This is a genomic window from Streptomyces polyrhachis (genome assembly GCF_042663125.1).
GTDB classification, from domain to species: domain Bacteria; phylum Actinomycetota; class Actinomycetes; order Streptomycetales; family Streptomycetaceae; genus Streptomyces; species Streptomyces polyrhachii.
Window position 1 is genome coordinate 1 of sequence record NZ_JBHSZO010000008.1, and the last position, 56,774, is coordinate 56,774.

48 protein-coding genes, 2 tRNA genes and 1 other RNA gene (1 of these 51 running past the window's edge) are annotated in these 56,774 nt (G+C 71.2%); 23 read left to right on the forward strand and 28 right to left on the reverse strand.

Annotation, left to right across the window (positions count from 1 at the left end):
- Positions 1-1,416, reverse strand: a 1,416-nt coding sequence (locus ACFQLX_RS06990) for a DNA polymerase III subunit gamma and tau (protein ID WP_386413156.1), incomplete at its 3' end; no start/stop codon positions are given.
- 97 nt (positions 1,417-1,513) lie between these two features.
- An RNA gene (gene ffs, locus ACFQLX_RS06995) (signal recognition particle sRNA small type) lies at positions 1,514-1,610 on the reverse strand.
- Positions 1,611-1,718: 108 nt separating this feature from the next.
- On the opposite strand from ffs, the gene ACFQLX_RS07000 reads away from it, so the two are divergent.
- Positions 1,719-1,806, forward strand: a tRNA-Ser gene (locus ACFQLX_RS07000).
- A 703-nt stretch (positions 1,807-2,509) separates the two neighbouring features.
- Here ACFQLX_RS07000 and ACFQLX_RS07005 read toward each other — a convergent pair.
- The 3 genes from ACFQLX_RS07005 to ACFQLX_RS07015 are packed head-to-tail and all read right to left on the reverse strand — an operon-like array spanning position 2,510 to position 11,641.
- Positions 2,510-7,636, reverse strand: a complete 5,127-nt coding sequence (locus tag ACFQLX_RS07005; RefSeq protein WP_386413158.1) for a hypothetical protein — start codon at positions 7,634-7,636, stop codon at positions 2,510-2,512.
- The gene (locus tag ACFQLX_RS07010; protein WP_386413159.1) at positions 7,633-10,815 is read right to left on the reverse strand and encodes a hypothetical protein; all 3,183 of its coding nucleotides are present in this window, start codon (positions 10,813-10,815) and stop codon (positions 7,633-7,635) included. Before ACFQLX_RS07010 ends, ACFQLX_RS07005 begins: the two co-directional genes overlap by 4 nt.
- Positions 10,796-11,641, reverse strand: coding sequence for a hypothetical protein (locus ACFQLX_RS07015; protein ID WP_386413161.1), 846 nt, complete (start codon positions 11,639-11,641; stop codon positions 10,796-10,798). Before ACFQLX_RS07015 ends, ACFQLX_RS07010 begins: the two co-directional genes overlap by 20 nt.
- 742 nt (positions 11,642-12,383) lie before the next feature.
- Here ACFQLX_RS07015 and ACFQLX_RS07020 point away from each other — a divergent pair.
- Positions 12,384-12,773: a hypothetical protein gene (locus ACFQLX_RS07020; protein ID WP_386413163.1), complete on the forward strand. Its 390-nt coding sequence runs from the start codon at positions 12,384-12,386 to the stop codon at positions 12,771-12,773.
- 6 nt (positions 12,774-12,779) lie between these two features.
- Here ACFQLX_RS07020 and ACFQLX_RS07025 read toward each other — a convergent pair whose 3' ends face one another.
- The 4 genes from ACFQLX_RS07025 to ACFQLX_RS07040 all read right to left on the reverse strand — a co-directional run bounded on the left by ACFQLX_RS07025 (position 12,780) and on the right by ACFQLX_RS07040 (position 18,219).
- Positions 12,780-16,085 (reverse strand): type ISP restriction/modification enzyme, encoded by a 3,306-nt coding sequence (locus ACFQLX_RS07025; RefSeq protein WP_386413164.1) that lies wholly within the window; start codon positions 16,083-16,085, stop codon positions 12,780-12,782.
- A 398-nt stretch (positions 16,086-16,483) separates the two neighbouring features.
- Positions 16,484-16,792 (reverse strand): hypothetical protein, encoded by a 309-nt coding sequence (locus ACFQLX_RS07030; RefSeq protein ID WP_386413165.1) that lies wholly within the window; start codon positions 16,790-16,792, stop codon positions 16,484-16,486.
- Between the two features lie 150 nt (positions 16,793-16,942).
- Positions 16,943-17,515 carry a hypothetical protein gene (locus tag ACFQLX_RS07035; RefSeq protein WP_386413167.1) on the reverse strand — a complete coding sequence of 191 codons (573 nt, stop codon included), beginning with the start codon at positions 17,513-17,515 and terminating at the stop codon, positions 16,943-16,945.
- Between the two features lie 131 nt (positions 17,516-17,646).
- Entirely contained in the window at positions 17,647-18,219 is a 573-nt protein-coding gene (locus tag ACFQLX_RS07040; protein WP_386413168.1) for a hypothetical protein, read from the reverse strand.
- 173 nt (positions 18,220-18,392) lie between these two features.
- Between ACFQLX_RS07040 and ACFQLX_RS07045 the strand changes: the two genes are divergently transcribed.
- Positions 18,393-18,608 carry a type II toxin-antitoxin system VapB family antitoxin gene (locus ACFQLX_RS07045; protein WP_079428878.1) on the forward strand — a complete coding sequence of 72 codons (216 nt, stop codon included), beginning with the start codon at positions 18,393-18,395 and terminating at the stop codon, positions 18,606-18,608.
- Positions 18,605-19,027: a PIN domain nuclease gene (locus tag ACFQLX_RS07050; protein WP_386413169.1), complete on the forward strand. Its 423-nt coding sequence runs from the start codon at positions 18,605-18,607 to the stop codon at positions 19,025-19,027. The genes ACFQLX_RS07045 and ACFQLX_RS07050 overlap by 4 nt, the downstream gene beginning before the upstream one ends.
- A 469-nt stretch (positions 19,028-19,496) precedes the next feature.
- Here the strand turns inward: ACFQLX_RS07050 and ACFQLX_RS07055 are convergent, their stop codons facing one another.
- A complete protein-coding gene (locus ACFQLX_RS07055) occupies positions 19,497-19,733 on the reverse strand; it encodes a hypothetical protein (protein ID WP_386413170.1) in 237 nt (78 codons plus the stop codon).
- A gap of 185 nt (positions 19,734-19,918) precedes the next feature.
- The gene (locus ACFQLX_RS07060; RefSeq protein ID WP_386413171.1) at positions 19,919-20,335 is read right to left on the reverse strand and encodes a prevent-host-death protein; all 417 of its coding nucleotides are present in this window, start codon (positions 20,333-20,335) and stop codon (positions 19,919-19,921) included.
- A 123-nt stretch (positions 20,336-20,458) separates the two neighbouring features.
- Here ACFQLX_RS07060 and ACFQLX_RS07065 point away from each other — a divergent pair, with 123 nt between their 5' ends.
- Complete coding sequence (locus ACFQLX_RS07065) at positions 20,459-21,019, forward strand: hypothetical protein (protein ID WP_386413172.1); 561 nt, start codon at positions 20,459-20,461, stop codon at positions 21,017-21,019.
- A 25-nt stretch (positions 21,020-21,044) separates the two neighbouring features.
- Here ACFQLX_RS07065 and ACFQLX_RS07070 read toward each other — a convergent pair whose 3' ends face one another.
- The 3 genes from ACFQLX_RS07070 to ACFQLX_RS07080 form a co-directional block, all read right to left on the reverse strand.
- Positions 21,045-21,338 (reverse strand): hypothetical protein, encoded by a 294-nt coding sequence (locus ACFQLX_RS07070; protein ID WP_386413173.1) that lies wholly within the window; start codon positions 21,336-21,338, stop codon positions 21,045-21,047.
- A gap of 198 nt (positions 21,339-21,536) precedes the next feature.
- Positions 21,537-22,181, reverse strand: a complete 645-nt coding sequence (locus ACFQLX_RS07075; protein ID WP_386413174.1) for a hypothetical protein — start codon at positions 22,179-22,181, stop codon at positions 21,537-21,539.
- 239 nt (positions 22,182-22,420) lie between these two features.
- A complete protein-coding gene (locus ACFQLX_RS07080; protein ID WP_386413175.1) occupies positions 22,421-23,359 on the reverse strand; it encodes a DMT family transporter in 939 nt (312 codons plus the stop codon).
- A 106-nt stretch (positions 23,360-23,465) separates the two neighbouring features.
- Here ACFQLX_RS07080 and ACFQLX_RS07085 point away from each other — a divergent pair, with 106 nt between their 5' ends.
- Entirely contained in the window at positions 23,466-24,101 is a 636-nt protein-coding gene (locus tag ACFQLX_RS07085; protein WP_386413176.1) for a TetR/AcrR family transcriptional regulator, read from the forward strand.
- 26 nt (positions 24,102-24,127) lie between these two features.
- Here the strand turns inward: ACFQLX_RS07085 and ACFQLX_RS07090 are convergent, their stop codons facing one another.
- On the reverse strand, positions 24,128-24,745 hold the full coding sequence (locus tag ACFQLX_RS07090; RefSeq protein ID WP_386413177.1) for a GAP family protein: 618 nt from the start codon (positions 24,743-24,745) through the stop codon (positions 24,128-24,130).
- Between the two features lie 231 nt (positions 24,746-24,976).
- Between ACFQLX_RS07090 and ACFQLX_RS07095 the strand changes: the two genes are divergently transcribed.
- From ACFQLX_RS07095 to ACFQLX_RS07105, 3 genes are all read left to right on the forward strand, one after another.
- A complete protein-coding gene (locus ACFQLX_RS07095; protein WP_386413178.1) occupies positions 24,977-25,198 on the forward strand; it encodes a hypothetical protein in 222 nt (73 codons plus the stop codon).
- Positions 25,199-25,700: 502 nt separating this feature from the next.
- Positions 25,701-26,852, forward strand: a complete 1,152-nt coding sequence (locus ACFQLX_RS07100) for a magnesium and cobalt transport protein CorA (RefSeq protein WP_386413179.1) — start codon at positions 25,701-25,703, stop codon at positions 26,850-26,852.
- Between the two features lie 162 nt (positions 26,853-27,014).
- The gene (locus ACFQLX_RS07105) at positions 27,015-27,377 is read left to right on the forward strand and encodes a hypothetical protein (RefSeq protein ID WP_386413181.1); all 363 of its coding nucleotides are present in this window, start codon (positions 27,015-27,017) and stop codon (positions 27,375-27,377) included.
- Positions 27,378-27,472: 95 nt separating this feature from the next.
- Here the strand turns inward: ACFQLX_RS07105 and ACFQLX_RS07110 are convergent, their stop codons facing one another.
- Both ACFQLX_RS07110 and ACFQLX_RS07115 read right to left on the reverse strand, forming a co-directional pair.
- Positions 27,473-28,096: an MBL fold metallo-hydrolase gene (locus ACFQLX_RS07110; RefSeq protein WP_386413182.1), complete on the reverse strand. Its 624-nt coding sequence runs from the start codon at positions 28,094-28,096 to the stop codon at positions 27,473-27,475.
- A complete protein-coding gene (locus ACFQLX_RS07115; RefSeq protein WP_386413186.1) occupies positions 28,093-29,178 on the reverse strand; it encodes an S-(hydroxymethyl)mycothiol dehydrogenase in 1,086 nt (361 codons plus the stop codon). The genes ACFQLX_RS07110 and ACFQLX_RS07115 overlap by 4 nt, the downstream gene beginning before the upstream one ends.
- Before the next feature lie 236 nt (positions 29,179-29,414).
- On the opposite strand from ACFQLX_RS07115, the gene ACFQLX_RS07120 reads away from it, so the two are divergent.
- From ACFQLX_RS07120 to ACFQLX_RS07130, 3 genes are all read left to right on the forward strand, one after another.
- Positions 29,415-31,967 carry a polysaccharide lyase family 8 super-sandwich domain-containing protein gene (locus tag ACFQLX_RS07120; protein WP_386413187.1) on the forward strand — a complete coding sequence of 851 codons (2,553 nt, stop codon included), beginning with the start codon at positions 29,415-29,417 and terminating at the stop codon, positions 31,965-31,967.
- Between the two features lie 123 nt (positions 31,968-32,090).
- A complete protein-coding gene (locus ACFQLX_RS07125; protein WP_386413188.1) occupies positions 32,091-32,687 on the forward strand; it encodes a TMEM165/GDT1 family protein in 597 nt (198 codons plus the stop codon).
- A 181-nt stretch (positions 32,688-32,868) separates the two neighbouring features.
- Positions 32,869-33,738 carry an SGNH/GDSL hydrolase family protein gene (locus ACFQLX_RS07130; RefSeq protein WP_386413189.1) on the forward strand — a complete coding sequence of 290 codons (870 nt, stop codon included), beginning with the start codon at positions 32,869-32,871 and terminating at the stop codon, positions 33,736-33,738.
- Positions 33,739-33,805: 67 nt separating this feature from the next.
- Here the strand turns inward: ACFQLX_RS07130 and ACFQLX_RS07135 are convergent, their stop codons facing one another.
- Positions 33,806-34,990, reverse strand: a complete 1,185-nt coding sequence (locus ACFQLX_RS07135; RefSeq protein WP_386413190.1) for an MFS transporter — start codon at positions 34,988-34,990, stop codon at positions 33,806-33,808.
- A gap of 105 nt (positions 34,991-35,095) precedes the next feature.
- On the opposite strand from ACFQLX_RS07135, the gene ACFQLX_RS07140 reads away from it, so the two are divergent.
- Both ACFQLX_RS07140 and clpX read left to right on the forward strand, forming a co-directional pair.
- Positions 35,096-36,088 carry an ArsR/SmtB family transcription factor gene (locus tag ACFQLX_RS07140; protein ID WP_386413192.1) on the forward strand — a complete coding sequence of 331 codons (993 nt, stop codon included), beginning with the start codon at positions 35,096-35,098 and terminating at the stop codon, positions 36,086-36,088.
- 196 nt (positions 36,089-36,284) lie between these two features.
- Positions 36,285-37,562: an ATP-dependent Clp protease ATP-binding subunit ClpX gene (gene clpX / locus ACFQLX_RS07145; protein WP_386413193.1), complete on the forward strand. Its 1,278-nt coding sequence runs from the start codon at positions 36,285-36,287 to the stop codon at positions 37,560-37,562.
- 227 nt (positions 37,563-37,789) lie between these two features.
- On the opposite strand, the gene lpdA is transcribed toward clpX, so the two are convergent.
- Positions 37,790-39,193: a dihydrolipoyl dehydrogenase gene (lpdA, locus tag ACFQLX_RS07150; protein ID WP_386413194.1), complete on the reverse strand. Its 1,404-nt coding sequence runs from the start codon at positions 39,191-39,193 to the stop codon at positions 37,790-37,792.
- A gap of 14 nt (positions 39,194-39,207) precedes the next feature.
- On the reverse strand, positions 39,208-39,882 hold the full coding sequence (locus ACFQLX_RS07155; protein ID WP_386413195.1) for a pyridoxamine 5'-phosphate oxidase family protein: 675 nt from the start codon (positions 39,880-39,882) through the stop codon (positions 39,208-39,210).
- 203 nt (positions 39,883-40,085) lie between these two features.
- On the opposite strand from ACFQLX_RS07155, the gene ACFQLX_RS07160 reads away from it, so the two are divergent.
- A complete protein-coding gene (locus ACFQLX_RS07160; protein ID WP_386413197.1) occupies positions 40,086-40,571 on the forward strand; it encodes a VOC family protein in 486 nt (161 codons plus the stop codon).
- Positions 40,572-40,623: 52 nt separating this feature from the next.
- Here the strand turns inward: ACFQLX_RS07160 and ACFQLX_RS07165 are convergent, their stop codons facing one another.
- On the reverse strand, positions 40,624-41,958 hold the full coding sequence (locus ACFQLX_RS07165; RefSeq protein ID WP_386413199.1) for a radical SAM protein: 1,335 nt from the start codon (positions 41,956-41,958) through the stop codon (positions 40,624-40,626).
- 136 nt (positions 41,959-42,094) lie between these two features.
- Between ACFQLX_RS07165 and ACFQLX_RS07170 the strand changes: the two genes are divergently transcribed.
- On the forward strand, positions 42,095-42,580 hold the full coding sequence (locus ACFQLX_RS07170; RefSeq protein WP_386413201.1) for a GNAT family N-acetyltransferase: 486 nt from the start codon (positions 42,095-42,097) through the stop codon (positions 42,578-42,580).
- Between the two features lie 60 nt (positions 42,581-42,640).
- On the opposite strand, the gene ACFQLX_RS07175 is transcribed toward ACFQLX_RS07170, so the two are convergent.
- Both ACFQLX_RS07175 and ACFQLX_RS07180 read right to left on the reverse strand, forming a co-directional pair.
- A complete protein-coding gene (locus ACFQLX_RS07175; protein WP_386413203.1) occupies positions 42,641-44,251 on the reverse strand; it encodes a peptide-N4-asparagine amidase in 1,611 nt (536 codons plus the stop codon).
- A 96-nt stretch (positions 44,252-44,347) separates the two neighbouring features.
- A complete protein-coding gene (locus ACFQLX_RS07180) occupies positions 44,348-44,938 on the reverse strand; it encodes a SixA phosphatase family protein (RefSeq protein WP_386413205.1) in 591 nt (196 codons plus the stop codon).
- A gap of 239 nt (positions 44,939-45,177) precedes the next feature.
- On the opposite strand from ACFQLX_RS07180, the gene ACFQLX_RS07185 reads away from it, so the two are divergent.
- The 3 genes from ACFQLX_RS07185 to ACFQLX_RS07195 all read left to right on the forward strand — a co-directional run bounded on the left by ACFQLX_RS07185 (position 45,178) and on the right by ACFQLX_RS07195 (position 47,983).
- Positions 45,178-46,713 carry a M20/M25/M40 family metallo-hydrolase gene (locus ACFQLX_RS07185; protein WP_386413207.1) on the forward strand — a complete coding sequence of 512 codons (1,536 nt, stop codon included), beginning with the start codon at positions 45,178-45,180 and terminating at the stop codon, positions 46,711-46,713.
- Positions 46,714-46,957: 244 nt separating this feature from the next.
- Entirely contained in the window at positions 46,958-47,296 is a 339-nt protein-coding gene (locus ACFQLX_RS07190; RefSeq protein WP_386413209.1) for a type II toxin-antitoxin system VapB family antitoxin, read from the forward strand.
- A gap of 60 nt (positions 47,297-47,356) precedes the next feature.
- On the forward strand, positions 47,357-47,983 hold the full coding sequence (locus ACFQLX_RS07195; RefSeq protein ID WP_386413210.1) for a LytR C-terminal domain-containing protein: 627 nt from the start codon (positions 47,357-47,359) through the stop codon (positions 47,981-47,983).
- 115 nt (positions 47,984-48,098) lie between these two features.
- On the opposite strand, the gene upp is transcribed toward ACFQLX_RS07195, so the two are convergent.
- Positions 48,099-48,734 carry a uracil phosphoribosyltransferase gene (gene upp / locus ACFQLX_RS07200; RefSeq protein WP_386413212.1) on the reverse strand — a complete coding sequence of 212 codons (636 nt, stop codon included), beginning with the start codon at positions 48,732-48,734 and terminating at the stop codon, positions 48,099-48,101.
- A 226-nt stretch (positions 48,735-48,960) separates the two neighbouring features.
- On the opposite strand from upp, the gene ACFQLX_RS07205 reads away from it, so the two are divergent.
- The 3 genes from ACFQLX_RS07205 to ACFQLX_RS07215 all read left to right on the forward strand — a co-directional run bounded on the left by ACFQLX_RS07205 (position 48,961) and on the right by ACFQLX_RS07215 (position 50,200).
- Positions 48,961-49,509 carry a tRNA adenosine deaminase-associated protein gene (locus ACFQLX_RS07205; protein WP_386413214.1) on the forward strand — a complete coding sequence of 183 codons (549 nt, stop codon included), beginning with the start codon at positions 48,961-48,963 and terminating at the stop codon, positions 49,507-49,509.
- Between the two features lie 71 nt (positions 49,510-49,580).
- Entirely contained in the window at positions 49,581-50,021 is a 441-nt protein-coding gene (tadA, locus tag ACFQLX_RS07210) for a tRNA adenosine(34) deaminase TadA (RefSeq protein WP_386413329.1), read from the forward strand.
- Between the two features lie 92 nt (positions 50,022-50,113).
- Positions 50,114-50,200: transfer RNA gene (locus ACFQLX_RS07215), tRNA-Ser, on the forward strand.
- 176 nt (positions 50,201-50,376) lie between these two features.
- Here the strand turns inward: ACFQLX_RS07215 and ACFQLX_RS07220 are convergent.
- The 4 genes from ACFQLX_RS07220 to ACFQLX_RS07235 form a co-directional block, all read right to left on the reverse strand.
- Positions 50,377-54,012 (reverse strand): response regulator, encoded by a 3,636-nt coding sequence (locus ACFQLX_RS07220; protein WP_386413215.1) that lies wholly within the window; start codon positions 54,010-54,012, stop codon positions 50,377-50,379.
- A gap of 180 nt (positions 54,013-54,192) precedes the next feature.
- Positions 54,193-54,981: an ABC transporter permease gene (locus ACFQLX_RS07225; protein WP_386413216.1), complete on the reverse strand. Its 789-nt coding sequence runs from the start codon at positions 54,979-54,981 to the stop codon at positions 54,193-54,195.
- Entirely contained in the window at positions 54,978-55,871 is an 894-nt protein-coding gene (locus ACFQLX_RS07230; RefSeq protein ID WP_386413218.1) for an ABC transporter ATP-binding protein, read from the reverse strand. Before ACFQLX_RS07230 ends, ACFQLX_RS07225 begins: the two co-directional genes overlap by 4 nt.
- Complete coding sequence (locus ACFQLX_RS07235; RefSeq protein ID WP_386413330.1) at positions 55,868-56,284, reverse strand: GntR family transcriptional regulator; 417 nt, start codon at positions 56,282-56,284, stop codon at positions 55,868-55,870. Before ACFQLX_RS07235 ends, ACFQLX_RS07230 begins: the two co-directional genes overlap by 4 nt.
- Positions 56,285-56,530: 246 nt before the next feature.
- On the opposite strand from ACFQLX_RS07235, the gene lepB reads away from it, so the two are divergent.
- Positions 56,531-56,774, forward strand: partial view of a signal peptidase I gene (gene lepB / locus ACFQLX_RS07240; RefSeq protein WP_386413219.1) — the 5' end (the start) only. The gene runs 416 nt beyond the window's last position; only the first 244 of its 660 coding nucleotides appear in the window; its start codon is at positions 56,531-56,533; the stop codon falls past the right edge of the window.

Consider the following 56,774-nt stretch of genomic DNA (forward strand, 5'->3'; position numbering starts at 1 on the left):
CTGGGGCGCCGACTGCTGCGTGGGCTGCTGCGCGGGCTGCTGGGGCGCGGGCGCCGCGCTCGCGGAGTGCGCCGCCGGGCCGGCGGGGGGAGCGGCGGGCTGGGTCGGCGCCGCGGGCTGGGAGGCGGGCTGGGAGGCGGCCTGCGCCGGGCCGCCGCGCTCGGCGATCGCCGCCCGCACCGCCTCCGGCCCCGGATGATGCCCCTGCGGCCCCGGCACGTACCCCATGGCGGGCGGGGCCACCGGGGCGCCGCCGGCCGTCTGGCGCTCCAGCCGGTCGAGCCGGGCCTGCAGCGAGCGCTCGTCCGCGTACGCCGCCGGGAGCAGCACCCGGGCGCAGATCAGCTCCAGCTGCAGCCGCGGCGAGGTGGCGCCGCGCATCTCCGTCAGCCCCTCGTTGACCAGGTCGGCCGCGCGGCTCAGCTCGGCGGCGCCGAAGGCCCCGGCCTGGGCGCGCATGCGCTCCAGCACGTCCGCGGGGACGTCGATGAGACCCTTCTCACCCGCGTCCGGCACGGCGGCGAGGATGAAGAGGTCGCGCAGCCGCTCCAGAAGGTCGGCGACGAAGCGCCGGGGGTCGTTGCCCCCCTCGATCACGCGCTCCACGACCTCGAAGGCGGCGGCGCCGTCCCCCGTGGCGAAGGCGTCGACCACGGAGTCCAGCAGCGAACCGTCCGTGTACCCCAGGAGGGAGGTCGCCATGGGATACGTCACACCCTCCTCGCCGGCGCCGGCGAGGAGCTGGTCCATGACGGACATGGAGTCACGCACGGAGCCCGCCCCCGCCCGTACGACCAGGGGCAGCACGGCCTCCTCGACCGCAACGGCCTCCTCCCGGCAGACCTCGGCGAGATAGTCGCGCAGGGTGCCCGGGGGGACGAGGCGGAAGGGGTAGTGGTGGGTGCGCGAGCGGATCGTGCCGATGACCTTCTCCGGCTCGGTCGTCGCGAAGATGAACTTCAGGTGCTCGGGCGGCTCCTCGACCACCTTCAGCAGGGCGTTGAAGCCCGCCGGGGTGACCATGTGGGCCTCGTCGATGATGTAGATCTTGTACCGGCTGGCGGCCGGCCCGAAGAAGGCCTTCTCCCGCAGGTCACGGGCGTCGTCGACGCCTCCGTGGGAGGCGGCGTCGATCTCGATCACGTCGATCGAACCGGGCCCGCCGCGCGCGAGGTCCAGGCACGAGCGGCACTCCCCGCAGGGCGTGGGGGTGGGCCCCTGCTCGCAGTTGAGGCAGCGGGCGAGGATCCGCGCGCTGGTGGTCTTGCCGCAGCCGCGCGGGCCGCTGAAGAGGTAGGCGTGGTTGACCCGGTTGTTCCGCAGCGCCTGCTGCAGCGGGCCGGTCACGTGGTCCTGCCCGATGACCTCGGCGAAGGTCTCGGGTCGGTAACGGCGGTAGAGGGCTAGCTGCGACACACTGCCGACGATATCGGTGCGCACTGACAAGTGCGGCGGCCCGCGGGATCCGGGGCCTTCGTACGGGCCCGGCCGAGACGTCGCCGCCCCCGGAAAAAGCAAGCGCCCCCCACGCACCCGCAAGAGCTCACCTACCCTTGCTGCCTTCCGGCCCTGGGGGAGTTCAGCGAGATTGCGCCGCGTGGGGGGCAGCCCCCAGCGTACCCGATCCCCACCCCGCCTCCCGCCGCCCGCCCCTCCCCCTCCCACCTCGCGGGAACCTGGTTCGCGAGCACCCCCCGGAGTCTTGTAATGTTCTCCACGGAGGATTCGCCTAGTGGCCTAGGGCGCACGCTTGGAAAGCGTGTTGGGGGCAACCCCTCACGAGTTCGAATCTCGTATCCTCCGCCAGTGCCTCACCGGGCACGTTGTCGAAGGGCCCCACCGTTCGCGGTGGGGCCCTTCGACATGTTTGGTCTCAGTTACGCGGGCGGACAGCCGTGGGCCCGGGTGGACGCGCATGAGGGTTGTGTCTCGTTCCAGGGCCGATCGCCGGAAACCCGCGAGGTCCACTACACCGAGCTCACACGAGACAGGATGGCGCACGAATCTGTCACCGTCCTACGGGACCGGGCGCGTGCTGCCTGATGGTGTAGTCGGCGTGTCGGTAGGGGCTGGCGCCATGCACCCCAGGAGGTCACGACCGGTCCCGGAGCAAACCCCAGGGAGAGTGCCGGCCAGGCGGTGTGTCCTGCCTCCCCGAAAGCATCACCGCCATCGTCACTAGCCCGATCCCCCGCGCCCGCCACTGCGCCGCCTTCCTTCACCACACCGCCCAACGCCGCCTCGGCCCGAACCAGAGGCGACGACCGTGTGGCTGCGGAATTCCAGCTCACACTCGCTAACTGGGATCTCTTTCGGACACGGGGCGGTTCAAGGTCCTGGCCGAGGCCGTTGACGAAGCCGTGCAGGGCAGGCAGTGCATCGGCCTGGACGCGCTCGATCCACTGGGCTCACTGCCGCCCCTGGGGTTGTCTCGGTTCCTGACCGATATCGGGTAACTGAGGGTCCGACCTTGAGATTGGGCCTTCCTTGCTCCGACCGCGCTCGTCTCTCACGCCTGCCGAGCGGAGTCGCGGTGGAGGACGAACCACGCACGTACCGAGCTCATGTAGCTGTCGGTCCGCGACGTAGGCCTGTCCAGCTGCGCCACAAGCGCATTCCGATGGGAAAGCAGCGCGGCGCGCAGATCCAGATCCCGCTCAGCCATCAACTGGAGAGCAGCAAGTGCACGGGCACTGCACCCGTCGAGGCCGGGCCAGGATCCGTCCGGGGAGCGCAGCTCTCTAGTACGCCCTTCGGCCGATGCGTAGGCGAAGGAAACGAAGACCGAATGAGAGCCAGAGAAAGAAGGCTTCATGATGTGGTCGGCCACATCACCGAGGATCTCCTGAGTCCATTTCTGGCGAGGAAACCACATCGCGCCCCAGGCGACGGCATATCGGTAGGACGAGTTCGGCCTACGTTTCGGTGCCTGGCGGGAGAGTAGCTCCGCTTTGTTCATCACGTGCAAGGAGCGCGCCATCCAACCGATCTCGTTCCAGTGCTCCGCCTCGTCGAGAACTACGTCACGTTGCACCTGCCTGCCAATTGCCTCGGCCACGGCAGGTACCAGGCGATGGGCGAAGTCTGGCCGTACCCTGAGCGCGACGTCCAGCAGCACATCGATGGAATGCGCGTTGAGGCGCTTCACAAGTGAGGCGGGCTGCAGACGCTCCAATTCATCGAACAAGCACTGGACAGACTCGTCGGCTTCCGCTGTCGCTAGCAGCGACAGCAGAGAGGGCGTGTGCATCAGGTCCTTCACCCGTGCGTAGCCGAGTCTTCTGGCCAGCCGCTGTACAGGGATGTCAGCGGCCAGCCGACAAGCCCAGTCCATGTCCCAGATCAAGGCCATCCGCAGGACGTCACTGAGTGCGGCCGGGCTGGTCACCTGCATCACCGTCGCCTGATGCCGGGTACGGAGCTTGTCCACCCACTTCGAGTACACGCCTCCCGGACGCAATCCGAGCACCACCAGTTGACGGACGACCTGGTACTGCTGGGTGGGGTGCTGGATGTGGGCGAGTTCGCTCGTGAAGGCGTTCCAGGCTCCCCGTTCACCCTGCAGGTCACGCATCAGATCGGCACCGACACCGACGGACGCCCGCTCCACCGCTGTCAGCAGCCGGGCCGCCTCGACGGGATCGTTGTACACGGCCTGACGCACCTTGTCCCGCAGCAGACCGTCCTTGCTCCGGGAATGAGAAACCTTCTTGTTCTTCAAATAATCGACGGTCGCCGCGGCGGTGTCGCCGTTCAGCCCGGCCAGCACGTTGATCACCTCGGTCACCTGGTTCGTACTGGCTCCGCGACCGATCTGCGCGCCCCAGCGCCGGCCTACTGAATCCGTGGTCTCTGTGCCGTCCTTCCGTAGCACCCACAGTCCGGCGTCTTCCGCCGGCACGCCCCCGTCGACAAGGGTCCGAGCTATCTCACGCGCGCACAGCGCCGCAGACGAAGGGGAGGCGGAGGCCATCTCCTCTATGAAGTCAGCCGAGTCGTGCTCGTTGACGTACTGGCCCGGCAGCCCTTGGTACATTGCGCGGCCGAGCTGGTGGAAATAGCGCCGGGCGTCCGCGACAGGCGCGTCTTTCATCCCCTCGAAGAGTTTCCCATCCGCCACCTGCCGGCCCAGTTTCTCCAGAAAGGCCGCCCCGAACTCCTCGTTCTGCCCCAGCAGCAGGGCGGCCTGCGGGCCCCACGGCCGCATCGAGCGGTTCAGCGCATGAGCGACGACATCCACGAACAGGTCCAGGCACTCCTCCCGGAAGGAGGCATGGGCCTCCCAGATCCCCTTGATCAGGTGGTACTGAATGGAGATGCGCGGGTCCTCCTCCAGCCGGGCGCTCACCCAGTCCTTGCCGAGTTCCTCTGCGAGGTACTGGCCGAACCCCTTGTCCTCGGTCAGGAACAGCTCGTCGACGCGCGCCGTCGCCGACAGGATCAGACCGGCGCCCTTGCCGTCCTGGTGAGACCGGACCTGCTGGGCGAGGGTGCGCGCGAGACCGGCGTCGGGACGCTCCCCGTGGTCACCGTAGAGCGCTTGACGGGCGGTGTAGTCGTGGATCTCGCTGGTCGTCCGGAGCAGCAGGGCCGCGTCCGTCGGGGTCGCGGTGCGCAGGGCCTTGTGGATGGCGACGCCGAAGCCCTCGCCCTTGTTGAGCTCCCTGTCGTTCAGCATCCTCGTCACGAAGGCGACCTGATAGTCCCGGGCCTCCTCCAGCGCGTACCGCAGGTCCACCGCGTCCGTGTGTCGCAGCGCCTGCCGGATGCCGACGCGCACGTCGTGCCGGCCGAGGACGGTGTCCCAGTCCTCGTAGTCGGGGTCGTAGCGCAGCCGGAGGACGAGGTTCGAGAGGTACACCGCGATCCCGCGAGCGGGGTCGGGATCGTGGTCGAGGAGCTTGCGCACCTCGGCCTCGTTCTGGACCCAGGAGGCGTACTCCGGATTGCCGATGTCGTTGCCGGCGCGCCGCACCAGGCGTTCGACCCGGCCGACCGTTCGATAGTCGAGGGCCCTGTCCGGGTTGAGGTGGATGAGGGTCCTCGATCCGCACCTGGCCACGACCTCGTCGAGGCGCGGATGGTGGAAGCGGCTGAGCTGCTCCAGCACGCTGTACAGACCGTCGGCGGGTCTCGGCCTGTCCTCCAGGAGATCTTCGAAGCGCTCGGCCATCCACCTGGTGAGGGTGTCGAACTGGCTGTCGCCGAAGCGGTGTCGGTGCCGGTGGATCGCGCGGACCACGGCCAGCAGGGAGCGTGCGGACCCGAGGGTCGTCTCCGGCAGCCGCGTCACGAGGGTCTTGAGGAGCTTGCCGATCACCTTCTCGCCGAGGGAGGAGTCCATCGCGAGCAGCACCAGCGCGATGCCGACCGGTGGCGCGTTCCGCCGCCACTTGTCGAAGTCGTCCTCGTGGTCGGGATGCAGCAGGCGCGCCGCGAGGCTCCGGCAGACCCGGTCGTCGTACAGGCGCGCCCCGCGGAGCATGGGTAGCAGCCCGCTGCGGTTGTCCCCCAGGTCGCGGAAGAGCTCTTTGGCGACGAGATCGGCGATGAGGTCGTGACGGCGCGGCCGGGTGGCCTCGTCGGGGTGCACGGCTTCGGCGTAGGCGTCCAGAATCGTGCGGGAGTCGGTGGGGCTGGGAAAGCGGAGCCGGTCGGGGGACCGGTCCGGAGCGGTGCCGAACTCGCAGAGCAGGTCGCACTGTTCCTCTGAGACGCTCACGTTCCCGCCGAGCAGGGAGACGGCCGCGACGACGGCGGCCAGGTCCTGTGCGTCGGCCCCCAGCTCGTAAACAAACTTCTGCCTCAGTTCCTCGTCGAGCCGCTCGGGCCTGTCGTTCCCGCCGCGGTAGTCGCACAGACCCTTGACGAATCGGGCGAGGTCATGAGGGAAGCGGCGCGCTAGGGCGTCGACGAAGCGTGGGTTGCCTGCAACCTCGTCCCCGTGGATCTCCCGGGCACGCCCGGCCAGGTCGAGGAGGGCGGCGAGGCGCACGATGGACGGGACGACGGTGAGGTTCGCCGCCTGCCAGTCGTGGGACGAGTTGAGGTCGTACTCCAGGCAGGCGAGGACACTGACGCCGAGCTCCGCCGACACGGCGGGCAGCATGCGGTCGACGTCTGTCTCGCCCATCGGCCGGATGCCGTCGAGGATGACGACGGGGCAGCCGGTCTCCTGCTGTTCCAGGGGTCCGAGGCTGCCGAGAGCGTGCCGTACGACTTCGGCCAGGACGTCACGGCTCGGGAACGCCCGGTCATCGGGTTCGAGCATGATCACGCGCCGGCCGGCCTCGGCGAGCGAACGTGCCGTGCAACGGGCAATGCAGCTCTTCCCGGAGTCCGATGGCCCTCCCAGCACGGCCACCTTGCGCTCCGGGTCCCGGAAGACCGCCACGAGGCTGTCGACCTGGTCCGTCCGGATGTCCGGGAGGTGCTGACCGCCGGGCTGTGTCAGCGACCAGTCGTGGAAACTCCATCCTGTGGCCTTCAGCTCACCCTTGTGCCAGTTCTGCGCCCATGCGTCCCAGGCCACCCCCCAGTACGCGCGCGCCGCGCCGGCCAGGGTGAGGCCGGGGTCCGCGACCACGAGCGTCGGGGTGCCGTCCCCGGCGGAGGTACGGAACCAGCCACCGCGACCGGGATGGACGAGCGTGCCGCCGCAGGCGTCGGCGCGCAGCGACGCCTCGCCGGGTTCCATGGGCTGGAATTGCGTCTTCGCGCCGAGAGGGGATAGGGAGTACGCACCGGCGGCCGACATGCCGGGTGCAGGGTGGGGTAGTTCGGGGGCGGCAAGTGTCCGCGCAAGGAGCCGCAGGGCGGCGGGCAGAGCCACCGTGGTGTCGTCGACGCGGCTCGGCGGCAGCAGGCCCGGGGCCGCCAGTCTCGGCTTCGGGTCCCCCTTGAGTTCCTCGTCCATGCCCAGCTGGAGGAGCAGGGTCCGTACGGGCTCGGCGCCTCCGTCGGAGGCCCTGTTGGTGGCCTGCGTGACGGACCGCCATCTCCTGGTAATGCCGGCCAGCTTCCGGACCGTGTCGTCGTGGCTGGCGGCGGCGTCACCGGTCTTGCCCTCCAGGACGAACCGGGTCGCCCAGGCCGTGGGCGGCAGGTCCGGGTCGGCTTCGGGGCGGAGGACGGTGACATCCAGGTATTCGGCGGGCGGGCCTTTGGGGGTGACGGTCTCCTTGGACGCGGCACCCGCGGGCGAGCCTTCCGTGGCCAGGTCTTCCTCGGGCCGGCGCTGCTCGGGGACGTACGGGCCGCTGGCGGGTGCGCAGGCCCGCTCGTAGAGACTGACGAGGTCGTCGTTCATGCCCTCGATGCTCTGGATGTGCGCGACCAGCTCGGCGTACGGGCCTTCGCAGGCCTCCGGGTACAGGATCATGTCGGTCAACCGTTCGAGGCTGGTGCGACCTGAGCCAGTCACGAACCGGTCCGGGATGCCAAGCGCCGCGCCGTACAGCTCCCTCCGCTCGGCCTCCTCCAGCAGGGGCCTGATGCCCTGGGCGTGCAAGTGCCCGAGCAGAACGCCCCAGGACGTCCGCAGCGTGGATTCCCCGCGCCTCGTCAGGATGTCGTCGAGGGCGAGCAACGCGCCCACGACACTCTCACGTGCCGGGACGAAGTCCAGGGCCGTCATTTTGCCTCCTCACTGCGGTCGGCCGTCGGGGATGGGCCGGGTGGATCGGAATCAGCCGTGTCCGGTCGGGGCGGATCGGGGCGGACGTCGAGACAGAACACTCCCCGCAGGTCGGTCACCACCAGGCGGGACCCGTCCGCGTCGAGGGCAAGCGCCACGGGCTGGTCCGGCAGCGGAAACCGGGTCACCGACCGTTCGTCGCCGGACGTGAGCGGGAGCAGGCGCAGCCAGGGTTTCTGCGCGCCACCCGCCGCGGCCGACAGGCTGTCGCCGACGGCGAACGCGAACGTTCCGTCGCGCACGTCGGGAACGTCGAGACGTCTCGTCCCGTGGCTCTCGTCCCACACGAACGGCCCCCCACTGCGGTCGATCATGCCCACGGTGCGGCCGCTCGACGACATCACGGCGTGCTGCGCGTAGGGGATGAGCAGCGGCTGGCGCCGTAACGCCGCCACTCCCGTGTCCAGGACGCGCGCGGTCACGATGCCGGACTCGGTGGTGGCGACGAGCCGTCGGTCGCCGGCCTCACCCCCCAGGTGGACCTGAGTGACGCGGCTCGATCCCAGTACGGCGAACGACCTGGTCCGTCCGATGGTGCCCGGTTCGACGATCTCGATCCGCGCGCCCCTGGCGACGGCCAGCAGGCCGTCGTCGTGCAACGAGAACGCCGTCACCCCGTCCAGGGCGGCCAGCGGCTCGGGGTCCCGGCCCGTCAGCGGCCGCCACAGATGTCCCACGTCGTCCGCGACGAACGCGACGACGGGCTTGCCGTCGACGACGGCGAGTGCCAGGTGCGAGGCGATGCCGGCGTCCTCGGACCGCACCGCCTCGTCGAGCGGCCTGCCGTCCGCCAGATTCCACAGCCGTAAGGAGGCGTCGCCATGGGTGGTCACCACGTAGCCGTCGCCGTTCGCGCCCGACGCGACCGCCAGGAGGTCGGGTACAGCCACGCCGTCCAAGGGGGTGGCCCACAGGATGTCGACACCGGCGCCGAAACCGCGCGGGTCCAGACCGTGCCCGTCCTTCCCTGACTTGAGGAGGCTGAGCTTCAGCTGGAACGCCCGCTCCGCCGGGCGCCGTCCGAGCGTCTGGGCCCGGACGCCCTTGACGACCCATTTCGGAAACAGCCGGGCCCCTCCGGCGTCCAGTTGCCGGGCGAGGGCGCTGCCGGGCAGTGCGGCCCAGAAGGCCATCGAGGTCAGCTCGGTGGCGAACCGCTGCTCGAACGGCCGGGCGGCAGCGGCGAACAGGGCCGTCAACGCCATGTCCGCCGCCCAGTCGATGCCGGACTCCTCGACCGCGGGCACCCCTTCCGCCTCGGCTCCTGACGCGTGGACGGGCAGGCAGCCCCGTACCGCCTCGGCGAACTCCGGTCGGCACGATTTCAGGGCGGCGGGGGTGGCGAGGCGCCACGCCGGGGGTCCGGTGGAGGAGCCGATGCCCTCGCCCGTACCCCTGTCCGTCACCGCGGCGCCCAGCAGCTCCGCGGCCTCCCTCGCCTCCTCCGGGCCGTACGTCCTGTCGGAGCGGTCCGCGGCCGTGGCGAGCGCCGCCCAGAGCTCGGCCGTCAGGCCGGCATCGTACCCGCATGCAGCCGCGGCCCGCACCGGCTCCAGCATCGCCCGGCACCATTCGTCCGGGCGATCACCGGAGGCGAGCAGGCTCCGATGGAAGATCGTCAGCTGCTTCTCCGCCTCGTGCCGCGCCTCCGCCTCGCCCTCGCGGCCGTGGCGGGTGTCGAGAAAGGCGTCGACGGCGTGGACCGCCGCCCCGAAGTGTCCGTGGCAGGCGGCGACGACCGCGCCGGCGCCCCGTGCGTGGGCGTAGGCGCGGACGCCCTCGTCGTCGGTGCCGAGCTGGAACACCGGGAGCTGGAGCCGCTGCCACACCGCGTCGGCGACGGCGTCGTGGCCCGCCGAGGCAATGACGGTGGTGCGCGCGTACTCCGCCAGGGGGTCGAGCAGCTCCGTGACCGCGGCTGCGGGCTCTTCCGCCACATGGAGGTCGTCCAGCAGAACGGTCCGGGGAGGCAGGTCCTCCAAGGCCTCGCACAGCTCGTCCGGAGTCGGGGCATTCCCCAGGTGGTCGAGGCCGAGCGCCTGGGCGATCCGCCGGGCCAGGCGCGCCACGTCGGCGTCCTGGGCGGTCACCAGCGCGTGCACCGAGTCGTCCGGGAGGATCAGACCGCGCCGGACGACGGGCGGCAACAGCCGCCGCCACTCGGTCTTCCCGCACACGGCCAGGTGTCCGAGAAGCGCGCTCTTGCCGACCCCGGCCGCGCCCCGGAGGATGAGCGGCCCGGCCGGTCCGCCGCCGGCAATGAACTCGCGGAGACGCCACTGCTCCTCCGTCCGGCCCGAGAAGTACCAGCCCTCCTGACCCGGTCTGCTCCGGCCGCGCGCGAGGTGGGACCACTCGTCGAGGTCCCGGTCGAGCCAGTCGGGCGACGTCCGGGGCATGTAAGCCGGATCCGGCAGCGCGCGGCATCCCCGGTGGCCGGCGGAGTACACCCACACTTCCTGACTTGCTGTCGGCAGATGGGTATTGAGCTGCTCCACGAGAACGGAGGGTTCGACGAACTCTTGCTCGCCATCGCTTCGGGAGAGCGTCTTGGCGAAGGCGCGGGCGAAAGCCATCTGTTGGGCCTGCTGCGTTCTGCGGGCGGTGGCGATCACCCACGCGTCGTACTCGACGCTCCCGACGGCTGCCTGACTCTGAAGGGTCTCCATGGCACCGCCCGCGCCGGGCTCGGAGTAGCAGGCGTCGAGGACGATGACCGCCTGCTCAAAAAGCTTCTCCCCGTACAGGATACTGATGATGTCCGCCGGTTCAAGGAGATCCTTCGTCCGTCGTGTGGACGTCGGCAGGGCCAGGCCCCACGTGACGCCTTTCCGCACGCCGTGCCCCGTGCAGTAGACGAAGAGGGAAAGCGGTGGCTCCTGCTCGCCGCGGCTCACCGCCTCCAACCACTCGTCGAGGTCCTTGCATGCGTCCTGCAGACCCCGCTCCCCGACGACTCCCCGAGGCCTGGGGATCTCCCGCATCCCCAGACCCTGGAGCGTACGGCGCATCAACCTCATTTCGTCCGGCACATGTTCGAGTCGCGCCAGGCCGGTCTCCTCGCCGTATTCGCCCTCCCCGGCCAGGAAGAACCACCGCTCACCCAAGAGCTGCCTCAACAGCACGTGCGGTCCGCAAGTTGGCCAAGTAGAGGGTGCAGTCATGCATGCGGCGCAGCGGGTTGGTGACGACGAAGTCCTCGACTTCTCCGCCGTAGAGGGTCTTGATGCGCTTGCGCAGGGCGACGACGTCCTGCTCGGCGGCCACGTTCACCCAGCGACGCACGGACGGCGGGCGGCCGGGTTCGGCATCGGCCGTGCGGGCCAGGCGGCGCCGAATGGACTTCAGTCCGAGCGGCGATCCCATCGTGACCAGGGTGTCGATCCGGACGTCCTTGAGGTTCCACAGGACCTCGTAGGCGGCAACGCTCCCCAACGAGTGGGCGAGGACCACCCGGGTGTCCTCCTGAATCGCAGTCTCCAGCTCACCCCGGATCTCCTCACCCAGGGCAGCGTCCTCGAAGTACCGGTGCACCTGCTTAATCTGGCGGATGAGAAGCGACGCCGTCATCCCGCCGAGGTACGGCGTCCTCTCCAGGATGTCGAGGCAGGCCTGCGCGCCACGGACGACGAGCCCCTTGGAGGCCGGCCCGTCGCTCTCCTCGTCGAAAGCCGCCGGATCCGCCTCCCGGGCCATGGCCTCCAGGAGTTCGTACTCGAAGCCGTCGGCCACGTCGGCGGCGGTGTAAAGCACGTCACCGCCGGACTTGGCCGTGCCACCGTTGTACAGGTGGCCGTAGAAGGCCGCCTCGAACGTCACCGCCCCGGCGTCGAGATATCGGATGTTCCGCAGCCCAGCGCTCAGCGCGCCGTGCCACGTCTCGTGCATCTCCTCGCGTGTCTTCCAGGACCAACCGATGCCGTGTACGCCGACGATACGGGCCACGCTCGCCTCCCCCATTGACCGTCCAGAACATCCCAGACCAGCACCCCAAAAGGGTAGCGCCTGAGCACCTGGAGGCTGGTGCGCTAGCGGACATCTCCTGCACCCACACCCGATGTACGTGTTGACAATCCCTGAACCTGGGTTTTGGATCACCCGTCGCCGAGAGGATGTCCCCTTCATGCACGAGAGGCGACAGAGGGCCTGACCTCGCAAGCCGGCAGAGGCTTGTGGTCTCAGCTCTGGTCTCATTCACCCCCGTCCGGAGGAGAGCACCCCGAACACCCCTCCGCAGTTCAGGACGCCTGTGGCTCCCGCTGGATCCCCAGACGAACATTTGGAAAGCGTGTTGGGGGCAACCCCTCACGAGTTCGAATCTCGTATCCTCCGCCAGTGCCTCACCGGGCACTAACGTCGAAGGCCCTGACCGGTTTACGCTGGTCAGGGCCTTCGACGTGTTCGGTAGCAGGCCGACTCAGCTGGTGCGGTCAGACGTCGCCCGCAGTTCTCCGGCCGTCCCTTCAGTGCCGTGTGGTCTCAGTTCTGGTCTCAGTTGGGCCTCCACGCGTCCGTCCGACCTCGCGTCCGGGCCGTCACCGCCTCCAAAAAGCTGCTCGCGAAGCACGTCCTCTGGCCGCCGATACAGCCCGGGGAGGTCTGGGGATATCGATCTGCTTCCGGTGCCATTTGGTCGGAATCAGTCTGGATGTGCGGGACCGTCCCCGGTGCTGCTAGACATGCAACCGTGCACTTGACCCTCTCGTCTTCGCAGCTTCAACTTCTGCACCACCTGACGCTCGCAGACATTCCCTACCCCGATGCTGTGGCTGTGGCAGCCCGGGGCCTTAATGAGGCGACCGTCACAGACGATGTGCGAACTCTCAGCCGGTCGGGCCTGCTGGAGGTCACCGGCGAGCACCTGGCCATCACGCCGCGCGGTAAAGCCGCACACTTCGAAGCCCAGTACGCCGTGCTTGCGGAACGGCTGGTCGAGGTGAGCGTCTTCGCCGACGAACTACAGCGCCGTACGCCCTCACTCAGCGTGGAAATGCACGCGCTCCGCCAACTCGCCGAGGGGGCGTGGAGCGGGGCGGAGGCGGCAGCCTACGTGGAGCGCCGAGCGAAGGAGCTCTGAGCTGCGTTACAGCTCTTCGTCAATGCTGGGGAGAAGTTCGACTCGCCGGTGGGGTTTGCGGGCCTTGTCGGGTACCGGCAGGATGCCGGCCTTCCTAAGGTCAGCTGCCGTAACAGTGGGCGCGGCGAGAATCCGGTCCAGCAGGTCCTGTTGCGCGGGAGCGAGGTCGACGAGCCGACGTAGCACGGAGAGCAGCTCCATGAGCTCGCGTGACCAGTCAGCCGGCCAGGACTCGACGTGCAGGTCGTCCAGGGGACTGGTCTTGCGGCTGTTGGGGCTTGCCTTGCGGTAGCCGAACCACTTCTTGACGATCTGCATGCCGCCGACGTCGTAGTTCCACACCTCGGCGGGAACCGGGCTGACGTATCCGTTGCCCAGGTGCAGGGTCCGGTTCATCTCGGCGTAGCGGATCTCGGCGGGGACTTCCGTCCCGATGTGCTGGTCGTAGCGGAGCCGGCGCGCATCGCCTGTCGGGAAGAGAACGTCTCCGTCCGGTCGGCCGTCTTCCGGATCGATATAGCGCTCCCCGTACGTCGAGGCCCACAGGAGGTGCTCGCCCAGTTGCACCGCCTCGTCCCACAGGGCGGGATTGCGGGTGATCGGCACCCGTACTCCTGGGGTGAGCAACTCCTCTGTGAACTGCTTGGTGAATCCGGCGTGACCGGCGACAGCCGCCACGTACGCGGCCAGGTCGTGCACCGTGACGCGGTCGAGGCCGAGCTCGGTCGCCAGGTGGGCGAGGAGTCGCGGGTGCACGTTGGGGGTGCCGTCCGGATGGAGGATCGGCATGATCTTGCCGCCTCGGCCGTTGAAGTGGTGGGTGTCGGGGAGCAGGGCAGTGGCGACGATGGCCGGGCCGGTCTCGATCTCGTGGGAGGACTGCTGGTTGAGGAAGAGCTGGCCTGGCTGAAGGGCTTCCCAGAGCGTGGGTCGGGCGAAGTCGATCACGCGGCTGTCGGCAATCAACCACTGCCGATCGAAGCTGCGCATGGCGATACGCACCAGGTCAGGTGCCAGCGCCTTCTCGTCCGCGAGTTCCTGGGGGCGCTCGGGCTGTCCGGGCAACGGGGGTCGGCTGTCGTGCAGCGAACGGTCCCTCGTCTCCTTGAACAACTCCGCTTTCTTGGCCGAATCGGACTCGTGGATCAGACGCGCCCAGCGTCGTTTGAGTATCTGCTCGCTCGGAGCGTTCACCCACGACCGGTTGGCCTTCGCTCCCGGACTCCCCCAGAGGAAGAGGTCATCCAGGGCGGGATAGTCCTCCCATCCCGCCTCGGTGACCGGGCGAAAGGGGTGGATGGCGGCTGAGTGTGTGTCCTGCCACCCGTCGTCATCCAGCCGGATCTCCTTGAGCTGGCGGTACTTGACGGCTCGCTTGCCGTGCACGGCGCGGTAGTGGATGCGCGCAGGGCGCTCAGGGTCAGCGTCCTTGCTGCGAACGAAGATGCAGATGGCCAGCGGCTGAGCGACGCCGGGGAAAACCCGGCTGGCCACGTCCGGGCGGTGCCCCTCCGGGGACAGGTCGATGATCCAGCCCTCGTCGCAGGTGCGCCGCAGGTAGTCGCGCATGCCGCGGCCGCCGGGCCCGGTGGTGAAGCCGGAGGGTGTGATGAAGCAGACGACGCCTTGCTGGTCCTGCAGATGGGCGTCGAAGACCTTCCATGTCGCCCAGCGCCAGAAGTAGATGTACAGGTTCTTGAGCACATGCTCGTAGCGGCCGTTACCCGGCCACTTGAAAGCCTCGATGGGGGCGACGCCCTGCGCGGGGGTGCCCTTCTCGATCCAGCCGCCGCGACCCTTGGCCTTGTCGTCGTAGGGCGGGTTGCCGATCGCGACGGTGACCGGCGTTTTGGCCTTCACCTGGTTCGCCCGCTTACGGGACTCCGAGATCACGCCGTACGTCGAGGCAAGGGTTTCCTCGGCCAGGTACGGGTCGTCCAACGTATCGGTGACAAACAGCTTCATGCCGTCCGGTGGCGCAACCGCGTCATGCCGCTTGAGCAGGTCGGAAGCCCGTAGCTCCGCTACGGCGAAGGGCCCCATCTGCAGCTCGAACCCGATCAGGCGCTCCGCTAGGCCGCCTATCGCATCCGGCGTTGCCCCAGGGCCGACGTTCTCCGCTGTCCAAGCGGCGACATGCTCGATGACCGCGTGGAGGAACGTGCCCGTTCCCATCGCCGGATCGACTATACGTACGCTCTCGTCCGCGTATCCGCGCGCGCGTCCCAGGCGGGTACGCAGCACGTCCTCGGTGAGGCGCACCATCTCCTCGACCACTTCGCGCGGGGTGTAGTACGAACCGCTCTTCTGCCGCAGCTTCTCGTCGTACACCTCCAGGAACGACTCGTACAGGTGCAGGTACGCATCCCGCCGGCCCTTGCGAATCGCTACCCAGTCGACCGCGTCGATCACCTGGATGAGGAGGTCGAGACTGACCTCGAAGCTCACCGTGATGTTGTCGGTGAGGAGCTGAAGTGCCTTGCCCATCAGGGCGTGTCCGTCATCCAGGCGCCGGCCGATCTCGTGCAGCCCCACCCCCTTCACGGAGATGCCCTCCGTGCGTGCCAGGAGCAACGCGAAGGTCACCGTCTGCGCGTATCCGTCGGCGAAGGTGGCATCGTCGGCTGTCGGGAAGAGCAGCCTGCGCCAGTCGTTCTTCAGCCCGGTGAACCTCAGCTCCTCGGGTCGCGCGCCCTCTGCCGCGTGCCGTCCCTCATATTCCAGCTGCTCCAGGACCGCCGCGCGCAGCAGGCGGCACAGCGGCGCAGCGCGCCGGACCAGGGTAGAGACATGGCGGATCGGTTCGGGAACCCAGTGCAGGAACGTCTTCAGCAGGCTGTGGAACGCGGCAGGCTCGCGGGCAGCCAGCGAGCGTCCCGCAGCAGCCAGATCGCCGTTGAAGACGACTGGCGAGCCGATCAGTTCTCCAGTACGGAAGAGGCGCCATTCGGTGCCGTTGGTGTAGAGCACGTTCGGCAGGTCGCGCAGCCGCTCCCACTGCTTCTTGTTGCGCCCCGTGAATTTTTCCGGATCGACCGGGTGACCAGGGCGCTTGACCTCGATGTAGCCGACGATGTCGCCGTGTACTTCGACCGCGTAGTCAGGACGCACGCCTACATCACGCAGAGGTGTTTCGGAGTGCCACAGGACCCCGTCCATCGCGTCGTGTCTACCCACCGCCTCCAGGAGGTTCTGCAGCGGCGGACGGATGGCAGCCTCGGGATCGCCCGGGCCGTTCACCATGTCTTTGCATGACGCCCCGAAGGTCGATATGGCTTCCGTAAGCCAGCCGAACTCCTGCTCCTGCGCCACTGCCGCACCCCCGCGCTATCGATCATGACGTGAGGAGTATGTCAGGCATGCCAGCAGGGCGAGAAGGAGGCAACTCCATCCAGATGCAACATACTTGAGAAACGATCACAACAGGCGATCCAGTCATCCACCTCAGCAACCCGATGCGGAAGCCAGTGGGCCTTGGCCGATCACGGCCAAGGCCCACTCGGCTGCAATTGCTACCAGTCGTCCGTGTCGCCGTACTTACCCGGGTTTCGGGCGCGGTCCACAGCCTGTGCGCGAGCCTCGGCGAAGGCCGCCTCGACTGCTGCCTTGTCCGTTCCCCGTACCTGGGCCTCAACCTCCTGGCCCGAGCCGGGGCGCCGGGATGTGTGCCAGGCCGAGGCGCGGTCGGTGTAGCGGTCGGTCTCGAAGTCCTAGGCCGGCACCGACCACTGCTCCGGCAGTTCGGTCGCCGCCCGTTCCCCGCCGGGGAGGAAGACCGCTCGGGCATGGAAGACCACGGTCCGCTCCGGCATACGGTCACGGACGGCGCTCGCGCCGTCGGGGCCCTGGCGTTCCCAGCGCCAGCGGTCCCACTGCTCGACCTCGGCGGTGTGGTCGGGCCAGTCCTCGCTCCACCGGGCGACGACCTCGTCGGCGTGCTCGCGGTGTCCTTCAGGACGCGGCTGGTCAGTTGCTGGTAACGGCGGCTCATGCGGGCGGACTTGCCGGGCTCCCAGCACATCACGGCGTCCACGACCGCGTCGGAGACACCGAGGATGAGCAGGACCGTCGCCGCGGTGTGACAGTTCGACAAACTCGCCGCCCGATACTGGGCTGGACTCCACCTCGCAGCGCTCGCCCTCCGGCTCCGCGAACCTGCCCGATGATCATTACCAGCGGACTGTACTCAGCCCGTTGCCGAGATCCGTCACCTCTGCTCCAGCAAGAACAGCCGGGACGGCACTGAGCCGGTCCGTCCGGAACTGCACTCGGTCCGGGCGCGGACCCATCGGCAGCCGGCCATACAGGACCAGCGCGTCATCGTCCTCGTCCGCTGTTTCGCCGCCCAGATCGAAGAGTAGCGCGACAGTCCTGTCCAACTCCCGCTGGATCAGCCGCTGAACGACATCGGTGGCCTGCTCACGCTCGTTCTCGCTCAACCCGCCGAGCACGAAGGTGAGGACCTGCGTGTCCGGCGCCACGTACCTGACATCGCACACCACGTCCGTATCCGCCGACAGCCAGAACTGCATGCAGAGCGGCCCGACCGACAGGCCAACAAGCTCCAGAATGCGCCCGACAGGCAGCTTTACCTGCTCCCCTACGACGTCCAACAGCATCCCGCAGCCCAGTGTCGGGTGCTCGACGGCCAGCCCGGACTGGTCCAAGTAGTCGGTGACCGAGCGGAACTCGGACTCGTCCATCCGGCCCTCGCGGTACCAGGACAGGTAGGTCTCCAACACCGCTGACACTCCTTGCCTTCATGGCCCGCCACAGAGGAGGCGGATGCCCCGTGACGGGCCGTTCAGAGCGGTCGAGGACAGCAACAGCGACGCAGAGCTGTCGTTGCCCTCCAAGCACATCGTGGTGTCGCCTACCAGCGGTGCCAGACCGCGTTGGGTGCGCCGTCACACATGACGGAGTGGTCATCTCCTGCGACGAAGAACAGGGCACAGGACATGACGTAGTCGCCGGCGCGTTGCGCGCCGATCTCGAGTTGGAAGCCGTCGCAGGAGAGGTCGCCCGTGGGGCTGAACCGTAGGCCGGTGTCGTACTTGAGGGCGTGGGCTTCCATTTCCTGCGCGAGCTGCGAAGGTACCCGGCCGATGAGCCGGATCCCCTCGCAGGTCACCTGCGGGCCGAGGCGTCCGTCGACAAGGACATAGGCCAGCTCTTGGTCCTCATGGAAGTAGCACTCCACCGGCGCCTGGCTCGTGGGGGTGTCCTTCTTGGTGAAGCGCACGGGGTCCCACCCTGGGCTGTATCCGTCATATCGGGTGGTGAAGCCGTGCACGGCCAGGGCCGCGATGACCTCTTCCTGATGCATGTCCATACGCAGCGGCCCCAGGGTCCGCCCAGGGAGGTAGTCCCACTGATCCCGTTCCACATCCGGAAGCACCGGCCATATACCCGTATCCATCACACGATGATCGTCCACCCGGTTCACGACGCGTGCGTCAGGGGCGGCGAGACGACCGGTCGGGACCGCGATAGCCAGTCGTCACGGCGCGACCTCCCTGACACCCACCGACATCGAACACCACGGGCCCGTCCATCCCATGGCACCGCTGAACCATGGGAGGTATACTTGGCTCCACAGTTTATATAAAGGGGTGCACAATGAGTCGGACGGTGATCGACCTCGATGATGAGCTGGTCGCAGACGTAGCCAAGGCCCTGGGGACCAGCACCAAGAAGGAGACGGTCAACACGGCGCTGCGCGAGGTACTGGAGAACAGGCGGCGTGCGCTGGCTTTGACCCGCCTGCGCGCAGCAGCCGACGAAGGCGCGTTCGATCTGACACTCTTCGAGGACAAGCGGAACTACCGACGGTGAACGCCGCTCTCTACCTGATCGACACCAGCGCCCTGGCCCGCTTCATGCAGGGCGACGCGGAGCAGTACGGCTGGGACCAGGCGGCTGCCGCCGGCCTGATCGCCACGTGCCCCATCACGGAGCTGGAGTTCTTCTACAGCGCCCGATCGGCCGCCGACCGGGCACGTGGCATCGAGGACGTCCGGCTGATCTTCGGCTGGGTCCCGGTCGACGACCGGGCCTACGACCGAGCCTGGCAGGTCCAGGAGGCCCTCACCAAACAAGGCAAGCACCGCAGCGCCGGTGCGGTGGATCTCGTCGTCGCCGCGACTGCCGAGTTGCAGGGACTCACCCTCCTGCACTGTGACCACGACTTCGAGTGCATCGCCGCAGTAACCGGCCAACCCCTCCAGTGGTACGGCCCCGAGGGGCGTAAGTAGTCAAGCGGTGGTTGCGGTTCTGGTTGCGTTCGCCCCCGTCCGGGGCCGTCCGCCAGCCAGCATCTCAGCCATTCCTCCGCAGGTCAGGACGGGTACGACCCCTGCCGGACGGGAGTACGAACATGTGGAAAGCATGTTGGGGGCAACCCCTCACGAGTTCGGATCCCGTATCCTCCGCCAGTGCCTCACCGGGCACTAACGTCGAAGGCCCCGACCGGGAAACCGGTCGGGGCCTTCGACGTTCCTGGTTGCAGTTCTGGTTGCACTTATATCTGGCATTTCACCTATGTCACCTAGATGCACGCCGGCCTCCGGGGTGGCACGCCACCCGCCCAGACTCTCCGGCGCGGGTACCCGGCGCCTCCCCAGCCCGTGGGGGCCGCCGGGGGCCGACCCGCTCCCGAAGCCCCGCAACCCCGCAGACGACGCGGCGGTCCGTGCGGGGCCGGTGTGGGCTCCGCTCGCCGCATCACGTGCCGTCTGTCCAGTACCGCTGAAGACGGGCCACGGCATCCTCCTTGGTCAGCTCGGAGACCGCCGCCTCCGAGAGACCGACCCGGTGGATCAGCAGATAGACCAGATCCGCCGGCAGTGACTCCTTCGGCGCGGGCAGTGCTCCCCGATCGGGGAGCCTGCCGTCGATCACGCAACCCCAGAACTCGTTTTCGGCGACATCCAGTTGATCGCGAAGGATGTGGCTCCACATCGCGGCACCGTAGACCGTGCGATCGACCGGGTGTGAGATGCGGGTCCGCAGGATGCGTCCGTCATGCAGAGCCAGCTCGTAGGTGACGTGACGCGTACCTGTACGCCCACGAGCGTCCCGCACTCGCTCCCACCCCTCGACGACACAGAGCCGGTCATGCCGCTCACGGTCTGGCTGCGGTCGACTCACCGCTGCGCCCCCACCAGCCAGTCAGCCAGCTGACGGTCGTCACTCAAGGCAATCAGCTGCACCAGACCCCAGTTGTCCTGGTGATTGGGGGCCAACCGCAGCCGCTCCTGCCAGTCGTCGGCATACTCCCGCAGAGCGTCGACCATCTCGTTCACGGCCTCGTCGAAGCTGGATGCATCGGCCGCGACAGGGAGCCCTGGGATGAAGATCGCCCACCCGTCCGCTTCCGCGACGACCTCAGCCTTGGATGGGCATACCGAGGACAGGTACCGGCGAAGTCGTTCAACATCCACGACCGCAGCGCGCCCGGCCGCTCGACGCACGGTCGCGACCCGCCCCTCGCCCGCGGCGTCGAGGAGCTCTTTCAGGTGCGTACGCGCTTCGGTGTAGTTCTCGTAGTGCACCGCGGACATGGCGACCTCCGTTGGGGCTCCAGAGGACCAGAGTGCTCCTACGCGATAAGTACGTAAAGTACGTGGAGTACTTATCCTGCCCTGCTCACGCCTATGAGCAGCGTCGGAGCACTATGGATCACTATGGATACGGACTACTGGGCAGTGCTTGCGGACTGGGAACGGGAGCGGTGGGCGTACGTCCCCCACCAGGGCGTTGGACCGCTGAGCTTCGGGGTCGATCGCCATGAAGCCGTCACGGTCATGGCGGGGCACGACTTCGCCGCCGAGGAGAGCGAGATCGAACGCTGGAGCCCTGAGCGCGCCCAGTGGCGCGTCCGGTTTCGCAGGGCCGAGGCGGTCGGGCAGCGGCCGGCCGTGACGTGTTATTTCGTCGAAGGCGTGGGCCTGACCTGTGTGCTTGTTGACGGATTGCGTGGTCCCCAGGTCACCTGCGAGGGGATCCGGCTGATCGGACGCGTTCCGTCGGAGCTGGACGCGGAGATGGAGGCGCACGCACTGGAGCGCGGCTTGGGCATCCGCTTCTCCCCTACCGGTGACCTGGGCTGGCCCGAGTTCGAATTCGATCGCGGTGCGCAGCGCGCCGGCGATGCTGTCGTGAGCTGGGCATCGTTCTGCCACGGAGGGGAGATCGCAGGGACCTCCTGGGACATCGCCCCGGCAGAGGTATGGCGCTATTGGTAGGTCGCCCCGGATCCGCCGCGGGGTCTCAGTCCTGGTCTCGTTCACCTCCGTCCGCCGCTGTCCGCACAGCGGGACCCTCGGGTTCCCCGTCGTCCCAGGCGGCACTGTCGGGATTCCAGAAGCCCTCGCAACGGCAGCCGGAAAGGATTTCGACTCCTTGGACGAGGCTGCGGGGGTCATCGAGGTTGAAGGAGAAGAAGTCCCCCAGATCCCGCCCCGCCGCTCGGCGCAGCTCGACGAGCGCCGTCGGCAGGCCATCCGCCAGCTCGACCAGATCGACGTCGGCAAAGTGGCGCGCCTGCCGCAGACGCGCGAGCATCGAGATGCCGCCCTTGAGAATCCACCGGTGTGCGTCCCCGGATGCGAAGCAGCGGGCCAGGAGGCGGTCGTAGGCGAACTGCCGTCGTAGTTGGGCGTGCGTGGAAGGGGCTGTCGACGGACAGCGCCTTGAAGCGTGCGGTGAGCGCCGACTCGAAGGCCCGGGGGGTGTCGTACGGAAACGATGAGTCCGTTGCCGTCATGACGTCCTCCCGGTGGCCGATGCCATGAGGTGGTTGAGCAGTACGGCCCCACTCTCACCGGAGAGGCCGTAGGCGGCCGCATACGGCGCCATCGCGCGGGAGAGCTGGGCGCGGGTGGCGAGTCGCCGGTCCAGCAGGTCGGCGATCACCTGGCTGATGTGCTCACCGTCATGCCGGTCGGCAAGCAGATCCCGCACCAGGCGCGGGGGACGGGTGACCGGCAGCTGATCCAGCCAATCCACCTCGGTGTCCGCGAGGTTTGCCGTGTGCAGGGAGACGTCATCCCGCCGGGTGCGCCTACGCACCGGCACGGTGAACTCGTGGGGCTCCGGCTCGAAGTCCCCCACTCCGTAGAGGACCGCCGCGCTGCGATGCGACAGCACTCCCTCGGAGACCTCCCGGTCCTCCGCAGCCTTCCCGGGCGCGAGTTGCAGCCAGGCGATCCGCACCGCCAGATGCTCGGCCGCGGGGGCGCCGGCGAGCCGGTAGACCCCGAAGCCGACGGCCTCCAGGGCCCCGTCGGACACCAGTCTGTGCAGCTCCCATCGCCGTACCTCCTGCGACATCGCCTGCCGCGACGTGACCAGGCCCCACTGGTACTGGGAGACCTCGGAGAGACGCCCGAAAGCTTCGCTTCTCATGGCTCGGCTGGTGCATATATGCAACAGCCGAGCCAGCACATCATCCCGGACCACTGGCCCGGGTGACGACTTCGGCGGTTCCGCGCCCTGCCGCGGAGCAGCTGAGACTGCGCGCCTCTGGTCCCGGTTCTTCGGTCTCGTTCGCTACCCCCCACAAGGGTCCACAGATCCTGTCCTGGGTGAGACTGTTCCAGCCCAGGTCAGGACGATGGGCCCCACTGGGGGCCGGCGTTGGAGCGTCATACGAGCTGGATGGCCAGTGAACCCGCGAGGAGGAGGCCGAGGCCGGAGAGGCGGGGGGCTGTCAGGAGGCGTTCGGGGAGGCGGAAGAGGCCGCGGTGGTCGATCAGGGCGGAGGTCAGCTGCTGGCCCGTCACCGTGAGCGCCACGGTGACCGCGGCTCCGATCTCGGGGATGAGGAGGAAGGTGCCGGTGACGTAGCCGGCCGCGCAGGCTCCGCCGAGCCAGCCCCACCACGGCATCGACCTCAGCGGGGCGAGCCGCGGTCTGGGGGTCTTGCCGGTCAGGCGCAGGGCCAGCAGGACGGCCGCGATGGCGAGGGTGGCCACCGTGAAGCTGAACGCCGCCACCGTGAGCGGGGCCTGCAGTCCGTTCCGCAGCTTGGCGTTGATCGCGCCCTGGACCGGCAGGAGCGCGCCGGCGACAACGCCCAGCGTGATCCAGCCGGTTCGTCCCGCGCCGGACATCGCGGGTGCGCCGGGGGGTGCCGCCGCCTGCTGGCCCTTGATGATCACGATGATGCCGGCGAGTACGGCGAGGGCCCCCAGCGCGATGCCGGGGCTCAGCCCCCTCCGCTCAAGGCCGAGGAGTCCGCCCAGGTCCAAGGCCAGGGAGGCGAACATCTGCCCCGTGACGAACAGCCCCACTGACGCCAGCGCCCCCAGCCTGGGGAAGAGGAGGATGCCGCTGGTGATGTAGAGCGGGCTGGCCAGACCGCCGAGCAGGTGCCACCACTCGACGTCGGGCAGCCTCCCCAGCGCCCCGAGCGTCCCCGTCGCCGCCGCTAGCAGCGCCAACAGGGCTGTCGCGACCCCGAGTTGCACCGTCGAGGCGCCGTAGGGCGTGCCCACGGCCTTGTTCAGTTGCAGGTTCACCGACGCCTGGACGGCCAGCAGGCATCCGATCAGGAGGGCCGCGGCGAGCAGCGCAGCGTTCATCTCGCACTCCAACACATCAAGTGGACACTTGTCTCACTTAAGATAGCCCCCCGGACCTCAAACGGACAAGGTGTCCACATAAGGGAGTTGGACGTAAGGTGACCCCATGAGCAACGGCGACGAGAACCCCGCCCCGATCGCCCCGCCCCCCGGCGACCTCCAGGCCGCCACCGCCCCCCGCCAGCGCGCGGACGCCGTCCGCAACCGCGCCCGGATCCTCGCCGCCGCGGAACGGGTCTTCGCCGAGCACGACCCGCGCTCCGTGACCATGCAGCAGATCGCCAAGGCCGCGGGCGTCGGCCGCGCGACGCTCTACCGCGGCTTCCCCGACCCGCCCGCCATCGCCACCGCCCTGCTCGACGAGCACGAGCGGCACCTCCAGGGCCGCATGATCTACGGCCCGCCCCCGCTGGGCCCCGGTGCGCCGCCCGCCGAACGGCTGGCGGCCTTCTACGCCGCCATGCTGGACCTGCTCGAACAGCACCTGCCGCTCGCGCTGGGCGCGGAGACGGGACCCGCCCGCTACACCACCGGCGCCTACGCTTTCTGGCGCCTGCACGTACGCACCCTGCTCGCCGCCGGCGGCGTCGACGACCCGGACGCCCTCGCCGACACCGCCCTGGCCCCGCTGGCACCGGAGCTCTACCACCACCAGCGCCACGCCCAGGGCATCCCGCCCGAGCGCATCGCCGCGTCCCTCGCCCTGCTCGCCCGCGCGCTGCTGCGCCCCGGGAGGACCTGACCCCTCGCCGGTCCGGGGCGGGTGCGCTACCCCGCGAGGTTGCCGGCCGTGATGCCGACGAAGAACAGGATGACGATCTCGCTGACGACCCACGAGTGCGTGTTCATCCAGTCGCGGACCTTCGGCAGGAACTCCTGCCCCCGGCGGCCGAACAGCAGGAGCAGGAGCACGGGCAGCGCCAGGAACAGCAGGGTGAGCAGGACGAAGGGCAGCAGGTGCCACCACGGGTCGTCGTGGCTCGCCAGATAGGCGCCGACGGCCCACGAGGTGAGGATGTCGGTCGGGAACAGGCTCAGCAGCAGGAAGCCGAGCCGGAACGAGAACCTCGGGCTCGCCGTCGCCAGCTTGCCCATCCAGGCCGGCGGCTTCGAGTCCTTGCGCTTGAGGAAGGTGTAGAGCGCCGCGGCGGCCAGCAGGACCAGGATCGCGATGCTCATGGCGTCGTTCGACGCCCCCGCCTTGGAGACGCCCGAACCCACGAAGTACGCGATCGTGACGACCAGGGTGACGGCCAGAGCCGCACCGGCGAGGTACGCGGCCGAGTTGCGGCGCCAGTTCTCGCTCGTCGCGAGGAAGACCGCGCTGAGGATCTGCGGACCGGCGATCATCACGAACGCCATCGGAAGGATCTTCACCAGGTCCACGACCGAGCCGCCTTCCAGGAGTTTTCCGCTGTCCCGTCGACGCTAGCCGCGCGGGCGACGGACCGCCCAGTCCCGCTCGGCCGAACGTGGCGCACCGCTGCCGGGCCCGTCGGCGTACCGCCCGCCCCGGGGCGGGCGGCGGGTCCTTCGGCGTCACCGCGGGTCTCGTCCGGGTCTCGTAGTGGACACGGAGGGCCGCAGGAGGGGCCCGGCGGGCGCATACTGGAGGCAATGTCAAAGCCATCCGCGCCGAAGCGCCACTTGCCCACCAGTCCCTTCAAGGCCCCGGTGACGCCGCCCCCCAAGCTGTTCGCCGTGGGCGACAAGGTCACACACGACATGTACGGACTCGGCCGAGTGATCGACGTCGAGGACGGGATCGCGGTGTTCGTCGACTTCGGTTCGACGCGTGAGCGGATCCTGAGCCCGTACAGCAAGATGAGCAAGCTGTAGGAGCCGCCGTGCCCGGTCGCGGGCACCGCGGGTCCCTCCTGACCCTCTGGCGAACGGAAGCCCTCCCATCGACCTGACCTCGCTGTTCTCCGCTCCGGAAGGAACGCCCCGCTCCTCCGGCGCGGCCTCGCCGCCGGCGACGACGACCCCCTTCCAGGCTCCGGACTTCGGGGAGGACGAGACCTTCCTGAGCGAGGATGCGCAGGCATCCTTCCCGGGCTTCCCGGATTCACCGGATTCACCGGACTTCCCGGACTTCCCGGACACGGGTACGGCGCTGCGCCGGGCGCGCTAGCGGGTCCGCCCCGGGCGGCGGCCTCACGGCGGCCGGGCGGCGCGGATGGACCAAGGGCCCCGACCGGTGCGCCGGCCGGGGCCCTCGCATGCGCATCCCCGGCCGGGAGTGCGCCGGCCCGGCTCGCCCGGCCTGGGGAAGGATCTCCGCGGCCACCCCTGCCACTACTGTGAGAGCGCCCTGACTGCCGATCCGGAAAGGGGCAGCATGTCCGACTGGCGCTCGCGTACGCTCCGGCCCGCCAAGCGGCCCGCCCACGGGCCCGCCGAGAACGGCGAGGCCGTCCCCGAGCACGAGATGGAGCCCCGGACCGCGCCCGAGCCGCCCCGCGCCGAGTCCAGCGTGGTCGACGCCGCGCTCTACCGCGACGGGGTGCGGATCGAGTCGCCGGCCACGCTCGCCGAGGCGTACCGCTCGCTGCCGCGCGAGCCGGACGGCACCATGGGCTGGATCGGCCTCTACCGGCCGACCGAGGAGCAGCTCCTCGACGCCGCCGAGGCGTTCGGGCTGCACGAGCTGGCCGTCGAGGACGCGGTCGTCGCCCACCAGCGGCCCAAGCTGGAGCGCTACGACGACACGCTGTTCGCGGTGCTGCGCCCCGCGCGCTATCTGGACGACGTGGAGGAGGTCGACTTCGGCGAGATCCACGTCTTCGTCGGCCCCGGTTTCGTCCTCACCCTCCGGCACAGCCAGTCCCCGGACCTGGGCCGGGTGCGCCAGCGGCTGGAGGCCGACCCCGAGCTGCTGGCGCTGGGTCCGGAGGCGGTGCTGTACGCCATCCTGGACTCCGTCGTGGACGGCTACGCCCCCGTGATCGCCGGGCTGCAGAACGACATCGACGAGATCGAGACGCAGGTCTTCAGCGGCGACCCGGGCGCCTCGCGCCGTATCTACGAACTCTCGCGCGAGGTCGTGGAGTTCCAGCGCGCCACCCGGCCGCTGCTGGACATCCTCGCCGGGCTGCAGGCCGGCTTCGAGAAGTACGGCACGGACGAGGAGCTGCAGCGCTATCTGCGCGACGTCGCCGACCACGCCACCACGGTGGTCGAGCGCGTGGGCGGCTTCCGCCAGGCGCTCACCGACATGCTGCAGGTGAACGCGACGCTGGTGACGCAGGCGCAGAACGAGGAGATGAAGGCGCTGGCGAAGGCGTCCAACGCGCAGAACGACGAGATCAAGAAGATCTCCTCCTGGGCGGCGATCCTCTTCGCGCCGACGCTGATCGGCACCGTCTACGGCATGAACTTCGACCATATGCCGGAGCTGCACTGGCAGTTGGGCTATCCGTTCGCCATCCTGCTGATGGCGGCGGTGTGCGCGATCCTCTACCTGGTCTTCAAACGGCGCGACTGGCTGTGAGGGGGCGCCGCGGGGGCCGGACCGGACCTCGTGGAGTGCTGCGATCACGTCTCGATCCGGGGGCTCGCTGGATCGCGTTCCCTTTGCTCGGTCATACTTTCGGGTTTGGGCGGCCGGGTGCGGTGGGTGTCGGCCGATGGGACTACGTCAGCGGGGGTTTCGATGGCCGACCTGCATGTCACCGCGGAGCGGCTCGCCGCCGTTCTGTGGCGGGAGCACACTCTTTATCGCGAGCGTGACGGCGGTGTCGTCATCCGTGCGCCGCATATCGGGCGGTGGATCAGTCTGCGGGTGCGGGGGCGTGACACCGTCCAGGTGCGGGCCGGGCGGCTGCTCGACGGGGGGACGACCGCGCCCGCGCGGGCCGAGGGCATCGCGCGGGTCGGGGAGGACGTGTCCGAACTGGCCGCCCTCTGCCGGAGGTTGCTCGCCGAGGCCACGCAGGACGCCGCCGTGCCGCGCCCGGCGTATCCCTCGGCGGGCGCGGAACGGCGGCGGTGGTGGCGGCTCGGGCGGTCCCGCTGAGGGGCGCCCCCGCAACCCCGCCTCGGTGAGACCGCGCGGGACGCTGCTCCCCGCACCGCCTCGGTGAGACCGCGCGGGGCGCCCCCCGTACCCCCTCAGTGGCCGCGTGCCACCCACGCCTCGTAGTCGGCAAACTCCGCGCCGATCGTCGTCTCCTCGCCGTGGCCCGGCAGTACGCGGGTGTGGGCGGGCAGCGTCAGTACGCGCTCGCGGAGTGAGTCGAGGATCGTCGGGAACGAGGAGAACGAGCGGCCCGTCGCCCCCGGCCCGCCCCGGAAGAGCGTGTCGCCGGAGAAGAGCGTGTCCAGGGCCGGGGCGTAGAGGCAGACCGCGCCCGGGGCGTGGCCCGGGGTGTGCAGGACGCGCAGCTCGACGCCGCCCGCCGTCAGCACGTCGCCGTCGGCCAGTTCGCGGTCGGGGGCGCGGCCCGGGTGGACCGTGTCCCACAGCATCCGGTCGCCCGGGTGCAGGTGCACCGGCGCGCCGAAGCGGTCGGCCAGCGCCACCGCCGCGTTGACGTGGTCGTTGTGGCCGTGCGTGCAGACGATCCCGGCCAGGGTGCGGTCGCCGACCGCCTCCGCGATGGCGTCGGCGTCGTGCGCGGCGTCCACCACCACGACCTCGCGCTCGTCGCCGATCAGCCAGACGTTGTTGTCGACGTCGAAGTCCTGGCCGTCCAGGGAGAAGACGCCCGAGGTGACGAGGTGTTCGATGCTCACAGCTCCACCACCGTACGCAGCACGTCGCCGCGGTGCATCCGGGCGAACGCCTCCTCCACCCCGTCCAGCCCCACCGTCCCGGTGACGAAGGCGTCCAGGGGCAGGCGGCCCTGGAGGTGGAGGTCGATCAGTACGGGGAAGTCGCGCGAGGGCAGGCAGTCGCCGTACCAGGAGGACTTCAGCGCGCCGCCGCGGCCGAAGACGTCCAGCAGCGGCAGCTCCACCTTCATCTCGGGGGTGGGCACTCCGACGAGGACGACCGTCCCGGCCAGGTCGCGTGCGTAGAACGCCTGCTGGTACGTCTCCGGGCGCCCGACGGCCTCGATCACCACATCGGCGCCGTGCCCGCCGGTGAGCTCCCGGACGGCCTCGACGGGGTCCTGCGTACGGGAGTTGACGGTGTGGGTGGCGCCCAGCGTGCGGGCGAGGGCCAGCTTGTCGTCGTCGATGTCGACGGCGATGATCCGGCCCGCGCCGGCCAGCTTCGCGCCCGCCACGGCGGCGCAGCCCACGCCGCCGCAGCCGATCACGGCGACGCTGTCGCCGCGGCCCACCCCGCCGGTGTTCACGGCCGCGCCCAGTCCGGCCATGACGCCGCAGCCGAGCAGGCCGGCCGCCGCGGGGGAGGCGGCGGGGTCGACCTTGGTGCACTGGCCGGCCGCCACCAGGGTCTTCTCGGCGAACGCGCCGATGCCCAGCGCGGGCGTCAGCTCCGTACCGTCGGTGAGGGTCATGCGCTGCTTCGCGTTGTGGGTGTCGAAGCAGTACCAGGGCCGCCCGCGCGTGCAGGCCCGGCACCGTCCGCACACCGCACGCCAGTTGAGGACGACGAAGTCGCCCGGCGCCACCTCGGTGACCCCCTCGCCCACCGACTCCACCACGCCGGCGGCCTCGTGGCCGAGCAGGAAGGGGAAGTCGTCGCTGATGCCGCCCTCGCGGTAGTGCAGGTCGGTGTGGCACACGCCGCACGCCTGGACCTCCACCACCACCTCCCCGGGCCCGGGGTCCGGCACGACGATCGTCACGGTCTCCACCGGCTCGCCCTTGGCGCGGGCGATGACGGCTCGTACTTCCTGGGGCATGGGCGGGGGCCTTTCGCTCGGGGCGCGCGGGCGGGTGTGCGGACTGCGGGCGCGCGTCACCGGGCCCACGGTAGCGGCCGCGCGCCTGCGGGGCCGTGCCGATCGGCCCGCAGCCCGACTCCCGTACGGCAGAGGGGATTCGGCAGCGTGGACCGAGCGGTGCGCAAGCGCTTGCCACCCCCCTCCCCCTCTGCTTGACTCCGCCCCATCGGATCACGGCCGACCGGGGAGGCCCCATGGAACTCACGCGCAGGCGTCTGCTCTCCCTGCTGTCGGCCGCCGGGCTGCTCGCCGTCGTGCCGCCGCGGTTCGCCACCGCCGCCGAGGGCGCCGCCGGGAGCGGGGCCGTGCTCGCCAACACCGTCGCCGTGCTCGCCGGGACCGCGCAGTCCAACGCGCGGGCGGAGGTCGCCGGGAAGCTGGCCGCCGTCGAGAAGGGCGCCCGCAGCGCCCTGGCCGCGATGGACCGGGCCGGGAGCGGCGAGGTCTTCGCGGGGCTGCCGCTGGGCAGCAGCGACGTCAACCTCACCACCACCTACCGCCAGCTCCACGACATCGCGCTGGCCACCCGTGTCCCCGGGGGCGCGCCGGACCTGGTCGGCAACGCCGCCGTCCAGACCCGGGTGCTGGAGCGGCTCGACTGGCTGCACGGGCACGTCTACGGGGACCAGGCGGCCGGCTACTACGGCAACTGGTTCAACTGGGAGATCGGCATCCCCACCAGCGCCACGCGGACCCTCGTGCTGCTGGCCGATCAACTGGCTGCGTACAACGCCCAGTTGCTTCCCACCTACGTGGCCACCATGGACGCCTACCTCCGCAACGGCAGGGACGGCGACGTCGACCTCGACTCGCGCTTCCACACCGGCGCCAACCTCGCCGACATCACCACCAACCGCATCCTCCAGGGCGCCCTGCTCGGCGCCGACGGCGAGGACCGCGTCCGCAAGGCGCTCACCGACCAGCTGACCGTCTTCGTCACCATCGACCCCTACCACCTCCAGCACGGCAACACCGACGGCCACTACGCCGACGGCTCCTTCGTCCAGCACCACTCCGTCGCCTACACCGGCAGCTACGGAAAGGCGCTGCTGACCCGCGTCGTCCAGACGCTCAAGTTCCTTGACGGCAGCGGCTATCTGGACGCCGCCGCGCTCGTCCCCGTGGTGCGGCGCTGGGTGCGCGAGGGCTTCGCACCGCTGGTCTTCGAGGGCTGGATGATGGAGATCGTCAAGGGGCGCGCCGTCTCCCGTACGACCACGGGCTACCAGGACGTCGCGGTGGTCGTCGAGGCCGTCGTGGACCTCGCCGGGCACTCCGAGGGCGAGGAGGCGGCGGCGCTCCAGGGCTGGGTGAAGTTCGTACGCGCCAACTCCCGGGCCCCACTGGACCCTTCGTCCTTCACCTCGCCGCTCAGCATCGTGCGCTACGCCGACATCCTCGCCGACGACACCGTCCCGGCCGCCGACCTCGGCGCCCCCGCCCGCAGCCTCGCCTTCAACGCGATGGACAGGACCGTGCACCGGCGCCCCGGCTGGGCCTTCGCGCTGGCGCGCAGCTCGGAGCGGATCAGCAGGTACGAGTACATGAGCGGCGAGAACCTGCGGCCCTGGTTCCAGGGCGACGGCGCCCACTACCTCTACCTCGCCGGCCAGGACCAGACCCAGGCGTACGGCGTCGACTACTACACCGCCGTCTCCCCCTACGCCCTCGCCGGCGTCACCGCCCCGGTCGAACAGCGGCGCACCGTACCGGAGTTGTACGGGACGGCCTGGTACGACAACCCCGGCCACCCGCTCGACTTCACCGCCTCCTCCACCTCGCAGAACACCTACGTCTACTTCCCGCGCGGCACCAACCGCCACTCCGGCGGCGTCACCCTCGACGCCTACGGCGCCGCCTCGATGGTGCAGTCCGACGACGTGGCCTGGGCCCGGCGCGACCTCCTGCCCGCCGACTTCCAGGTCTACCGCAACGCCACCGCCACCAAGTCCTGGTTCCTCCTCGACGAGGAGATCGTCGTCCTCGCGGCGGGGGTCGGCGACGCGGCAGGCCGCGCCGTCACCACCGCCGTCGACGCCCGTATCGCCGCCCCCACCGACCAGGTGGCCGTCACCGGCGCCCTCCCCGACGGCACCCCCTGGCCAGGACCGTCGGACAGCGCGCAGCACCCCCGCTGGCTGCGCTACGCCAACGCCACCCAGCGCACCGCCGTCGGCTACCTCTTCCTCTCCGGGCAGCCGGTGCGCGTCGAGGACGCCGTGGTCACCCGCAGCCGCCGCCTGGTACGCACCGCCAACCCCGACACCCCCGTCACCCGCCGCGTCCTGGGCCTGGCCCTCGACCAGCCGGCCGGGGCGCCCCCGGCCGCGTACGCCTACGCCCTGGTCCCGGGCGCCGGCGAGGCGCGGCTGCGCGCGTACGGGCCCGCGCACGGGGACGGCCCGCTGACCGTGCTGTCCAACACGGTGCGGCTGCAGGCGGTGAAGCACACGGGCCTGGGCCTGATTGGCGCCCAGTCCTTCGCCCCCGGCCGCCACGAGGCCGCCGGGATCTCGCTGGACGGACCGGCCTCGGTGCTGGTGCGCGAGGCGCGGGGGCGTACGACCGTCGCCGCCGCCGACCCGACGACGGACCGCGCCGAGCTGGCCGTGCTGCTGCGCGGCCGGTGGCTGGACGCGGTGTCGGCGGACGCGGGGGTGCGGGTGGAGCGGACCCGCGAGGGGACGCGGCTGGTCTTCGACGTGCGGGAGGCGTACGGGCGCAGCCTGCGGGCGGTGCTGGACTGAGCTGCGCCCTTACGGGGGGGTTGCCCGGGTCCGTACCCCTGGTGGTGCGATGCTGGACGCTGCCCCTGGCGCCGCGCCGCGCCCGCCGGACCGACGCACGCACAGCACAGAAGGCACCACCCCATGCACCTCGACCTCGTGGCGATCCTCACCGCCTTCGGGCTGATCTTCCTCGCCGAACTGCCCGACAAGACCATGTTCGCCTCGCTGGCGATGGGCACCCGGATGCGCCCGCTGTACGTCTGGTTCGGCACCTCGGCGGCGTTCGTCGTGCACGTCGCGATCGCGGTCGGCGCGGGCAGCCTCATCTCGCTGATGCCCGGCTGGATCGTGAAGCTGGTCTCGGCGGTGCTCTTCGCGCTGGGCGCGCTCTGGCTGCTGAAGGGCGGGGACGACGAGGCGGCGGACGAGGCGGCCGAGGGCGCGGGATCGCGTCAGGTCACCGGTTTCTGGCCGGTGTTCACCACCGCCTTCATGGCGGTCTTCATCAGCGAGTGGGGCGATCTGACGCAGATCACCACGGCCAACCTCGCCTCCCGGGGCCAGCCCTGGTCCACGGCGATCGGCGCGGCGGCGGCGCTGATGAGCGTCTCGGCGCTGGCGCTGCTCGCGGGGCGCTTCATCGCGGGGCGCGTACCGCTGCGTACGGTCCAGCGGATCGGCGCGGCGTGCATGGGGGCGCTGGCGGTGTGGTCGCTGGTGGAGGTCTTCACGGGGTGACGGGCCGGCGGGCGCGTGCATGCACCTGCCAACGAATTCGTGCGCGGAGTATTGCCCTGGACGTAACCGGTCAGTAACTTCGCTGTGACGTCAGCCCCACCGCACCAGCGCGCGAACCACCTGCTCCAGCACGGCCGTTGTACGGACCTCCCCCACCTCCGTCGGCTCCGAGGAGTTCCCGATGCCCTCTCGCGTACGTGCCCTGACCGCCGCCGCCGTGGCGACCGCGACCGCCGCCCTGTGCCTGGCGGTCCCCTCCGCCGCCCACGCCGCCGACCCGCTGGACTACACCGCCCTCGGCGACAGCTACAGCGCCGGCTCCGGCGTCCTCCCGCTGGACCCGGACGCCTCGCTGCTATGCCTGCGCACCAGCCGCAACTACCCGCACGTCATCGCCGCCCGCACCGGCGCCTCCCTCACGGACGCCACCTGCGGGGCCGCGCAGACCCGCCACTTCACGACCTCCCAGTACCCGGGCGTGGCACCGCAGCTGGACGCGGTGGACGCCGGCACCGACCTGGTCACCCTCACCATCGGCGGCAACGACAACAACACCTTCATCGGCGCCATCCTGGCCTGCGGCACGGTCGGCGTGCTGACCCTGGGCCACGGCAGCCCCTGCAAGGACCTCAACGGCGACACGTTCAAGAACCAGATCACCGCCGGCACCCTGCCCGCCCTGAAGGAGTCGCTGCGCGCGATCCGGGCCAAGGCACCCAACGCCCGGGTCGCCATCCTGGGCTACCCGTGGATCATGCCCGCCTCCTACGACTGGACCTGCTACGCCAAGATGCCCATCGCCCGCGGCGACGTGCCCTACCTGCGCGACCTCCAGGCCCATCTGAACGCCGCCGTCGCCCGGGCCGCCGCCGAGACGGGCGCGGTGTTCGTGGACCTGGCCGCCGCCTCCGAGGGCCGCGACGCCTGCGCGCCGTGGGGCAAGCGGTGGATCGAGCCGGTGCTCTTCGGCACCAACGTCGTCCCCGTCCACCCCAACGCGGCCGGTGAGGCGGCGATGGCGGACGAGGCGATGAAGGTGCTCGGGCTCTGAGAGCGGTCGGTACGACGGGAGGGGGGCGGCCCGCACGGGCCGCCCCCCTCCCGCTCATCCCCCGTGGTCACGCCGCCAGTTCGTGCGCCGCCCGCGCCGCGATCCGCCGCCCCAGGGCCGCCGTCGCCAGCGCCGTTCCCGCGCCGCCCACCAGCGCGGTCCACCAGAGCACCGAGGGGCCGGCGGTGGTGTAGAGCGCCACTCCGCCGGTCAGCGCGGTGAAGCGGGCCACGCCCCACACCCACTGGAAGGCGCCCTGGTAGCGGCCCCGGGCGTGCGCCGGCGCCAGCGAGGCCACCACGCTCGCGGCGATCCCGGCGACCACCACCTCGCCCAGCGACCAGACCACGACCGAGACCGTGTAGCCCGCCACGCCGTCCGCCAGACCGGTCAGCGCCACCCCGGCGGCGATCAGCACCCCGCCGGCCGCCTGGACGTACATCGGGGGCAGCGGGGCGAGCAGTGAGGTGGTGAAGGGCTGCAGGGCGACCACGAGGACCGCGTTGACCGCCGCCATCGCGCCGTACACGGCCGGGGAGAGGCCCGAGTCGTGGACGGCCAGCGGGAGGGCGACCTCGGTGAGCGAGTAGACGAAGAGCTGCACGCCCAGCAGCGGCAGCAGGACCAGCATCAGCCGGTCGCGCAGCACGACCCCGTAGCCCGCCCCACCGCCCGACTCGGCCTCGGCGCGCGGGGGTTCGCTGATGCGCACCGCCACGATCCCGGCGAAGAGGAGCATCGTCGCCGCGTCCACCGCGAAGAGCAGCCAGTACCCCTGGGCGGCGAGGAAGCCGCCCAGCACACCGGCCACGGCGGTGCCGATGTTCACCCCCCAGCCGAAGAGGGCGTAGGCGCGGCGCCGGGCCTCCCCGCTCACGCTGTCGGCCATCAGCGCGGCCGAGGCCGGACCGGCCAGCGAGCCCGCCGCGCTCACCGCGAACGCCGCCGCCGCCATCGACGCGACACCCGGCGCGAGGAAGAGCGCGCCCTGCGCGGCGGCGGCGCCGACCAGGCCGGTGAGCATCGTCGGGCGGCGGCCGAGTCGGTCGGCGAGCAGGCCGCCCAGGGCCGGGCCGAGCAGGTTGCCCGCGCCCAGCGCGCCCAGCACGACGGTGGTCGAGACGCCGGTCACGCCACGGTCGGCGAGGAAGAAGACGAGGAAGGGGGTCACCAGGTAGCCGAGCCGGTTGACGATGGTTCCGGCGAAGAGGGTCCAGACGGTCGCGGGCAGTGCGCGGTAGGAGGTGAGCATGTCCGTAAGAGTGATCCCTGGACCCGCCTGTGTTCGATTGATTAAGCTGGGGCCGAATCCAATGGGGTCGAATCCAACAGGGCCGAATCCAACGAGGGGGATCAGATGGACACCGAACTCGGCTTCTCCGCCGCCGACATGGCCCGTATCCGCTTCGCCGTCTCCCCCATGTGGGAGGTGCTGACCAGCTTCCGCCTGCTCACCGGCACGGACCGGCTGCCTGTGCACCGACGCTGGGCCGATCCGGTACGGGCCCGGCTGGCGGAGTCCGGCCTCGACCGGGGCTGGCTGGCCCTCCTCGCCCCGGCCGGCAGCTACGCCGCCGACCTGCTCACGCCGGCGCCGCAGACCTCCTTCCCCACCCTGGCGGCGGAGCTGGCGGCCGTTCGCGCCACCCAACCAGCGCAGGTGCGCCGCGAGTTGGGCATCCTCGCCGAATGGACTCCGGGGGTGGAGCGCACCGCGCGCTTCCGACTGCTGCACGCGGAGCCGTCGGCCGTACTGGAGAAGGTCACCGCCGAGATCGAGGCGTACTGGCAACTGGCCCTCGCCCCCTACTGGTCGCGCGTCCACGCCCTGCTGGAGGCCGACCTCTTCCACCGCGCCCGCCAGGCCGCCGAGCACGGCACCGGGCGGGTGCTGGGCGAGCTGCACGACTCGGTGAGCTGGGACGACGGCTCGCTGCGGCTGGTGCACCGGCACTGCGCGATGCCGCGCGGCGAGGACGGCTCCGGGCTCGTCCTGATCCCCACCGCCTTCGCCTGGTCGCGCGTCCTGACCGTCTCCGGCGCCCCCGGACCGCCCCAACTCGCCTATCCGGCACGCGGGATCGGCACCCTCTGGGAGCGGCGCCCCTGCGCGGTCGACGCGGTCGCCGGCGTCCTGGGCCGCTCGCGGGCGCTGCTGCTGGAGGAATTGGACACCCCGTCCTCCACCTCGCAGCTCGCCGGGCGCTTCGGCCTCTCGCCGGCCGGGGTCTCCCAGCACCTCACGGCGCTGCGCGACGCCGGGCTGGTCACCGCGCACCGCGCCGGGCGCTGGGTCCTCTACGCGCGCACCGCCGTGGCGGACTCGCTGCTGGCGCCGCAGGGTCTCTGACGTAGGTGCCTCTGACGTAGGTGTCTCTGACGTAGGCGGCTCTGACGTAGGGTCAACTGCGGTCGTACGAGCGCCAACCGCGCAGCTGCGGCGTGTCGGGGGCGGTGTGCTGCGACAGTTGGGAGATCGACGCCGCATGGCACCCGGGTGCCAGTGGCATGATGGAACGGCGAAGTCGAGGCTCGGGAGGGATTCCGTGGCACGGACCGGTGACGACGGCGGCCTGCTGTCCTGCGCGTTCTGCGCGAAGAGCCAGAAGAAGGTGCGCAAGCTGATCGCGGGGCCCGGCCACGTCTGCATCTGCGACGAGTGCGTCGAGCTGTGCAACGAGCTGATCGCCGAGGAGCTGGGGCCCGATCGGGGCGACGCCCCCGCGCAGGCGTCGGCGCCCGCGCCGCGCGAGATCCACACCTTCCTGTCCTCGTACGTCGTCGGGCAGGAGGAGGCCAAGAAGGCGCTCGCCGTCGCCGTCTACAACCACTACAAACGCGTCGGGTCCCTCGACTCCGAGCACCCGGTGGAGCTGGGCAAGTCCAACATCCTGCTCGCCGGGCCGACCGGCTGCGGCAAGACCCACCTCGTCCAGACGCTGGCCCGGATGCTGGGCGTGCCCTTCGCCATCGCGGACGCGACCGCGCTGACCGAGGCGGGGTACGTGGGGGAGGACGTGGAGAACATCCTGCTGCGGCTCATCCAGGCCGCCGACGGGGACGTGGCCCGGGCCGAGACGGGGATCATCTATCTGGACGAGTTCGACAAGATCGCCCGTAAGAGTGACAGCCGCTCCCTCACCCGTGATGTGTCCGGGGAGGGTGTGCAGCAGGCGCTGCTGAAGATGCTTGAGGGGTCCGTGGTCAACGTGCCGCCGCAGGGCGGGCGTAAGAGCGCGCAGAGCGAGTACGTCCAGATCGACACCACGCATGTGCTGTTCATCGTGGGCGGGGCGTTTGCCGGGCTCGATCAGATCGTCGAGGCCCGGGTGGGGCGGCGGGGGATCGGGTTCGGGGGCGGTGGGGATGTCGGCGGGGACGTCGGTGCTGAGGTCAGTCGGCGGGTGCAGCCCGATGATCTGCTGAAGTTCGGGTTGATTCCGGAGATCGTGGGGCGGTTGCCGGTGGTCACGGCGGTCGAGCCGCTGGATCGGGAGGCGTTGGTGCGGATTCTCACCGAGCCTCGTAACGCTCTGATCAAGCAGTACCAGAAGCTTTTTGAGCTTGATGGTGTGGTGTTGGAGTTCACTCGGGGTGCGGTCGAGGCTGTTGCCGAGCAGGCGTTGCTGCGGCGGACGGGGGCGCGGGCTGCGCGGGCTGTGCTGGAGGAGGTTCTTCAGCATTTGATGTACGAGGTGCCTAGCTGCGCGGACGTTGAACGGGTTGTGGTTGATCGGGAGTTGGTGCTGCAGAACGTCAATCCGACGCTTGTGCCCCGGCAGCGGGGGGTGGGTTCTCCCGAAGGGGAGCGGGATTCGGCGTAGGGGCGGGGCCTCTCCGCGACAACTCCGAAAAGCCATAGGGATTGACTGGCCATCGGTCGATTTGCTGCTCTGTCGGGGGCCTGCGTTGCGGTGCGTCTTTTCGGAGTCGTCGCTCCGGGCCCCTCACACGGGCGGGTGGGGTCCTGGTGCGCTCTGGGTGCGTTCCGGGAGGGGCGGGCCGCGTTCGTCGCGGGCCGCCCCTCGCCGGTCGGCCAGGGGCTGGTCGGCTACATGTTGATCATGTGGCCTGCCAGGCCGTGGATGGCCTCCTTGACCGCCTCGCCCAGGGTGGGGTGGGCGTGGATGTTGCGGCCTACCTCGTGGACTGTGAGGTCCCACTGCTGGGCCAGGGTCAACTCTGGGAGCAGTTCGGTTACTTCGGGGCCGATCAGGTGTGCGCCCAGCAGTTCGCCGTGGCGGTCGTCGGCGATGATTTTTACGAAGCCCACCGTGTCCGCCAGGCCGTGTGCCTTGCCGTTGGCGCTGAAGGGGAACTTCGACACCTTCACGTCGTAGCCCAGCTCGCGCGCCTGCTCCTCGGTGTAGCCGAAGGAGGCGATCTGCGGCTGGCAGTACGTCGCGCGCGGGATCATGGCGAAGTCCAGCTCCATGGTCTCCGCGCCGCCGATCGTCTCCGCGGCGATGACGCCCATCGCCTCGGCCGCGTGCGCCAGCATCAGCTTCGCGGTCACGTCGCCGATGGCGTAGATGTGCGGCACGTTCGTACGGGACCGGCCGTCGACGTCGATCGCGCCGCGCTCGGTGAGCCGCACGCCGGTGTTCTCCAGCCCGTAGCCGGTGGTGCGCGGGGCGAAGCCGATGGCCTGGAGCACCTTGTCGGCCTCCAGCACCTGCGTGGCGCCGTCCTTGCCGGTGACGGTGACGCGGACCTTCGCGCCGGTGTCGTCGATGGAGTCCACCCGGGTGCCGGTGAGGATGTCGATGCCGAGCTTGCGGTAGCGCTTGGCCAGCTCGGTCGAGACCTCCGCGTCCTCGGTGGGGACGATCCGGTCGAGGAACTCGACCATGGTGACCTTCACGCCGTAACTGCTGAGCACGTAGGCGAACTCCACGCCGATCGCGCCCGCGCCCACGATGATGATCGAGCCGGGGAGGGAGTCGGCGAGGATCTGCTCCTCGTACGTCACGACGCGGTCGCTCAGCGCCGTGCCGGGGATCAGCCGGGTGGTGGCGCCGGCCGCGATGACGCAGTTGTCGAAGGTGACCGTCTCGGTGCCGCCGCCGTTGAGCGCGACTTCGAGGGTGTGGTCGTCCACGAAGGTGCCGCGGCCGTCGAACTCGGTGATCTTGTTCTTCTTCATCAGGTAGTGGATGCCGCGCACACGGCCGTCCGCCACCGAGCGGCTGCGCTTGTACGCCTGCCCGTAGTCGAAGGTCACCGTGCCCTCGACCTCGATGCCGAAGGTCTTCTGCTCGGTGGCGAAGAGGTGCGCCAACTCGGCGTTGCGCAGCAGCGCCTTGGAGGGGATGCAGCCCACGTTGAGGCAGACACCGCCCCAGTACCTCTCCTCGATCACGGCGACGCTCTTGCCCAACTGCGCCGCCCGCACCGCGGCGGTGTATCCACCCGGGCCCGCGCCCAGCACTACGACGTCAAAGTGTGCACTCATGGAGTCCACAGTAATCAGGCGCCTGGCGTACGTCCTTCCAGGGCCGCGATGTGCTCCGGGGGCTCGATCCCCGGTGGTAGTACGGGGTCCGCGAGGGGGCGGCCGTACACCGTGGTGATCGGCACCGTGCCCGCCCACAGGCCCAGTGCCGCGTCCGGGGAGTCGCCGTCGTCGGGCGGTCCGTCGCTGATCTTCACGGAGGCTTCCGTCAGCTCCAGCGCCAGCAGCGAGGTCGCGGCCAGTTCCTTGCGGCTGGGGCGGCGGGCGTAGTCCCACTGGCCGGGGGCGCAGTTCCCGGTCAGGACGCGCAGGCCGTGCAGCTTCTCCTCGGGGTCGGTGACCAGGCGCGGGATTCCGTAGACCATGGCGCTGCGGTAGCCGAAGCTGTGCTCGAAGACCGAGCGGGCCAGGACGAGGCCGTCGAGGTGGGTCACCGTCACGCACACCTCCGTCTGCGGGGCCTCGCGCAGGCTGCGGGCGGCGACCGAGCCGTGCAGGTAGAGGGTGTCGCCGTCGACGCCGTAGCCGGTGGGGATCACCCGGGGGGAGCCGTCCACCAGCACCCCGAGGTGGCACAGGAACCCGGCTCCCAGCACCGCGTCCAGGTCCGCGCGCCGGTGGCTGCCGTACTCCCGCAGCCGGCGCAGGCGCGTGCGCTCCGTGACGGTCAGGCCGTCCTCGCTACTCATCCGCGACTCCCCCGTGTACCCCGTGCTGATGAGTCTTTCTACGTCACGGCCTGGCTCCGCGCCAGGGGTTTCGCCTGGTGGGGTGGGGGTGGGGTGGGGATGGGGGCGGATTCGTGCGGTGGAAGCGATGACTTCCGGGGGGTCCGGGGGTCTATCCCTGTAGTGGCACACCCCACACGGCACCCCCACGAAGGAGCCCGGCCATGCAGAAGATCAAGACCTTCCTCTGGTTCGACGGCAAGGCGGAGGAGGCGGCCGAGTTCTACGTCTCGCTGCTGCCGGACTCCAAGATCACCCACATCGAGCGCTACCCGGACCTGGGCCCCGACGCCCCCGGTACGCCCGGCCAGGTGATGACGGTCGACTTCGAGCTGGCCGGGCAGGCGTACACGGCGCTCAACGGCGGCCCGGAGTTCAGCTTCACCCCGGCGATCTCCCTGATGGTCGACTGCGACTCGCAGGAGGAGGTGGACCGGCTGTGGACGGCGCTGACGGCGGACGGCGGCGAGGACGGGCCGTGCGGCTGGCTGACCGACCGGTTCGGGCTCAGCTGGCAGCTGATCCCGGCAGAGTTCAACGAGCTGATGAGCGGCGGGGACCAGGCCGGCAAGGACCGGGCCTTCCGGGCCATGCTGGGGATGCACAAGCTCGATCTGGGCGCGCTGAAGGCCGCCTACGAGGGCCGGTAGGAAGGTTGGGGGGCGCCCCGGCGCTCCGGGGCGCCCCCCACCTCCGGCGGGATCAGACCGCCGCCTCCGGCGAGGGCGCCAGCGAGTCCATGAACGAGCTGACCGAGAACACCGCGTTGCCCGGCCCCGCCGGCCCGTATCCGGGCGGGGAGGACAGGCCGTGCTTCTCCAGCGTCGCCCGGTAGGCCTCCAGCAGCCGGATGTGGTACTCCAGCGGCGCGCCCTGCGGGTTGGCCTTGCCCAGCGGGGTCGTCGGCTCCGGGCACCAGGTGGTGAAGCGCGGGACGACGCCCTGCGACATGAAGAAGTCCAGCCCCTCCGTGGTGGAGGCGATGGCCTCGTCGACCGTGGTGAAGCCGAAGGGCTGGGCCATCTCCACGCCCGCCACGAAGTTGGGGATGACGTTCTCCGGGCCGAAGACCTTCGTGGAGTCCAGGATGCGGCGGTGCCACTCCTCGCGGCCGACGTAGCGCTCCTTGCCGGGGCAGAACAGCTCGAAGAGGCGCTTGTCCCAGACCTCGAAGTTGGGGTGGTAGATCTTCACCCCGTAGTCGTGGAAGCGCTTGACGTCGTCCAGCGGCAGCGCCTGGGCGACGACCTTGCCGATCCAGCGGTCGGGGAACATCTCCTCGATCGCCTTGGCGTAGCTGCCGTAGAAGTCCGCCTCGTCCTTGCCGCCCACCTTCGAGGTGATCGCGCCGCCGGTGAGGGTGTAGGCGGTGGAGGTGCGCGCGGTGTCGTAGCGGTCGATGATCTGCAGCGCCTCCAGGATCTCGTCGGAGGGCTTGACTCCCGTGTACGGGCGGCCGGCCGCCTTGTGCTGGCGCCAGTTGTGGTTGATGTCGCAGTACTGGCACTCCTCCTTGGCGCCGAAGTACTGGCAGACCCGGAAGACCGTGAGGTAGATCAGGTAGCCCCACTGGATCGTCGGGGCCACCTCCATCACGGACTTGCCGTTGGAGAGCTTGTGCCGGTAGTAGTCCGGCATCGGCGGCAGCCCGACGTCCGCGATGCGCGCGCCGTCGAGGTAGAGGCCGAGACTGCCGTCCTCGCCGGGCTTGACGCGGTACGGGGACTCGGGGTTCACCCGTACGGAGACGACCGTGCGGCGCAGGTCGTAGGTGCCGCCGGTGAGGACGATCTCCTCCGGCGGCCGGTTGAGCGCGGCGGCGCCCAGCTCGGGGAGGGTGCGGTGGTCGAAGGAGAAGATGAAGTAGGACTTCGGCTTCACGTCGCCGCCGTCCCCGGCGGAGCCGCCGCTGAGGGCGGACTCGTCGAAGGCCATCCCGCCTCTGAGCAGGTCCTCCTTGATCACGGCCTCCCGCGGCACGTGCGGGAAGCGCTCCATCAGATCCTCGACGACCGCGGTGCGGCGCTGGTTCTCCATGCGGTGCTCCATCCCATCAACCCCCGACTCGACGGCAGGTCTGTCCCCCCTATTGAACGCGTTCGAGGAGCGGGGCTCGCCACGGGGTCCGGTTTTCGGTTGACGTACGGCCGTGGGCGCCGGTTTGCTGACGCCCGTGCCCGTACTGACGATCAAGCCCGTGGACGACTCGCCCGAGGCCGCCGCCCTGGTCGGGGACTGGCGGCGCATCCACAACGCGATCATCCCCAACCACCCGCTCACCGCGGCCGACATCCGCGAGCGCGCGCGGCGCAACCGCCTGGAGGTCGCCTGTCTGGGCGAGGCCGCGGTCGGCTGCTCCACCCTCCGCCCGCCCGGCGCCGACGCCGAGGACCCCGGCCTCGCGGTGGTCATCGCCCGCGTGCTGCCGGAGCACCGCGGCCGGGGCGTCGGCTCCGCGCTCTACGCCCGCGCGCTGGCGGCGGCCGTCGAACTGGGCGCCGAGCGGATCGAGACGCTGGTCCTAGAACGCAACACCGCCGGGCTGGACTTCGCGCTGCGGCGCGGCTTCACGGAGATCGAGCGCTATGCCCTGCCGGGGGACGTGGTGGAGGTCGCGCTGGGCGGACTGCCGGCGGAGCTGCTGGCGGCGGTGCGGTAGGGCCGCAAGCAGCCGTACCGTCCCGTCAACTTCCCGGGACGGTACGGCGGTTGCTGGGGATCAGCAGCCCGTGCGGTCCTCCGTGAGGGTGCCCTGCACGGTGGCGATCGTCCGGTCGTAGCAGCCGCCGCTTCCCGTCAGGCGGTAGTGCTCCCGCGAGGTGCCCACCGCGTGGCGCTGGTCGCGCGGGACGCCCAGGGTCCAGGAGGCGTCGCCGTCGTAGGTGTCGTCCATCGCCGAGGAGGACACCCGCACCCCGTCCCGTACGACGGCGGTGTCCGCGCGGTCCGCCAGGGACAGCACCGTGCGCAGCCGGTCCGCCGCGTCGACCGTGACCGTGCCGTCCACGGTGTACACGGCGGTGGTCGAGGTGGCCGTGGTGTGGCCGCCGGCCGCGACGGTGACGGTCTGCGCGTCGCGCCAGCGGGCCTGGAGGGCGTCGGTGTCCTCGCCCTCGGTCCAGGTGTGGTCGGAGCCGTTGCCCAGCGAGCGCGCCACCGTGGTGGCCACCCGGCCGTGCGAGGTGTCGACGTACCCGGCGGCGGTCAGCGCGTGGCTGCCGCGCGCCTGCAGCGACAGTTCCGCACCGGGGGTGAAGTCCGTCGTGCTCTGCGGGCGGGTCTCCTCGTACGAGGTCAGCGCGCCGGTGACGACCTCGCTGCCCTCGTCCTGCCAGACCAGCACGTTCGTCGGCACGTCCCAGCCGGACTGGCCCTGCGGCACGCCCGCCACCGACACCTCCACCCGGTGCGGGCGGCCGTCGTTGAGCAGGCCGGCGAAGGGGGTGAGGTCGTAGCGCACGGGCTGGATGTCGAAGGCGCGCGGCGCCGGGACGACGTACCACAGGAAGGGGTTGGACCAGCCGCCCGTGTAGATGTGCGGATAGGGCGCCGCGATGCCGGCGAGCCTGCCGTCGACGCGGATCTGCACCTCGCGGTAGGGGCCGTCGGCGGCCTTGCAGGAGTACGGGTGCTCGTCGGGCACCGTCAGGTACCAGAACTCCTCGCAGCCGCCGCCCGAGCCGGTGGCGTACACCTCCGCGACGATGCGCTCGCTGTTGCGCGGGGTGGTGAGGTCGCCGGTGCGGCTCGTGCCCTCGTTGCGGGCGTTGGCGAGGGTGAGCACCCGGTCGGGGGCGTCGGCCGCCTCGCCCGGGTAGAAGGCCAGCGTCACCTTGACGTCGATGACGCCGGTGTAGGTCTCGTTGACGACGTTCCCGATCAGCATCTCCACCGGCTGCTCGGCGGCGAGCACGGGCGCGTAGCGGGTGACGTCCTTCTCCACCGACCAGGCGATGCCCTCCGCCGAGGGCTCGGGGGTCGAGGTCTTGAAGACCTCCACGCCGCCCACGGTCAGATAGCCGAGCCGGTCGTACTGGCGTCCTTTCACAGTGCCGTCCATCCGCAGCACGACCTTGCCCCAGTCGCCCCGGCAGCCCGGCGGGGGCGTGTACGTCCCCCGGTAGGGCGTGAAGTCGCGGAAGCGCGCCTCGGCGAGCGTGACCGTGCACGAGGGCCCGGCCGGCCGCTCCACCGGCGGGGCGGCCGTGAGCGGATCGTGCCAGTCGGTGCCGAACTCGGCCGGCGGTTCGGCGGCGGCCGCGGGGCCGCCGGCAAGGAGCAGGAGGGCCGCCGCACAGGCGGCGAGCACGGGCAGGAGGCGTCGTCTCATGTCCGGGGACAGTAAGGGGAGTTGGATCATCGCGGCAGATGACAAACCCGCGCCAACCGGACCCCGTGCAACCGGATCCCCCGCCCGCGCGCCCCCTCAGCCCCTGATCCCCCGCGGCACCGCCAGCGCCCGCAGCTTCGCGGTGCCCCAGCCCAGGTCGCGCCAGTCGCCCTTGACGTCCAGCACCGCGATGGCCGCCGTCGGGAACTTCTCCTTCGCCGTCTCCAGCAGCTTGCCGCGCCCGCTCCCCGCCAGCCCCAGGACCAGTTCCTGCAGCTCCGGGTTGTGGCCGACGAGCAGCAGCGTGCGCACCTTGGCGCCCTTGCGGCCGACCTCGTGCACGACCTCCAGCAGGGCCTCGGCCTCCGCGTGGTAGAGCCGGGGCTCGTACTCGGCATGCATGGGGTATCCCCTGCTCGAAGAGCTTGGGGAAGGATCGCCGAGGCGCTCGGCGGCCAGCTCCCAGGTCTGGCGGGTGCGCAGGGCGGGCGAGCAGTAGACCCGCTCCGGCAGGCAGCCGTGCCCGCGCAGCCACCGCCCGGCGGCGGTCGCGTCCCGCCGGCCCCGGGGCGCCAGCGGACGCTTGGCGTCGGGCACCCCCTCCGGCCAGTCGGACTTGGCGTGCCGCAGCACGACCAGGCGCCGATATCCCGCTTTGAGCCCCGGCAACGCCGCGTTGTCGACCATGCGTTCAGAGTACGTTCGTACGTCCGGAGACGCAGCGCCCGGGTACCCCCGAACGGGCACCCCAAAGAGACCCCAACGCCCTCGAATACCTCAACTTCCTCACAGAGGGTGACAGTTCGTGTCGACCTCTTCCCCAATGACCTTGGAGTCGCTAGGTTTCCCTCTCACCTGTTCGGTTCTCGAACAGGGTCTCTCGCACGCCGGACAAGCCACACTGCCCGTTGCCCGGAAGGACACCTGTGAGTTCTCGAAGACTGACCGCCGCGCTCACCGCCGTCGCGCTGGCCACTCCCCTGCTCGTCGCCTCCGCCGGGACGGCCACCGCCGCATCCCCCGGCAAGGACGGCCAGCGGCTGGCTGCGAAGCTGGTCAACGAGTCGACCGCGAAGAACGCGTACAAGCACCTGCTCAAGTTCCAGCAGATCGCCGACGCCAACGGCGGCACGCGCGCGGCCGGCACGCCCGGGCACGACGCCTCGGCGAAGTACGTCTACGACTTCATGAAGAAGCACGGCTACGACGTCTCGTACGACGAGTTCGAGTTCTGGACCTCCACCACCAAGCACGAGTCGCTCTCGGTGGTCTCCCCCGACCCCCGCGACCTCGCGGTCTCGGCCCTGACCTTCTCCAAGTCCACCCCCGTCGGCGGTCTGGTCGCACCGATCGCCGTCGCACCGGTCGACGCGGACGGCACCCACGGCTGCGAGGAGTCCGACTTCGCGCCGGGCGCCTTCACCGGGAAGATCGCGCTGGTCAAGCGTGGCGCCTGCACCTTCCTGCTGAAGTCCCAGAACGCCGCCAAGGCCGGCGCCGCCGCGGTCATCGTCTACAACCACAGCCCGGGCCCGCTCAACGGCACCCTGGGCGACGCCACCGCCGTGTCGATCCCCTCCGGCGGCATCACCCTGGACGAGGGCAACGCGCTGGCCGCGGCCGCCGCGCAGGGCGAGGTCACCGTCAACCTGGACCTCCAGGTCGACGTGGTGCGGTCGACCACCCGCAACGTCATCGCCGAGACCAAGGGCGGCGACGCGGACAACGTGGTCATGCTCGGCTCGCACCTCGACTCCGTCGCGCAGGGCCCCGGCATCAACGACAACGGCTCCGGCTCCGCCGGCCTGCTCGAGGTCGCCCGCACCCTCGCGGACAACGAGAGCAAGCCGCGCAACAAGGTCCGCTTCGCCTGGTGGTCGGCGGAGGAGCTGGGCCTGGTCGGCTCGGAGGACTGGGTCGCCACCCGCACCGAGGCCGAGCTCGCCCAGATCGAGCTGTACCTCAACTTCGACATGATCGCCTCGCCGAACTACGTCCTGGGCGTCTACGACGGCGACAACTCCGACGGCGTCGGCGCCGAGGCCGGCCCGGAGGGCTCCGCGCAGCTGGAGCGCCGGATCACCGACTTCATGGACCGCGCGGGCTACCCGCACGTGGGCACCGACTTCACCGGCCGCTCCGACTACGGGCCGTTCATCGCGGTGGGCATCCCCGCCGGCGGCACCTTCACCGGCGCCGAGGGCATCAAGACCGAGTCCGACGCCGCCCTCTTCGGCGGCACGGCCGGCGCCCCGTACGACGCCTGCTACCACCAGGCGTGCGACGACATCAACAACATCTCGATGAAGGCCTTCGACGCCAACATCGACCTCATCGCCGACTCGGTGGGCACCTACACCCACGACCTGAGCTCGGTGCACGCCCCGGTGGTCTCCACGCCCACCACGGGCGGCAACAGCGGCGGCGGTCTGCACGACGACCACCACGAGCCGGCGCTCTGAGCAGTCGGTGCGGTAGCACCCACGCGCTGACACCCGCCGCACGGCGGGACTGACACCGTGGACCGGGGGCCCGGGCGGACATCCGCCCGGGCCCCCGGTGCCGTACGGACCCGCACGGCACCGCCCCCGGCCCCGAACACCCGTCCCCCGCCCCCCTCTTGCCCGGTTCCGTCCCGGCAGTGTCCCCAAGCCCGTCTGCGCACCACTGCTGCGCCCGGGGCCTCCCGCCGGGTAGGCTTTCCGTGTGATCTTCAAGCGCATCGGAAACGGGAGGCCGTACCCCGACCACGGCCGGGTGAGCACCCGGCAGTGGGCGGACGTGGCGCCGCGCCCGGTCCGCCTGGACCAGCTGGTGACCACCAAGCAGCAGCTCGATCTGGAGACGCTGCTCGCCGAGGACTCCACGTTCTACGGCGACCTCTTCGCCCACGTGGTGAAGTGGCGCGGCGACCTCTACCTGGAGGACGGCCTGCACCGCGCGGTGCGCGCCGCCCTGCAGCAGCGCCAGGTCCTGCACGCCCGCGTGCTCGAACTGGACTACCCGCCGGCGGACTACCAGCCCGTTGCCCCGTTCGAGCGGTAAATCCGCAAAGCCGTAGATCGTTTAGTAGGAACGGCACGCGAGGGGCACTACGCTGCGCCCATGAGCATGCTGACGCCCCCCGGCATGGGCGGGGAGTACCGCATCAAGGGCACCAAGTACCCCCGGATGCGCCGTCCCCGCCGCCGCCGCGCGCTGGTCGTCGCGCTGACCGCCGCCCTCGCCCTGCTCGCCCTGGTCGGGGTGGGTGTGGCGCAGCTCCTCGACACCTTCGGCGGGGAGAAGTCCGAGGCCGCCGCCGAAGCCTCGCGCCGGGCCCGCTGCCCGGCCGCCGCGGCGGCCGACCGCCCCGCCGTGCCGCTGCCGGCACCCCGTACCGTCACGGTCAACGTCCTCAACGCCACCACCCGTTCGGGTCTCGCGGACCGGACCGCCGAGCAGCTGCGCGAGCGCGGCTTCACGGTCGGCGACGTGGGCAACGCCCCCGCCGCGTACGACAAGAAAACGGCGGGCACGGGCGTCCTGCTGGGCTCCAGGGCCTCGGTCGGCACGACGCTGAAGGTGCTCGGCACGCAGCTGCCCGCCGCCGAGGTGCGGGCGGACGCCCGCAAGGCCGCGACGGTCGACCTCATCCTGGGCGACGACTTCACGAAGCTGACCCCCCGCAAGGCGGCGGACGCGGCGCTGGCGGCCCTCGCCAGGCCGGCCCCGAAGCCGGCGGGCTGCTGAGGTCCGCCGGTACGACTGCCGGTACGACGGCGATACGACGGCGGTACGAGAAGAGCCGGGCGGCCCCTTCCTCGCGAAGGGGCCGCCCGGCTCTTCCCGTACCTGCGGAAACGCCTCAGTCCGCGACGCCGTACATCCGGTCGCCCGCGTCGCCCAGGCCCGGCACGATGTAGCCGTTGTCGTTGAGCCGCTCGTCCAGCGCCGCCGTGACCACCGTGACCGGCGCGCCCGCCAGCTCGCGCTCCATGGCCTCCACGCCTTCCGGCGCGGCCAGCAGGCAGATCGCCGTGACGTCGTCGGCGCCGCGCTTGATCAGCTCGCGGATCGCGGCGATCAGCGTGCCGCCGGTGGCGAGCATCGGGTCCACCACGTACACCTGGCGGCCGGAGAGGTCCTCGGGCATCCGGGTGGCGTAGGTGCTGGCCTCCAGGGTGTCCTCGTTGCGGACCATGCCCATGAAGCCCACCTCGGCCGTCGGCAGCAGCCGCACCAGGCCCTCCAGCATCCCCAGCCCCGCGCGCAGGATCGGCACCACGAGCGGACGCGGGCGCGCCAGGCGCACGCCGGTCGTCTCCGTGACGGGGGTGCGGATGTCGACCTGTTCGGTCCGCACATCCCTGGTGGCCTCGTAGGCCAGCAGCGTCACCAGCTCGTCGGAGAGCCGGCGGAAGGTGGGGGAGTCGGTGCGCTCGTCGCGCAGGGTGGTGAGCTTGTGCGCCACGAGGGGGTGGTCGACGACGTGTGTCCGCATACTCCGACACTAGCCGAGCCCGGGCGCGCCCCGCGCCCGGTCCCGGTGCGGCCGAAGGGCACCCGGTTTTTCTCCGCCGCGACGCAACGCGGAAGACCCCGCGCGGCGGGGAACTTTCTGCCACGATGCGGAGGTGGGCGGGCCGCCGGAGGCGTGATTTCCGGCGGAGCGAGACATCGGGTTTCGGCCCGCCCGGCCCAGCACACCGATCAGTGGGAGAGTCACGGTGTACTTCGCCACGCTGCTCGCGCGCACCGAAGACGGATGGGAAGCCAGCGACACAGAGCTGGACGACATGGAGACCCTGGCCGATCTGGCCGAGCTGGCCCGGGAGTCCGCGGCCGACGAGGACGAGACGGTACTGGTCTTCATCGAGCAGGAGGAGGGCTGGTTCGGCATCGTCCGCGTCGACGGCGAGGACGACCCCCGCGTCTTCGTCTCGGACGCCGCCGCCGCCGCCCGCAGTTCGTACGGGGAGCTGCTGCTCACCGACGAGCTGCTGGGCCGCGATCCGGACCTCGGCCTGGACGGGCTGGCCGACCTCCCCGACCCGGACGCGGAGGACGAGATCCCCGCCGCCCGGGACGAGGAGGACAGCCTCACGGAGGAGGAGGACGACGACTCCGCCGCGGTGCCGGCGGGACCGGTGGGCGATCCCCGGCTGCTGGACGATCTGGGGGTGGGCGAGAAGGAGCTGCTCGCCGTCACCGGTGACGCGCTGGGGACGATCGCCGAGGTGCTGGGCGCCACGGACGTACTGGAGACGGTCCGCTGACGCACGCGTCGCCTGATCCCGTATCCCCCGCCGTACCCCCCGATCCGGTGCGGACCCCGTGGGAGGCGCCGATGCGCCTGGCCCTGGCCGAGGCGCGGGCGGCCCTGGCGACGGGGGACGTGCCGGTCGGGGCGGTGCTCCTGGGCCCCGGCGGCCCCGAGGGGCCGGTGCTGGCCGCCGGCCGCAACGCCCGCGAGGCGAGCGGCGACCCCACGGCGCACGCGGAGGTGCTGGCGATCCGCGGCGCGGCGGCGGCGCTGGGCGGCTGGCGGCTGGCGGACTGCACGCTGGTGGTGACGCTGGAGCCGTGCACGATGTGCGCGGGGGCGGCGGTGGCGGCCCGCGTCGACCGGGTGGTCTACGGCGCGCGGGAGGAGAAGACGGGCGCGGCGGGCTCCCTGTGGGACGTCCTGCGCGACCGCCGCCTCAACCACCGGCCGGAGGTCGTCGGCGGCGTCCTGCCCCAGGAGGCGGCCACCCTCCTGACGGCGTTCTTCCGCGAACCGCGCTGATCACCGGGGCCCGGGGCTCCGGTTTCGGCCCCGGCTCCGTCCAGCGGATACGGATTTCGGATCCGGGCCCCCCGTGGGTTAAACTCTCCGACGGTAGCGTGTCCGAGCGGCCGAAGGAGCTCGCCTCGAAAGCGAGTGTTGGTGCAAGCTAACCGAGGGTTCAAATCCCTCCGCTACCGCAGCTGAACGAAGGGGCGGATCCAATCGGATCCGCCCCTTCGTGCTGCCGGTCACCTGCCGCGCCCAGACCGCCCGGGCGCGTTCACGCAGGCCCACTCTGCTCACCCAGCTCGAACGCTGCTCCCCGTCCCGTATCCGGGCGGGGAGCAGCGTGGGGTGCGAAGGCAGGTCCGTCTCAGCTGGTGCCGATCTTTGCCAGCAGGTCCACGATCCGGCTCTGGACCTCCGTGCTCGTGGAGCGTTCCGCCAGGAAGAGGACCGTTTCGCCCGAGCGCAGGCGGGGCAGCTCGTGCGGGTCGAGGTCGGCGGCGGTGTAGACGACCATCGGGGTGCGCGCCAGCAGGCCGTTGGCGCTCAGCCAGTCGACCAGGCCGGCCCGGCGGCGGCGGACCTGCATCAGGTCCATCACCACCAGGTTCGGGTGCATCCGCGCGGCCAGCTCGACCGCCTCCTCGTCCTGCGCCGCGTACCCGACCTGCATGCCGCGCCGCTCCAGGGCGGCCGTCATCGCGGCCTGTATGTCCGGGTTCTCCTCGAAGAGGAGGACGCGCGGCGGGTGCTGCTCGCTGTCGCGCGGCGCCAGCGCCTTCAGCAGCACCGCCGGGTCCGCCCCGTACGCCGCCTCCCGCGTCGCCTGCCCGAGCCCCGCCGTCACCAGCACCGGCACGGAGGCCGAGACCGCGGCCGTACGCAGCGACTGCAGCGCGGTGCGCGTGATCGGCCCGGTCAGCGGGTCGACGAAGAGCGCCGCCGGATACGCCTCCAGCTGCGCGTCCACCTCCTCGCGGGAGTGCACCACGACCGGCCGGTAGCCGCGCGCCGTCAGCGCCTCGCGGGTGGACTCGTCGGGCTCGGGCCAGACCAGCAGCCGGCGCGGGTTGTCCAGCGGCTCGGGGGGCAGCTCGTCGTCCAGCGGGACGGGCGGGGCGCTCGACTCCGGCGCCACCTCGACCACCCCGTGCGGGGCGTCGAGCGGCTCGGGGCCCTCCTCCGGGGCGGGGTCGCCCGGACCGTGCCCGGGGCGCGTCTCGATGGAGAAGGCGCGCCCGATCGCGTCCCGGCGCCGGCTGTGCTCGGCGGACTCCCCGGGCTGCGGGCGGCCGCCCTGGGAGGGGGTCTGCGGTACGGGCGTGCCGTGCGGCGGCGTGCCCAGCCGCCGGCGTCCGGCGCCCGGGTCGGCGGCAGGCTGCGCCTGGGGGCCGGCGAGGCGGCCCAGGACGGGCACGCCGTGGCCGAGCGTCCGTACGCTTATCGAACCGGGCTGCGTCTGCGGCAGCGGCGGCGGCGTCGGCCGGGGCACGGCGCGTGCGAAGCGCCGGGCGCCGCTGGCGTCGGCCTCCTCCTCGGGCCGGGGCTGCGGCTCGGCCTTCGCCTCGGCCGCGACGGGCTGCGGCGGGGCTGCCTGCACGGCCTCCCCGCTCACCGTGGGCCCCTGCGGCTGTACGGGCTGCGCCGCCGCCGGAGCCGGCGACTCGGCCGGCCCCTCGACCGGGCCCAGCGCGATGGGCGCACGGGCCTCGGACGCCTGCGGCGTGGAGCCCTGCTCCGGCACGCGGCGTTCCGCGACATCCGTGGCCAGCGCCCGGCGGGCACGCCGTCCGGCGGCAACGGGCTCGGCGGGCGCTGCCTCCGCGCGCCCCGGCCCCTGCTGGTCCAGCGCGGCGGCGCTGTTCGCCGGGTCCTCGTCCCACCAGTCGGCCTGCGGTCCGCCCTGGGCCCGGACCTGCTCCCCCATCCCGTGCGGCAGCGCGGCGCCGGCCGGTACGGGCTCCGGCCCGCTCTCCGCCCGCCGCCGGCGACCGCTCGGCTGCGGCGCCTCGGCGGGCACCGGCGCAGACGCCTGCGCCTGCGCCGGCATCTGCGCCTGCGGCGCCTCCGGCTGCGCGGCCCCCGCGGGCCCCGTCCCCACGGCCCGCCTGCGCCGCCCGCCGCTGGTCCCGCCCGGGACGCCGTGCGGCGGCGTGTCGACGACGATCCCGTGCGGCGGCGTACCCCCCGCCGGGGACGCCGGCTGCTCACTCACGATGCTCTGCGCGGGCCGCGCCTGCGGGGGCGTCACGGCCTCGGGCGCGGCCTGCTCCGGCACGGCCGCCGCGGCCGGGAGCGCGATCGGCCCGGAAGCCTCCCCGCCCCGCCGGCGCCGACCGCCCGGCGACTCCGGCCCGCCCGGCGCCGTCTCCGGCAGCACGAGCTCACCGGTCTCCGCCGACGCCGTCCGCCGACGCCGCCCACCCGGCCGCTCCTCACCGGCGCCCGGATCGGCAACGAGCGCCCCGCGCCGGTGCTCCACCGGCGCGGGCAGCACCGTCGTCTCCCCGCCCGACGCCGGCTGCCGATCAGCGACCGCCGCACCCGGCGCGGCGGCCCCACCGGCCGGCACCTCCAGTACGTACGCCCCGGCGCCGGCCCCCGGCACCTCGTGCGTCTGCAGCACGCCGCCGTGCAGCCGTACGATCCCGCGCGCCAGCGGCTCGTGCACCGGGTTGCCCCCGCTGAACGGGCCGCGCACCTCGATCCGTACGACCTCGCCGCGCTGGGCCGCCGCGACCACGATCGTGGAGTCCCCGCTGCCGCCCGTCGCGGGCGCGCGCCCGGTGGCGTCCACCCCGGCGACGTCCGCCACCAGGTGCGCCAGCGCCTGCGCCAGCCGGTCGGCGTCCACCCGTACCGGAATGGCGGGCGCGTGGACCACGAACTGCGCGCGCCCGGGGCCGATCAGCTCCACCGAGCGCTCCACGGCGTCGTTGACCACCGCGTCCAGCGAGGCGTCGCCCAGGCGCAGCTTCTCCCTGCCCGCGTCGACGCGCTGGTAGCCCAGCACGCTGTCGATGAGGGTGGTCATCCGCCCGTATCCGGCGGCGAGATGGTGCAGGACCTGGTTGGCCTCGGGCCACAGCTGCCCGGCGGAGTCCGCCGCCAGCGTGCTCAGCTCGCCGCGCAGCTGTTCCAGCGGGCCGCGCAGCCCCTCGTCCAGCACGGCACGCAGCTGCGCCTCGCGCGCGGCCAGCGCATCGGCCGCGCGCCGGTCGGTGAAGGCCAGGACCGCGCCGACGAGCTGCTCCCCGTCGCGTACGGGGGCGGTGGTCAGGTCGACGGGGACCGGCCGGCCGTCCTTGGACCAGAGCACCTGCCCGCGCACCCGGTGCTTGCGCCCGGAGCGCAGGGTGTCGGCCAGCGGGGTCTCGTCGAAGGGCAGTTCGGCGCCGTCGGGGCGCGAGTGGTGGATCAGCGGGTGCAGCTCGGCGCCGCCCAGCTCGCCGGCGCGGTAGCCGAGGATCTGCGCGGCGGCCGGGTTGACCAGCACGATGCGCCCCTCGGCGTCCACCCCGATGACGCCCTCGGCGGCGGCGCGCAGGATCATCTCGGTCTGGCGGCGCTGGCGGGCCAGCTCGGCCTCGGTGTCCAGGGTGCCGGTGAGGTCGCGGACGACCAGCATCAGCAGCTCGTCGCCGGTGTACTGCGGCTCGCCCGCGTAGGGGGACTGGCCGTCCTCCAGGTTCTTGGAGGTCACCTCGGCGGTGAAGGTCTCCCCGTCGGTCCGCCGGGCGGTCATCCGCGTCGGCGGCGTACGGCCCTCGTGCTCGACCTCCGGACGGCGCATCGAGCCGGGGATCAGCTTGGGGTCGAAATCGGGCAGCAGGTCCAGGACCCCCCGCCCCACGAGCCCCGTGCCGGGCGACTCGAAGGTCTCCAGCGCGACGGGGTTGGCGGCGACCACCGTGCCGTTCGTGTTGACGAGCAGCAGGGCGTCGGGCAGGGCGTCGAGTATGGCTGCGAGGCGAGCAGCGCCTCGGGATGGCCGGCTGCTCACAACGAACGTCCTCCCTGGTGACCGCATCACTCAGACACGCGTACACGCGAGGAATCCGCGCCCAAGCCGTGTCTGCTGAGGATTCTACGGCCCCCGGGTGCGCCCGGGACGGCGGATGACAATCGTCACGCCCCGACCCCCGCCGGCGGGTCCGGCGGGGACCGCGTGCCGGCGCGCTGCTCAGGCCGTACGCGCCCGCAGCACGCGCAGGGCGGCGTATCCGGCGGCGTTGCGTACCCCCTCGTCCACCAGCATGATCCCGCTCGGCATATCCCCGGACCACTCCTGCGACCGTGTGCGCCCCGCCCCGCCGGCGGTGTGCACGGGGTAGAGGTCCCAGCGCCAGCTCCCGATCCCGTAGAGCACGATCCCGGTGACCAGCCCCGAGGCGGCCAGCGCGAGCAGGGTGCGTCGCACGAGGAGCCCGGTCAGCGCGCCGACGGCGACGCCGAGCAGGCAGTAGGCGACGAAGGCGGGGCCGAACAGCTCGTACGGGCCCCGGTCGTACCAGTTGAGGTTCGCCGTGTCCCGAAAGTTCCACGCCCCGAGCCGGAAGAGGCCCATAAGCGCCAGCCCCCCGGCCGTGACGACCACGGCGGCGGTCGTCACCTTCGAGACGAGCCACCGCACGGGCGTGACGCCCTGGCTCCACGCGACCTGGTACGTACCGCTCTCCAGCTCGCGCGCGACCATCGGCCCGGCGACGAAGGCGCCGACCACGAGGGGCACGGCGAGGAGGAGCACGGCGCCCCGGGACATCGCGGTGGAGAGCAGTTCGGAGGCGCTCATGAACCCGAGGAAGGTGTCGCACTCCCTGGCATCGCACCGCTCCGGATACGCCTCGGCCGCCCACCGCAGCCACCCGACGAACGCGCCCGCCGCCAGCAGCAGTCCCCCCGCCGCCCACAGCACCCGCCGGTACAGCCGTACGTCCACCCAGCGCGTCCCGTGCAGCAGTGCGGCGCTCATGCGGCCACCTCCCGACCGGCCGGGGCGTCGGCCAGGGTCAGCGCGGGGGCGTCGGGATTGCGCAGGTGGGCGAGCAACAGCTCCTCCAATGAAGGCTCCTCGGTGTCCCACCGCGGCCCGACGGGCCCGGAGTGGCGGATCAGCGCGCTGAGTCCGCGCCCGGTGGCACGCGACTCCACGACGGTGTGCGGCGCCAGCTCGGCGAGCGGTCCGCGCCCGGTGGCCAGGGTGTGCGCGGCGACGATCTCCTCGATGTCCCCGCACAGCCGCACCCGGCCGCCCGCGACGAGCAGCAAGTGGTCGCAGACCTCGGCCAGTTCGCTCACGATGTGCGAGGACATCACCACCGTCGTGCCGTGCTCGGCGGCCTGGGCGAGCAGTGTCCCCATGAGCTGGTGGCGCGCCAGCGGGTCGAGGTCGGCCATCGGCTCGTCCAGCAGCAGGAGTTCGGCGCGCTTGCCCAGGGCGAGTGCGAGCGCCACGCGGGTGCGCTGCCCGCCGGAGAGGCTGCGGATCCGGGCGCCGGTGTCGAGGCCGGCGTCACGGACGACGCGTCCGGCGAGGCCGGCGTCCCAGCGGCCCGGGTTCAGCTCGGCGCCCAGGCGGAGCGTCTCGGCGACGGTGAGCTGCGGGTAGAGCGGCTTGTCCTGCGCGACGTAGGCGACCCTGGGCCGCGCGGCGGCCGGCTCGGTGCCGAGCACGGTGAGGTGGCCCGAGCCGGGTCGCAGCAGCCCGGCCGCGAGGCCGAGCAGGGTCGACTTGCCGGCGCCGTTGGGCCCGACGAGCGCGCACACGCGTCCGGCGGGCAGCCGGAAGGTGCACTCGCCCAGCGCGTCGCGCCGGCCGTACCGCTTGCCGAGTGCGACCGCCTCGATGGCGGTGTCAGTCATACGGAATCCCCCTGTACGGATGTCTGCCGCGCCGGCTCGGCGCGGAACTGCTCCTCAAGTACGGCGCCGAACAGCGCCGCGACGTCGTCCCTCTGCAGACCGGCGGCCCGGGCCCGTACGGCCCAGCCCCTCAGCTCCTCACGCAGCGGCGAGTCGGCGAGCGGCGCGCTCAGCGACTTCCGCACGAACGTGCCCAGCCCCCGCCGCGCCTCCACCAGCCCCTCCCGCTCCAGCTCGCGATACGCCTTGAGCACCGTGTTCGGATTGACGGCGGTCGCCTCGACGACCTCCCGCGCCGTGGGCAGCTGATCCCCCGGCTCCAGCAGCCCCAGCCGCAACGCCTGCCGGACCTGCTGGACGATCTGCAGATAGGTGGCCACGCCACTACGCCGATCGATCCGGAAGCCGACCATGCTCTGCACCACCCTTTCACTACTTGATTAGTGAAAGGGTGGTGCAGGAGACCCACCGCCGTCAAGAGGAAGATCGACCCAAGGAGGAATCCCGGAACAGGACTTGGGCCAACACCGATCCCGAAGCCGCGTCGTTCGCCGGCCGGCGATAGCCTCCCGGCGTTGATCACCGAGCAGGGAGGGGCCGCCATGCGCCCGGCAGGGAGACGGCTGCGACGGGCAGCGCGACTGACAGGTTCCGCCGGCGTGGTACTGCTGGCCGGCGCGCTGACGTGGCTGTTCGTCGGCTACACGGGGGTGTCGGTCAACTCCGACGCCATGAACCCCACCTACACCGCGGGCGACCGCGTGTACGCGGAACGCGTCGACGGCTCCGAGATACGCCGGGGCGACGTGGTGCTGTTCCGGGCCGGCGACTGGTCCCCGCCGGGACACGGCCCCGACCGCTTCCTGAAGCGGGTCGTCGCCCTGGGCGGCGACCGGGTGTCCG

Excerpts from the sequence above, each read along its gene's own strand:
- ACFQLX_RS07005 (WP_386413158.1), bottom strand. The coding sequence starts at position 7,636 with ATGACGGCCCTGGACTTCGTCCCGGCACGTGAGAGTGTCGTGGGCGCG.
- ACFQLX_RS07045 (WP_079428878.1), top strand. The coding sequence starts at position 18,393 with ATGAGTCGGACGGTGATCGACCTCGATGATGAGCTGGTCGCAGACGTA.
- ACFQLX_RS07055 (WP_386413170.1), bottom strand. The coding sequence starts at position 19,733 with ATGTGGAGCCACATCCTTCGCGATCAACTGGATGTCGCCGAAAACGAG.
- ACFQLX_RS07060 (WP_386413171.1), bottom strand. The coding sequence starts at position 20,335 with ATGTCCGCGGTGCACTACGAGAACTACACCGAAGCGCGTACGCACCTG.
- ACFQLX_RS07065 (WP_386413172.1), top strand. The coding sequence starts at position 20,459 with ATGGATACGGACTACTGGGCAGTGCTTGCGGACTGGGAACGGGAGCGG.
- ACFQLX_RS07070 (WP_386413173.1), bottom strand. The coding sequence starts at position 21,338 with ATGCTCGCGCGTCTGCGGCAGGCGCGCCACTTTGCCGACGTCGATCTG.
- ACFQLX_RS07075 (WP_386413174.1), bottom strand. The coding sequence starts at position 22,181 with ATGAGAAGCGAAGCTTTCGGGCGTCTCTCCGAGGTCTCCCAGTACCAG.
- ACFQLX_RS07080 (WP_386413175.1), bottom strand. The coding sequence starts at position 23,359 with ATGAACGCTGCGCTGCTCGCCGCGGCCCTCCTGATCGGATGCCTGCTG.
- ACFQLX_RS07085 (WP_386413176.1), top strand. The coding sequence starts at position 23,466 with ATGAGCAACGGCGACGAGAACCCCGCCCCGATCGCCCCGCCCCCCGGC.
- ACFQLX_RS07095 (WP_386413178.1), top strand. The coding sequence starts at position 24,977 with ATGTCAAAGCCATCCGCGCCGAAGCGCCACTTGCCCACCAGTCCCTTC.
- ACFQLX_RS07100 (WP_386413179.1), top strand. The coding sequence starts at position 25,701 with ATGTCCGACTGGCGCTCGCGTACGCTCCGGCCCGCCAAGCGGCCCGCC.
- ACFQLX_RS07105 (WP_386413181.1), top strand. The coding sequence starts at position 27,015 with ATGGCCGACCTGCATGTCACCGCGGAGCGGCTCGCCGCCGTTCTGTGG.
- ACFQLX_RS07115 (WP_386413186.1), bottom strand. The coding sequence starts at position 29,178 with ATGCCCCAGGAAGTACGAGCCGTCATCGCCCGCGCCAAGGGCGAGCCG.
- ACFQLX_RS07120 (WP_386413187.1), top strand. The coding sequence starts at position 29,415 with ATGGAACTCACGCGCAGGCGTCTGCTCTCCCTGCTGTCGGCCGCCGGG.
- ACFQLX_RS07125 (WP_386413188.1), top strand. The coding sequence starts at position 32,091 with ATGCACCTCGACCTCGTGGCGATCCTCACCGCCTTCGGGCTGATCTTC.
- ACFQLX_RS07130 (WP_386413189.1), top strand. The coding sequence starts at position 32,869 with ATGCCCTCTCGCGTACGTGCCCTGACCGCCGCCGCCGTGGCGACCGCG.
- ACFQLX_RS07135 (WP_386413190.1), bottom strand. The coding sequence starts at position 34,990 with ATGCTCACCTCCTACCGCGCACTGCCCGCGACCGTCTGGACCCTCTTC.
- ACFQLX_RS07140 (WP_386413192.1), top strand. The coding sequence starts at position 35,096 with ATGGACACCGAACTCGGCTTCTCCGCCGCCGACATGGCCCGTATCCGC.
- lpdA (WP_386413194.1), bottom strand. The coding sequence starts at position 39,193 with ATGAGTGCACACTTTGACGTCGTAGTGCTGGGCGCGGGCCCGGGTGGA.
- ACFQLX_RS07155 (WP_386413195.1), bottom strand. The coding sequence starts at position 39,882 with ATGAGTAGCGAGGACGGCCTGACCGTCACGGAGCGCACGCGCCTGCGC.
- ACFQLX_RS07160 (WP_386413197.1), top strand. The coding sequence starts at position 40,086 with ATGCAGAAGATCAAGACCTTCCTCTGGTTCGACGGCAAGGCGGAGGAG.
- ACFQLX_RS07165 (WP_386413199.1), bottom strand. The coding sequence starts at position 41,958 with ATGGAGAACCAGCGCCGCACCGCGGTCGTCGAGGATCTGATGGAGCGC.
- ACFQLX_RS07175 (WP_386413203.1), bottom strand. The coding sequence starts at position 44,251 with ATGAGACGACGCCTCCTGCCCGTGCTCGCCGCCTGTGCGGCGGCCCTC.
- ACFQLX_RS07180 (WP_386413205.1), bottom strand. The coding sequence starts at position 44,938 with ATGGTCGACAACGCGGCGTTGCCGGGGCTCAAAGCGGGATATCGGCGC.
- ACFQLX_RS07195 (WP_386413210.1), top strand. The coding sequence starts at position 47,357 with ATGAGCATGCTGACGCCCCCCGGCATGGGCGGGGAGTACCGCATCAAG.
- upp (WP_386413212.1), bottom strand. The coding sequence starts at position 48,734 with ATGCGGACACACGTCGTCGACCACCCCCTCGTGGCGCACAAGCTCACC.
- tadA (WP_386413329.1), top strand. The coding sequence starts at position 49,581 with ATGCGCCTGGCCCTGGCCGAGGCGCGGGCGGCCCTGGCGACGGGGGAC.
- ACFQLX_RS07225 (WP_386413216.1), bottom strand. The coding sequence starts at position 54,981 with ATGAGCGCCGCACTGCTGCACGGGACGCGCTGGGTGGACGTACGGCTG.
- ACFQLX_RS07230 (WP_386413218.1), bottom strand. The coding sequence starts at position 55,871 with ATGACTGACACCGCCATCGAGGCGGTCGCACTCGGCAAGCGGTACGGC.
- ACFQLX_RS07235 (WP_386413330.1), bottom strand. The coding sequence starts at position 56,284 with ATGGTCGGCTTCCGGATCGATCGGCGTAGTGGCGTGGCCACCTATCTG.